The sequence below is a fragment of the Rhodococcus wratislaviensis genome, assembly GCF_900455735.1.
Classification (GTDB): Bacteria; Actinomycetota; Actinomycetes; order Mycobacteriales; family Mycobacteriaceae; genus Rhodococcus_F; species Rhodococcus_F wratislaviensis.
This window is the reverse complement of the sequence record NZ_UAUI01000014.1, coordinates 1-57,671: the sequence shown is the minus strand read 5'-3', so window position 1 is coordinate 57,671 and position 57,671 is coordinate 1. Positions and strand designations below refer to the sequence as shown.

Below are 57,671 nucleotides of genomic sequence, written 5' to 3'. Positions count from 1 at the left end.
CGCCATTGCGAGCCGCTTCCACAATGCCCTTGCCGAAGGCGCAGCAGACACCATCCTCGACCAGTTGCGCCCCGTCGTGGAGAAGGCAGCCGAGGGCATCGCACAGGCTAAGTCGGTCATCAACGGTGACGAGGACCCCACGACGTTCCTTGACCGCGCCGATGCGGAAACTCTCAAGGTGTGGCAGGGACTCCCCACGCACACCGGCAGGCTGGATCAGTGCGAACTGCTGGTCGCAGAGTTCACGCCGCAGGGCAAGTTCCCGCTCATCGAAAGTGCTGCCGGCGCAGGATTCATCAACACGTTCGGGTTGTTTTTCGTCCCCGTCGAGACCGGCAAACTCTACGAAGCATCCACGTTCCGGGTAGTTCACGGGCTTGGTCCGCGCGGTAGCCGTTGGTTCCGGGCAGGAGTGCCGATCACCCTGAACACGGTTGCTGAGGCACGTGAGCGCCTGCGTTCCTACCTCGAGCAGTCGTGGGATGCGGCCATCACACCGGGTCGTTCGGGACGGATGAGCGAGACTGAGGGGTTCGTCCCTGACGTGCACGTGAACCCGTACAAGGTCGCTGACGAGGGCTGACCACAGACCAACTGACCGGGCGTCAAGGTCGCCGGCACCGGACGGACCGGACGGAACCATGCACTGACCATGACCCACCTTTCCGGCGAGTCAGTAGCAGCGCCCCACGTGGGCGGGCATCACTTCCAAGCGAGGTGGTGCCCGCTCGACGGGTCAGAACGGATTCCACCAGTCAACGAACAGGTTCCACAGGGTGACGATGGGCCAGGTCACGTCTATCCAGTAGCCGAGGTCGGGCAGGTTCCCGATCATGTCGCCTCCTCAGAACTGATTCCACCAGTGGGCGAAGTTGACATACCAAACGCCCGGAGGCCAGATCGGGTCACCGAACACCGGTATGTCGAACACATAGCCGATCATCACTGTCTCCTGGTCCTCCCGACCTGTCAGAACTATCGCTGACGTTGTAACCCCCGTTACTCACAGAGGGCTGAATGCTGCCCCCAACCGAAGGGCAACCCGAATGGCATGGAAGAACGGCAACAGCAGAACGTCCACACCACAGTGGAGACGCCTGAAGAGACTCGTCATCGAACGCGACGGCAACGTATGCCAGCAATGCGGCGCAGACGGAACAGTTGTCGCACTCGAACTCGACCACATCATCAACGTGCGAGAAGGCGGGACCGACGACCCCAGCAACGCAGGACTCCTGTGCAAACCACACCACCAGGCCAAGACGCAAGCCGAAGCACTGCGCGGGGCACAACGCAAACGAGCACGGCTGAAGCTACCCACACCCAAGCACCCAGGACTGAATTGACTGCGGCACAACGCAACTGGGGGCCTTCAACGGATGGGTGGGGCATGGACCACGACCACCCGAGCACGGGACCACGACGACCATACCGCCTCAGACTGGCCGCATCGCATGTGGGGAACCCACGGGGTAGCGCGCTGGTCTATGAGTGCTCCTGCGAGGCAACAGAACGCGCAGCAGGGGTACCGGGGTGGGTGAATCCGAAACGGGGCAACTCAGCGCTCAACCGATTGGGTTGTCGTATCTGTGCAGGTCAGAGGCACCTAGTCGTAGCAAATCAACGTAAGGAATGAACACATGGGCAGACCGAGGAAATCGGAGGGCATGCGCGTCGTAGAGCAGCTGAACAAGCTCCTCGATGCGCCGGCCGAGTGGGATGAGCGGGAACAATTGGTGCTCGATTCGATCCGTAAAGCGGCTGATAGGGGTGCGTTACTGGCCGATTTGCTGGCCGTTGAGGCCGCGAAGGAACCCGTCAGCACCCGCAGAATTACCGAACTGGCCGCTGAGATCCGACAGTGTGAGGCGAACGTCCTACGTTGGTCGGCCACGTTGAACCCGGATGCGACGGAGCAGGAGCCGAAGAGCTTGCGACACCAGCAGGCGGCACAAGCCCGGTGGGGGAGGAACTGACATGGCACGGATGCCCAAAGGGACAACGTCGAACGGGTTGCGCGAGTACCTGCTGCGTGAGGCTGAAGAATTCCGCAACATCTATGGGTACATCGACCCGAAAGTGTTCGCCGAGCTGTCAGGACCAGTGCAGATGCTCGCCTCAGGTCAGCCAGTGCAGCTACGCCGGTACCAACTCCCGGACGATCATTACGCACGCAACGCGGGCCAACCCCACGACGTGCTGATACTCGACGCCGCCAACGTGCTGCACCTCGAGGGCTGATGCTGTCATGGCAGGGAACCCACGGGACAGCAGACGCTACCGCCACGCAGCCAAGCGACTACGGCGCGCTCACCAGGTGTGTTGGCTCTGCGGCGAACGCATAGACCTTGACCTCCCTTACACCGATAAAGGCGCTTGGACCGCGGATCACGTTGAGCCTCTGAACGCTGGCGGGGACGTGCACGGGGCAATCCGACCTGCACACCGGGGCTGTAACTCCTCACGAGGCGACGGCATACGCAACCGCAAGCGCAACCCCAAGCCACCCACCAGCAGGGACTGGTAACTGGCAACGCTGTGACCAGGCTCAAGTACGAATCACATGCTTTGGCCTGCACGTATGCGGGAGACGAGTGCTCATCGCTGAGGCGGGAAGCCCTCAGATGCCCTGTGACGCAACGGCCAAGCAGACACGCCAGGACTACGGAAGCAGTGGCGCAGCGCAGCTCTCAGAGGGTGGCTTTACGCCAGCAACCAGGGGGGCGGACCACCCATGACCCACTGACACACGCTCCGCACTGTGTCAGCTTCCCTCTCCACCAGGTGAAACGAATGGACCTATCCAGAAGGACGTGCCGATGACGAATTTTACTGCCCCAGAGGGGCTCTCGGAGGCCGGTAAGCGGCTGTGGAGTGCACTCTCAGACGAGTTCGAGTTGTCCCCGCACGAGTTGGAGTTGCTGCGTGAGGCTGCATCCACTGCTGACCAGATCGCGGCGTTGCAGGCGTTGGTTGAGTCGGATGGGTTGATGATGGCTTCTCCGCAGGGGCAGAAGGTGCACCCGGCTGCTGTGGAGGCCCGTCAGCAGAGGATTGTGCTTGCCCGGTTGTTGGCGGCTCTGCGTATCCCCGCTGAGGAGGATGACGAGCGCGGTTCGGTTCGTGGTGCTCCGCGTGGTGTGTATCGGGCGAAGTTGTGAAGCGCCGGCGGGTGCTGGGTGATCCGCCACCTGAGCGGTTGGTGGTGTTCGTCGAGGGGGACTGGTCTGGTGAGTGTCGTTCGGAGCGAATTTCGGAGTGGTGTACGGCCCGGAAGGTGTGGGCTGCGGCGAATACGTGGCCCGGCGGCTACGTCTCGATGTTGCAGGGGAACGTTCTAGTTCGACGCGGTATGTCGCTGCCGACTAAGGGCGATATGCGATGATTCGGCTTGTCGTGGCAATGGGTCCACGGTTCCTACGGGGGCGAATAAAGGGAGGGGCGTCACGTGAGTGGTGCGCGCTGCATCATGGCTTCCGGACGCTGGCGGGGAGGGGTTTCGCGATGATTCCTCCCCTCGACCCTGTGACTGGGCATCTTCCTCTTGGTCGGTACCGATGCACTCTCGCCGAGATTAGGGCAAGGTTCGTGGACGACGACCAGTTCGCGGGCTCGAAGACCAGAAGGACTCGATATGTCGGACTGGAGAAGTATCTTGAGGCTTGGAAGTTGGTTCAGGAGAAGGTTAGCGAACCTGACGTCCTAATGGGCTTATGGATCGGTGGCAGTTTCACCCCAAGTGTGATCGATCCTGACGATGTGGACGTATCGCCCCAGCTCAACGGGCCTAAGCTTGCGGACTTGAACGGGAAGCCGGGGGTGAAACCACTGAAGATGTTGTTCGGGCACCGTCCCGCCGTTGTGAAGGCGTATGGAGTCGAACCGTTCCCCTTCACGTGGTACCCAGTTGTGTCCCCGTTGGCGGGCGATTGCTCGATCCTTGAGGCAGACTATTACCAAACGCGCGGGTCGATGGATGACTTCTGGCAGCGAGTTCGCCCCGCTGGGCCGAAGCGGGCTCCTACCATGGATGATGTGCACGGCCGACGAGGGTATCTGGAGGTGATCCTGTGAGCCTGACCGACCGCTTTCCCGAGGCTGACGGATTCGTCCACCCGGATTGGCTAGATTCCGACGACACTGAGGACGACCTGCCTGGTGCGGCACGGAAGGCCACTTTGGAGGCCTTACGCAGAATCGACCCACTGACCGTATTTCCCCTGAGGCTCGATGTGCGGTTGTTCGGCGGGAGCGTCCAAGACGGCGCATTCGATTTCCGGGCCAGCCCAGTTTTGCAGCGCTTCGATCAGGAACTCCAATCAGCATTGCCTGAGGAACTTCAAGAAAGTGCAAGATTGCAATTTGTAGGGGTAGGTCACGGCAGCGTCGTAATTCACGCTCTTCCCCATTTCGCTAGTCAGGCATCCGAGGACGAACTCGACCTCGGAGCAATTTCACGGATCGAATCAGCTCTCGCTCAAATTCTTGACCTCCATGATTCAATCGAGAATCAAAGTCAGGATATTAAAGTCCCTGCCGATCGATGGGAAAATCTACGCAAACTCGTTAAGGCTTTGGATTCGGCTGACGTCAATCTTGAGGTTGATTACCTGAGCCCTAACGGGCCACGTCGAAAGTCGCAGATCAGTGACGTCGGTAGGGAGTTCGCGCGCAACCTCTTTGAGCGCCGTGACAAGACCTTCGTAGAGCCGATTAATGGCTCTGTATACGGCGCTGAACTCGACGGAAAAGTGACCATTCGGCAGAATAAGAAGTCAAAAGTGCTCGTCGAGGATGTGCCCGAGGATATCCTCTCAAGCGATGCATTCAGGTTGGGCCGATACGTACGGATGGAAGTGGAAACGACCATTAAGGCTGACGGCGTGGGCGGACAACCACTGGATCGACACATCTTCCTTCGGTTGATTAGCCACGATCAAAAGCTGTCAGATGAAAACTAACGAAGAGCGCAATTAGCCCGGTAGCCGGGGTGCTAATTAGTCGCAGCCCGGCATTTGATCTCTTCTTGCCCACTGTTCGCCTAGCTTGAATTTGTTTCCTGAACACGGCGGCACGTCGACCGTGCTACCGCACCTCCTGCAATGGTAGGTGCGATGGCCGCCTGTCTGCGCAGTTGCGCAGGCGCATGGGTTCCACCCATCCAACGAAGCATTGACGCGGGCCGAGTAGGTGGCCGTTCGGGCAGTGTTCAGGCGGGCATTCGGTGGAGTGCACGGTGTTGAATGTACGTCGGTTCGAAAGTTTGTTCGACACGGCTCGCTCGTCTGAGGTAGCGTCCGTTATGCGGGAATCGGGGTCGTCGGAGGGAAGCCGCCGGCCCCGATCCCTGCGTTCCCTGCGGTCGTGGAGCAGTTCGAGTGTCCACAACATGAAGTCCTTGCGCCGATCGTTGTCCATGCTGGATTCGACGCAACAGCATCGGTTTCGGTTCCATCGGCCTGTGCGATCAACTTCGGTCGGTGTGTCCGGCTATGCTCCCGCTACCAATAGGGAGCGGAGACGATGGCAGTAATCAACAACCCCCGCGATGCAGAGTTGTTCGCTGCCGACTTCATGCGAAGTTCTTTCGGCTTCTCTGATGCGCGAGCCGTATCGGGTGGGCCAGATGGAGGCGTGGACGTCCGGTCCAGGCACGCGTTGGCGCAAGTGAAATGTAAGTCGGCGCAGACGGGACGGCCTGATCTTCAGCGGCTCTATGGTGCTCGTGGAGCTGACATGTCGAAGCAACTCCTCTTCTTCAGCGCCTCTGGATACAGCAGGCACGCGATCGAGTACGCGAACGAGCACGGAATCTGTCTGTTCTCCTATGACCTTTTCGGGAACGTTGCTGCGGTGAATCCGTCAGCGCGGCGACTCGCGCCACGCACCTCCAGCGCGGGGTCTGGTTTCTGGGCTTCGTTGGCTGCCGAATGGCAGTTCGTGCTGCTAATGGGCCTGTTCGTATGGCTCGTGGTCGCCTGGATTGCTTCGGGGAGTCTGGCTTACGCCTTCGGCTATACCCTCTGTCCCGCTGTCGTCGTTGGGCTGATCATCTCCGGTTCGCAGAGTACAAAGTAGTAGCAAACGACTGGCTAAGAAGGACGATGCCCCCGGACCCTGGATGGGTTGCCGGGGGCATTTTTCGTCGTTCTGGGGATCACTCGAATGAGCGGAACCACTCCACCCAGTTGCCTCCGACCAGCTTGGAGACCTCGTAAACGTCATCGATGGTCAGCCCGTTGGGGTTCTCCGCCGACATGACCGGGGTCCGTAGCTGGTATGCGGAGAATCCGAGGTGTTCTGCAACCTGTCCGATGGTGTAGTCGGCACTGTGGATGGCGTCGTGCATTTTGGTGAGGAAGTCGTTGTGCTGGGCTGTGCTGATGAGGGTGGTCACGTCGGTTCTCGGTTTCTGTGTAGTGGGGCAAAGGATGACGCCCCGGTCGGTTTTCGGGATGGTTGAAGGTTTCGTTTCGTGGTAGGTGCGGTCCAGGGAATGAAGGGGACTAGAGGCCCTGGCTTGGTAGCCTCCCAAGCCCTGCCTCCCAAATTTCCGCTGACCGATAGCTACCCCACGACCTCTGGCCACTCGCGCCTGTGAGCGTGAGCGGCTGTTGGTTGATCCTCTGGCGGATGATCAGTCGGCTAGGGGACTCCCCGAACCTGGTTCCGGGGATTGTCAGCACTGGCAACAGGAGGCCGCTGGTTAGCGTCGGGCTGGCCCTGAGAACGACGTGCAGCGGTTTAGCTGACGTACAGGCCGAGACTCACGCAGACGCGAAGGATGCCGATGGTGGCGGCATAGAGGCCGATGAGGATGATGACGGCGAGGATGACCTCGAGCCTGTCGGTAGTTATGGGTAGTCTTGTCCTACGGTTCAAGGCGGGTCACTTCCGTCGGGTTCCGAGGCCCTAGTTGAGAGGTGCAACTCTCACTGGGGCCGATTTGCTGTGTCCGATAGCATCGATTAAAAGAAGCCCAGATGACACGCGGGGGATCTGCGAGAGAATCCCCTGGTCATACGCGATAAACCCCAGCTAGGAGACTTACGGCGTGGCCGAGTTCATTTACACGATGAAGAAGGTGCGCAAGGCGCACGGTGACAAGGTCATCCTCGATGACGTCACGATGAGCTTCTACCCCGGCGCCAAGATCGGTGTGGTCGGCCCGAACGGCGCGGGTAAGTCCAGCATCCTCAAGATCATGGCGGGGCTGGATCAGCCGGGCAACGGTGAAGCGTTCATCGCTCCCGGTGCCACCGTCGGGATCCTCATGCAGGAACCGCACTTGGACGAGACCAAGACCGTCCGCGAGAACGTCGAAGAGGGCATGGGTGAAACCATGGTCCAGCTCAAGCGGTACAACGAGATCGCCGAGCTGATGGCCACCGACTACTCCGACGAGCTGATGGAGGAGATGGGCGAGCTCCAGGAGAAGCTCGACCATGCCGACGCGTGGGAGATCGACTCCCAGCTCGAGCAGGCGATGGACGCTCTGCGCTGTCCGCCGCCGGAGGAGATGGTCACTCACCTCTCCGGTGGTGAGAAGCGCCGCGTGGCACTCTGCAAGCTCCTGCTCAGCAAGCCCGACCTGCTGCTGCTCGACGAGCCGACCAACCACCTCGACGCGGAGAGCGTCCTGTGGCTGGAGCAGCACCTGGCCGCCTACCCGGGCGCGATCCTGGCCGTCACCCACGACCGGTACTTCCTCGACCACGTCGCCCAGTGGATCTGTGAGGTCGACCGCGGCCGCCTGTACCCCTACGAAGGCAACTACTCCACCTACCTGGAGCAGAAGGCAGCCAGGCTCGAGGTCCAGGGCAAGAAGGACCAGAAGCTGCAGAAGCGCCTCAAGGAGGAGCTGGCCTGGGTCCGCTCGGGCGCGAAGGCCCGTCAGGCCAAGAACAAGGCCCGCCTCGACCGCTACGAGGAAATGGCCAACGAAGCCGAGAAGACCCGCAAGCTGGACTTCGACGAGATCCAGATCCCGGCACCGCCGCGCCTCGGCGACGTCGTGGTCGAGGTCTCGAGCCTCGACAAGGGCTTCGACGGACGGGTTCTGATCAAGGACCTGTCGTTCACCCTGCCCCGTAACGGCATCGTCGGTGTGATCGGACCCAACGGTGTCGGTAAGACGACGCTGTTCAAGACCATCGTCGGGCTGGAGGAGCCGGACGCCGGTGAGGTGAAGATCGGTCAGACCGTCAAGCTCAGCTACGTCGACCAGAACCGCACGGGCATCGACCCGGACAAGACGGTGTGGGAGGTCGTCTCCGACGGTCTCGATCACATCGTGGTCGGCCAGACGGAGATGCCGTCGCGCGCCTACATCAGCTCGTTCGGGTTCAAGGGCCACGATCAGCAGAAGCCGGCGGGAGTCCTCTCCGGTGGTGAGCGCAACCGCCTGAACCTCGCGATGACGCTCAAGCAGGGCGGAAACCTGATCCTGCTCGACGAACCGACCAACGACCTCGACGTCGAAACCCTCGGTTCGCTGGAGAACGCCCTCGAGCAGTTCCCCGGCTGCGCCGTCGTGATCTCCCACGACCGCTGGTTCCTCGACCGCACCTGCACGCACATCCTCGCGTGGGAGGGTGGCTTCGGCGACAACGAAGCCGCCTGGTACTGGTACGAGGGCAACTTCGAGGGCTACGAGGCCAACAAGGTCGAGCGGCTCGGACCGGACGCGGCACGGCCGCACCGGGTGACGCACCGCAAGCTCACAAGGGACTGACCTGGTGGGGTCGAAGGTCTTCACGTACGAGATCCAGGTCCGGTGGGGCGACTCCGACCGGCTGGGTCACGTCAACAACACCCGGTTCGTCGAGTACATGCAGGAAGCACGTGTGCATTTCCTGTCTTCGGAGCTGGAGTCGGTGGGAGCCCGGCCGGGGGCCATGGTGGTGCGCAAGATGGAGGTGGAATTCCTCCGTCCCGTCACCGATGCCTCCGGTCCGCTGACGATCGACGTGTCGGTGCTCCATGTCGGCAACTCGTCGTACACGATCCGGCACGTGGTCACGAACCGCGACGGGGTCCATTGCGCGACGGGTGACGCCCTGCTGGTCGCGTTCGACGTGAAGACCGAACGCTCGCGTCCGCTGTCCGAGGCGGAACGGGACGGGCTCGAGAGGTACCTCGCGCCGGTGACCACCGGCTGACTGATCCGGCACGCGGGGTGCCCGAAGTTCACCCTCTGTTCCCGTCGCCGCGGGCTAGTGTCGAGAGAGTTGCCCGCGGCGATCGGAACGAAGAGGAAGTGAGCCCCGATGACGGAATCGGCAGCACTGAAAGATGCGGAGTGGGCGCGGAATCTGCCCGAGGGTCTCCGGTCTCAGGTGCCGACTCTCGCAGCCGTGTATTTCCGTCACGTCGATCGCGGTGACAGCGAGAGCGCGGTCAACGGCGCCTCCGACGCCGTGCTCGGCGCGCATCTGACACTTGCCCTGCATCGTCCGCCGGAACGCGCGGTCACCCGGGTCTACCGCCCGGGCGACGGGCGCGAACTCGGTGCGGCACTGCAGATCGTGACGGACGACATGCCGCTGCTCGTCGAATCGATCACCGCGCTGCTGAACCGCCTCGGTATCGGGATCAGCGAATTCGTGCACCCCATCGTCTCGGTCCGGCGCGATCCGATCGGCGCACTGCGCGGAATCCTCATGGGAGACAAGGCCGAGGACGCCGACGCGGACGGCGTCCCCGAGTCGTGGATCCACGTCCAACTCGATCCGCGTGCCGACTCCGCGGTTCTCGACACACTCGAGAAGGAAGTCGGCACCGTCCTCGCCGACGTGCGCCAGGTAGTCCGGGACACCGACATCATGCGCAAGCTCGAGCGGTCGCTCGCCGACGAACTCGAGACGTCCACACCCTGTCCCGGTGTGTCGAAGGACGACCTGGAGGACTGCGCCGACCTGCTGCGGTGGATGTCGCAGGGCAATTACGCGGCGTTGGGGTACCGCCGCTTCGAACTGGGGGAGCCGGACGGTTCCGGAGCCCGGAGCCTCCAGGTGGTGCCGGGCAGCGGTCTCGGACTGCTGCGCTCCGACACGGTCACAGAAGGCCCGCTGAGCCTGCCGCCGGCCGCCGAGATCCCCGACCGCCCCCTGCTCGTGCTCACCCAGGGCTCGTTCCCCGCGACCGTGCACCGCTCGGTCTACCCGTTCTTCGTCGGCGTGAGCATCCTCGACGAGGCCGGCAACATCACCGGTGAGCACCGTTTCCTCGGCGTCTTCACCGTCACGGCGCTGCACGAGAACGTCCTCGACATTCCCGTCATCGCCCGCCGGGTGCGCAAGGTGATCGACCGGGCCGGATTCCAGTTGAACTCGTATTCGGGGCAGGCGATGCTGGAGGTCATCCAGTCGTTCCCGCGCACCGAACTGTTCTCGAGCGACGCGGACACCCTGTTCGACACGGTGACCGCCGTGCACAGCATCGGCCTCCGGCGTCAGGTGCGTCTGTTCGTGCGCGAGGATTTTCTCGGTCGATTCGTCTCCTGCCTGATCTACCTTCCCCGCGATCGGTACACCACCCGGGTCCGGCTCGCGATGCAGGACATCCTGCTGCGGGAATTCGGCGGCGGCACATTGGAATACACCGCGCGCGTCACGGAGTCCGACCTGGCGTTGCTGCACGTGACGATCCGCAAGAGCGCCGAACAGATGGGGTCGCGGCTCGACCTCTCGGACGCCGACCGGGAACGGGTCCAGGCCATGCTGGCCGACGCGAGCCGCAGCTGGGACGACCATCTCGGTGACCTTCTCCCGGTGACCACCGGTGTGGATCCCGTTCTGGCGCAGCGTTATGCCGCCGTCCTGCCCGAGGGGTACAAGGAGGATTTCGACGCCACACGCGCGTTGTCGGATCTCGCGAGGCTGGAAGCGCTCGAAGACGGTTCCATCGACCTGCTGCTGTACCGCGATCCCGGGGCCGAGGTCGGGCACTGGCGATTCACCCTGTACGTGGGCGGGGACGGCATCTCGCTGAGCCAGGTGCTTCCGGTCCTGCAGAGCCTGGGTGTGGAGGTGCTCGACGAACGGCCGTACCTGATTCCGCGGCCGGACGGGTTGACGTGCTGGATCTACGATTTCGGGCTGTCGGTTCCCGCGGAGCTGCTCCGCTCCTCGGTGGAGGACGACCTGGACGCCGAACTCGCCGCCGAGGAGGCATCCGTTGCCGCACCGAAGCTTCAGGAACGGTTCACCGATGCCTTCACCGCGGTGTGGTTCGGGCGGGCGGAGGCCGACCGGTTCAACGAGCTGATCCTGCGGGCGGGAGTGTCGTGGCGGCAGGCCGTGATTCTGCGAGGGTACGCAAAGTACCTGCGCCAGGCGGGGTTTCCCTACAGTCAGTTCCATATCGAGGGGGTGGCGCTGGCGAATCCGCGTTCCGCGTATACCCTCGTCGAGTTGTTCGAGGCGATGTTCGACCCGGAGACGCCCTCACCCGACCTGGTGGCCGAACTCGACACCCGCCTGAGGGAGTACATCGACGCCGTGGTCAGCCTCGACGCGGACCGCATCCTGCGCGGTCTGTTCGGGCTGATCAAGTCGACGCTGCGCACCAACTACTTCGTCGTCGGCGAGACCGGGGAGTCGCCTGCATACCTGTCGATCAAGCTCGATCCGACGTCGATCCAGGAACTTCCGAAGCCCCGCCCGAAGTACGAGATCTTCGTGTACTCACCGGACGTCGAGGGTGTGCACCTGCGGTTCGGGTCCGTCGCCCGCGGCGGGCTGCGCTGGTCGGACCGGCGTGAGGATTTCCGCACCGAGATCCTGGGGTTGGCGAAGGCGCAGGCCGTGAAGAACGCGGTGATCGTCCCGGTCGGCGCGAAGGGCGGCTTCGTCGTCAAGAATCCGCCGACGCCGTCGGGGGACGCGGCGGCCGACCGCGCGGCCGCTCTCGAGGCGGGCCAGGACTGCTACCGCACGTTCATCTGCGGGCTCCTGGACCTCACCGACAACGTCGATCAGGCGTCGGGGGAGATCGTTCCGCCGCCCCGGGTGGTGCGGCGCGACGGCGACGACCGGTATCTCGTCGTGGCCGCGGACAAGGGCACCGCGAAATTCTCCGACCTCGCCAATTCTGTTGCGGAGCAGTACAAATTCTGGCTCGGCGACGCGTTCGCGTCAGGTGGGTCGGCCGGGTACGACCACAAGGGGATGGGCATCACCGCGCGCGGTGCCTGGGAGAGCGTGAAACGGCACTTCCGGGAGATGGGCGTCGACACCCAGACCCAGGATTTCTCGGCGGTCGGTGTCGGTGACATGAGCGGCGACGTGTTCGGAAACGGCATGCTCCTGAGCCGGCACATCAGGCTGATGGCGGCGTTCGACCACCGGCACATCTTCCTCGACCCCGATCCCGACGCCGCCAGGTCCTTTGCGGAGCGGTCCCGGATGTTCGCGCTGCCCCGGTCGTCGTGGGCCGACTACGACACCAGCCTCATCAGCGAGGGCGGGGGAGTGTGGGACCGGACCCGCAAATCGGTTCCGATCAGTGCCGCCGCGCGCGCTGCGCTCGGACTCGACGACGCCGTCACCGAACTCTCCCCGCCGGAACTGGTCCGGGCAATCCTGCGTGCCCCGGTTGATCTGCTGTGGAACGGTGGCATCGGCACGTACGTGAAGGCGTCCACCGAGACCAACGCGCAGGTGGGCGACAAGAGCAACGACTCGGTGCGCGTCGACGGCAACGAGGTGCGGGCGAAGGTGGTGGGCGAGGGCGGCAACCTCGGGGTGACGGCGCTCGGCCGGATCGAGTACAGCCAGAACGGTGGCCGGATCAACACCGACGCGATCGACAACTCCGCGGGCGTCGACTGCTCCGATCACGAGGTCAACATCAAGATCCTGCTGGACTCGCTGGTGAGCAGCGGCGGGCTGCCGCGGGAGGAACGCAATCCTCTGCTGGCGTCGATGACCGACGAGGTGGCCCAGCTCGTACTCGCGAACAACATCGCGCAGAACGATCTCCTCGGTGTCTCCCGGACCAGCGCGGTTCCGATGCTGAGCGTGCATCGCCGCCAGATCGAGCACCTGGCGTCGCGTCGCGGACTCGACCGGAAGCTCGAGGCCCTGCCCACCGACGAGGAGATCGCCCGTCGCAGGCAGGCCGGTCAGGGTCTGACGTCTCCGGAGCTCGCGACCCTCACCGCGCATGTGAAACTCTCGCTCAAGGACGACCTCCTCGCGACGGACCTGCCCGACAGCGAGACGTTCGCGCCGCGGCTGCCGCGGTACTTCCCGACAGTGTTGCGCAAGCGGTTCCGCACCGCGATCAAGGCGCATCCTCTGCGCAGGCAGATCGTGGCGACGATGCTCGCGAACGAGACCATCGACAACGGCGGCATCACCTTTGCGTACAGATTGGCGGACGAGGCGGGTGCGAGCAGCACCGACGCCATCCGCGCCTACGCGGCGGTCACCGAGATCTTCGCCCTGCCCGACCTGTGGTCGAGGATCCGGTCGGCGAACATCGCGGCCGACATCGAGGACGACCTGATCCTCGAGTCCGGCCGGGTTCTCGACCGCGCGTCCCGCTGGTTCCTGACCAACCGGCCTCAGCCCCTCGCCGTGGGCGCCGAGATCGCCCGGTACTCGTCCGACTTCCGCGCACTCTCGCCGAGGGTGCCGCAGCTCGTGCGGGGACATCAGCTCGCCGACGTGGAGACGCGGGCGCGGCCGCTGGTCGTCCGCGGGGCGCCCGAGGACCTCGCGTTCGAGGTGTTCCGGCTTCTGGACAAGTTCTGTCTGCTCGACATCAGCGACATCGCGGACATCGCCGAACGCGACATCGACGAAGTCGCCGAGCTGTACTACGAACTCGACGCGCACCTCGGCATCGACTGGCTGCTGAGCGCCGTGTCCACCCTCGCGCGGGGCGACCGCTGGCATTCGCTGGCCCGCCTCGCGTTGCGTGACGACCTCTACAGTTCGCTGCGTCAGCTCACGATGGAAGTGCTCCTGGGTGGTGAACCTCACGAGACGCCGCAGGAGAAGATCGACGACTGGGAGTCGACGAACGCGTCCCGGCTGGCCAGGGCGAGGTCCGCTCTCACCGAAATTTTCGAGTCTGGGACCCTTGACCTCGCGACGCTCTCGGTGGCGGCGCGTCAGGTACGCAGCATGGTGCGAGGTATGGGCACCCGATCGGAGGTATGACGTTGAGCGAGGGCTTTCACGCGGAGGTCGAAGTTCGATGGTCGGACATGGACGTCTTCCAGCACATCAACCACGCACGGATGGTGACGTTGCTGGAGGAGGCGCGGATTCCCTGGCTGTTCGAGGACGATCGCCCCACTGTCACGTTGCGTGACGGCGCGGTCATCGCCGACCTCCATGTGCGCTACCGGGGGCAACTCCGGCACAGCGATTCACCGCTCGACGTCCTGATGTGGGTGGAGAAGGTTCGTGCGGTCGATTTCACGATCAACTACGAGGTTCGCCCGAAGGGCGTCGACGTCTCGGTCGCGCCGTCCATCATCGCCTCGACGCAGATCGCGGCGTTCGACATCGACACCCAGCGCCTGCGCAGAATCACCGACGTCGAGCGCGCGTACCTGGAGAGCTGGCAGCGTGTATGAGCGTGTCCTGTCGATCCCGGACGCCACGGAGCGCGGTGATCTCGCCACGTTCCTCACGCGGGTGGTCCGGTTGGACGAGTCGACGGTGGTCCGCCTCCGTCAACGCGGACCCGGCCGCCTGACGATCTGGGCGGCAACCGGTTTCGACGCGCTGGCGGTGCGCACGGTCGCGGGGACCATCACCCCGGACGACACGTCGGCCGCCGGCGACCAACTGCTCGCCGCGCTCGAAGCGACGACCGCAGCCGACATCGATCCGGGATTTTCGATGGATTCGGCGTGGCGGGGCGCTCTGCCTCCGACGGAGGGCTTCGTTCACGTCGACGACGTCCCGGCGCGTGTCCTGGTCGACCTCGCGCAGCGCGGTGCGGCCCTGGCGCAGGAGCACGGCAGCAGCCAGGGGCCGCCCGCATCGCTCCTCGACCAGGAAGTGCTGCAGGTGGAGGGCGCGGAGCAGGCGGTCGGCATCCCGATGCGGGTGGTGTTCGCCCTCACCGCGATGGGGTTCGTTCCGCACGCGGGCTCGGATCGGCTGACCGCCGACATCGACCTCGAGCGGATCGATGCTTCCGAGCTGGTCCGGGTGCGCGCCACCGCGTCGTGGCTGCGGGTGGACGCCCGGTTCGGGTCGATCTACCGGCACCGCGGGGGAGGGATTCCGTTGTCGGTGGCGCGGTAGCGCGCCGTCAGCCGGACCGCAGCGTGCTGGTTGCCAGAACGGCGAGCGACGCGACGACGGCCGCCATCCCCAGCCCCGCGACCAGGGTCAACTGCTCACCGAGCACCGCGGTCCCGAGCAGTGCCGCGACCACCGGTTCGGTGAGTGTGAGCGTCGCAACCGTTGCCGGTGGCAGCCGCCGCAGTCCGGCGGCGAATAGCAGATACGCCAGCACGGTCGGGACGATCGCCAGATACACCGCGGCCGCAGCGCCCGCCCCGGTATCGAGGCCGCCGGGCCAGGTCGCGACGAGCACGGGGATCAGGAACAGTCCACCGAGACCGAACATCTGTCCCATCGCCGCCTCGGGGCTCGCACCCGCCGCGAGCAGCGACGACCCGGCAACCGTGTAGGTGGCGTACCCGAAACCGGCGATCAGTGCAGGCAGTGCGCCCGCCAGGATCCCGGACGAGTCGGAGCCGCCGGTCGTGCCCGCCACGATCAACGCCATTCCGGCGACGGCGATGACGGTCGACACGGCCCACACCGGGCCGGGACGGTGCCGGTGCACCGCCCACTGCAGTGCGCCGGTGAATGCGGGGCCCGAACCCAGCGCGATCATGGTTCCTGCCGCCACCCCGGCGCTCTGCACACCGCTGAAGAATCCGAGTTGGTAGGCCGCGACCCCGATCCCGCCCCACACGGCGGGCACGTACCGGCGAATCCCGGCACCGCCACCGAAGCCGAGCCCGCCACGCAGCGCCGCGAACGCCGCGAGGAGCGCACCCGCGGCCACGACCCGGGCCGAGCCGACAGCCAGCGGGTCGAGGTCGTATCCGAGGGCGCGGGATGCAAGAGCCTGCGCGGTTCCCGTCGTAGCGAACAGGATCGATGCTGCGACGACCGCCGCGACTGCGGGAGTGCGGGTCAGATGAGCCACGCAGCCGCGTTCGGTGGGAGCTGCCCCTCGACGAGCGGCGCGCTGCTGAGCAGCACCTCACCGGGTGGCAGTGAGATCGGCGCGTCGGTGGCGTTGAGAGCGCAGATCAGCCCGCCGCGCCTGCGGAACGCGAAGCAGCCCGCGGGGCTTCCATACCAGTCGACTCCCGGACCGGAGAACTCCGGGCGGAACGAGCGCAGTTCGAGTGCGGCCCGGTACAGCGAGAGTGTCGACGTGACGTCCTCGAGTTGCGCCTCGACGGTGAGGTCCGCCCACGCGGGGGGCATCGGCAGCCAGGGCTCGCCGGTGCTGAACGCGAACGGTGGTTCGGTGCCCTCCCACGGCACGGGCACACGGCAGCCGTCGCGGCCGCGTTCGGTGTGACCGGACCGTTCCCACACCGGGTCCTGCAACACAGAATCGGGGAGCTCGACGTTGGGCAGGCCGAGTTCGGCGCCGTTGTACAGGAACGCCGCACCCGGCAGCGCCAATTCGACGAGGATCATGGCCCGGGCGCGAGCCGTGCCGATCTCGCCGCCGCCGTACCGGGTGACTTCCCGTTCGACGTCGTGGTTCGACAGGGTCCAGGTGGGTGTCCCGCCCACCTGGTCGACTGCGGTCAGGGAGTTCTCGATCGCCTCCCGCACCGTCTCCGCCGAGAACTCGGCCTCCGCCAGCCGGAAGTTGAACCCGAGGTGCAGTTCGTCGGGCCGGATGTACTCCCCGAAGCGTTCGTTGTCGCGAACCCAGATCTCCCCGACGGCCATCGTGCCCGGGTACTCGTCGAGGACCTTGCGGATGCCGCGGTGGATGTCGTGGACCGCGGGGTTGTCGAACCGCGGATCGTCGTCCGAGTTCTGCAGCAGTTCGTTGGCGGACCAGTCGTGGTCCGGCAGACCTTCCGGCTTCGCCATGCCGTGCGCGACATCGATGCGGAATCCGTCGACGCCGCGGTCCAGCCAGAACCGGAGCGTCTTCGTGAGATCCTCGACGACCTCCGGGTTGTCCCAGTTCAGGTCGGGCTGCTCCGTCGCGAAGATGTGCAGGTACCACTGGCCGGGCTTGCCGTCGGCCTCGGTGATCCGCGTCCACGCCGGACCACCGAAGATGCTCGGCCAGTTGTTGGGCGGCTCCGCGCCGTCCTCACCGCGACCGTCGCGGAAGATGTACCGGTTCCGTTCGGGACTGCCCGGCGGCGACGCCAAGGCTTCGCGGAACCATTCGTGCTCGACGCTGGTGTGATTGGGCACCAGGTCCATCGTCACCTTGATCTGGCGCGCGTGCGCGGCCTCGATCAGTGCGTCCATCGTCGCGAGGTCACCGAACAGTGGGTCGATGTCGCGGGGATCGGACACGTCGTAACCGTGATCGGCCATCGGGGAGCGCATGACCGGACTCAGCCAGAGGGCGTCGACACCGAGCAGTTCGAGGTATCCCAGCTTGTCCCGCACTCCGTGGAGGTCGCCGACACCGTCACCGTTCGCGTCGGCGAACGAGCGGGGATAGATCTGGTAGAAGACGGCGTCGGACCACCAGGGTGCCGGCTGTGTGTCGTCGGCGGACGTTTCGGCGGGAGTGCTCACAAACGCCCATCGTGCCAAACGATCGCCCGCACCACGACTCGACCGGCGTAATCGGGGCGGGGCGGTTTCAGAAGGCGGAGTTCACCATCGACGCCGCGGCCATGTCCATGTACTCGGAGAGGGCCTTGCGGTGGGCGTCGTCGAGGGTGCCGGTGTCGATCGACGCGATGGCCGTGTGCATGCACCGGAGCCAGGCGTCCCGCTCGATCGGGCCGATCTTGAACGGCTGGTGACGCATCCGCAGTCGTGGGTGGCCGCGCTCGTCCGAATAGGTGTGCGGTCCGCCCCAGTACTGCTCGAGGAACATCCGCATCCGGCGCTCGGCCGGGCCCAGGTCTTCCTCGGGGTAGAGGGGCCGCACGATGTCGTCCTTGGCGACTTCCTCGTAGAAGCGCGCGGTGAGTTTGCGGAACGTCTCCGCTCCGCCCACCGCCTCGTAGAAGGTCTGCTGCACGTCAGTCATGGCGCCTTCCATTGTGCACGTGCGGGCGCGAACGGTCTTCGTCACCGTCTGTTCACCGAATGTCCTGCATTTTTGTCGGAAATGGACGTGCACGAGCAGGCAATTCATGGTGCACTTGGTGGCAATCTCCCGGAGGTCGCATGAAGAATCGACACAGCGCCCGCGCGCACCGACAACTCGTGCCCACTGATGCCCGGAGTGCCGGGGTTTCAGGGGCGTTTGCTTTACAAGTGATCACCGAAGGCTCCGCGCACAGCGCAGAGCCTTCTTTCCCGGGCGAGAATGCGGTTCCGCTCTGGATCAAGCGCCGGGTGCTTCTCCTGAATGTCACCTACGAGCCGCTCACCGCCCTTCCTGCCCGCCGTGCCGTGGTGTTGATGACCTGCGGTAAGGCCGATACCGTCCACGAGGATCCCCAGGCCCCGGTCGTCCACTCCGAGCAGTGGTCCGTGCAGGTTCCGTCCGTGATCCGCCTCCGGAACTACGTCCGCGTGCCGTACCGCGCTCGTGTTCCGATGACCCGCGCGGCCCTCATGCACCGAGACCGGTTCCGGTGCGCCTACTGCGGCGCCAAGGCCGAGACCGTCGATCACGTGGTTCCCCGCAGTCGCGGCGGCGGGCATTCCTGGGAGAACTGCGTGGCCTGCTGCGCGCCCTGCAACCACCGCAAGGCAGACAAGTTGCTGAGCGAACTCGGCTGGACGCTCAGGGCCTCCCTGGTGCCTCCGTCGGGTCCGCACTGGCGACTGCTGGCTTCCACCAAGGACCTGCACCCGTCGTGGATGCCCTACCTCGGTGAAGGCGCCGCCTGAGCGTTCCGCGCGTCCCCTTCGCGAAGTTCGGCCCTGACGCTTCCCCTCGCACGGTTCTGGGCTACCGTTTGCGTTGTGAGCATTCTCGAGACAGTGCTGATATTCGTAGGAATTCCGGCGTTGATCACCGCCTTCTTCGCGGGGATGTCGTTCGTCGGCAAGAAGACGCCGGGCCCCGTGCCGCCCGCGTTCCACCTCGGTGAGGAATGGACGCACGCGCCGGTGCTGTGGAGCGCCGTCGACGAGGTGACCACGCACGGTCATCACGGCGGTCATCACGGCGCGCACGCCGGTTCGGCAGACCTGATTGGAGGCTCGGCAAGTGGCAAGTGGTGACCTGATTCCCGCGTCCGCGGTATCCGCGGACAATCTGCCTGTCGGCAGCGTCGTGACCTCCAGCGGTCGCATCTCGGGCGTGCACCGCGTCGGTGAGCCGTTCATCGACGACCTGCCGTTCACGACGGACGAACTCGTCCGCCTCGACGATGCCCTCACGGAAGGCACCCGCAAGACGAAGGTGCGCTTCAACGCGTACATCGGCGACCTCGGCGACGACACCGCGGCCGGCGCCGACGCGCTGTTCCCGACGACGCCCGAGGCGGAACGGTCCGTGCTCATCGCGGTCTCGCCCAACCAGCGGACGGTCGAGATCCGCAGCGGCCGGGCCGTGGCGAACCGAGTCACCGACCGGGTCGCCCAGCTCGGCGCCACCGCCGCGGTGTCGTCGTTCGGCGACGGAGACCTCATCGACGGTCTCGTGAGTGCCATCCGCGTGATGAGCGCGGCAATCGCCTCGCCGTAGAACCTCCACAGACGATCAGCGTACGCGCGGCCCGATCCGGCTCAGTCCTTGAACCGGATCGGGCCGTCGGTGTCTCACCGGGTGTCGACGACGCGGTCGGCGCTTTCGAGGGTCCGCCGGACGGCGTCGATGCCGAGTTCCATCATCTGCGCGGTCCGGCCCGCGAGAGTCGCGGGCAGGATGTCCGCGATCCAGACGAACACGGTCGCGCCGTTGCCGTCGTCGCTCACCTGGGCGGAGGCATGGTGATGCAGGTAGGGGCCGTCGACGATCGACCAGGCCAGGCGGCGCGCATCCTCGTCGCACGAGACGAGGCGCTCTCGGACGACGGAACCGTCGAAGAACGTGATGACCCGGTCACCCCGGTCGATCACCGAAGCGGTGACGAAACCTGCGGCGAGCCGCGTGTGCAGCGCACCCCAGTCGCGCAGAGCGTCCCACGCGGCAACGGGTGTGACATCGATGTGGGTGGACTCGTAGATGTATGCCATGACTGCAGCCTGCCGCGGGGAATGCCGTGAGGATTGAAGATTCTTGCAGGCCACCGCATGTGCGGGAAGGTGTCGGGCCCCGCGGGTAGCGTCCCGGTTGTGGCGGTGAGCGAGGTCGCACGTCTGCCGGGCGTGAACGTCTGGGCGGTGGACTGCTGCGCCGTGCACCCGGGCTGGTCGGGCGTGGAGGTGCGGGACGATCACCGGATCGTGCTCGTCCGCGGCGGCCGATTCCTGCGCCGGATCGGCAGACACGAGTCGATGGCCGACCCGACCGTCGCGTACGTCGGAACACCGGGCGAGGTGGAACAATTCGCGCACCCCGCCGGGGGCGACCGGTGCACGTCGATCAGTGTCCGGCCCGAGCTCTGGCGTGCGGTCGCCGGTGAGCGCTGGACGCTCGGCCGTTCGGACGTGTACGTCGATGCTCGCGTCGACCTTCTTCATCGACGCCTGCTCCGTGCCGGCCGGACCGGCGACGTCCACTTCGCCCTCGCCGAGCAGGTGGTCCGGCTCGTTGCGGTCGCCGCGCTCGCCGCATCGCGGGGACGGTCGTGTGCACACCGGCGCGGCGGCCTGCCGGACGACGCGGTGGCCGCCGCCGCCCGCGCGGCGGTCCTCGACGACGAGCCCGGTGCGGACGGACTGATACCGCTCGCCGAACGGTTCGGCGTATCACCGTTCGCGCTCAGTCGTGCGTTCAGTGCCGTCATGGGCGTCTCGCTCACCAGGTATCGCAACAGGGTTCGGGTCGGGCGGGCGCTCGAGCGGTTCGAGAACGGCGACCGGGACCTCGCCGGTCTCGCCGCCGACCTGGGATTCTCGGATCAGGCGCACATGACCAGGACCATTCGAGCCCACCTCGGCGAGACACCCACCGCACTGCGAACGCTGTTGTCGGTCTGACGACCCTCGACTTCTGTCGGTGGTCGATGCGAACATATGTTCGTGTCCGATTCGCCGCGCCCCCGCATCTCGAGTGGCGCCGAGGCGACCATCCTGCACGCCGACCTCGACGCGTTCTACGCCTCGGTGGAGCAGCGGGACGACCCCTCACTGCGAGGTCGTCCGGTGATCGTCGGCGGCGGCGTCGTGCTGGCAGCGAGCTACGAGGCGAAGGCCTACGGGGTGCGCACGGCCAGTAGCGGTGCGCAGGCGCTGCGCCTGTGCCCGCACGCCGTCGTGGTGCGCCCCCGAATGTCGGCGTATGCGGCCGCGAGCAAGGCGGTGTTCGAGGTCTTCGGCCGGACGACGCCGCTGGTCGAGGGACTGTCGATCGACGAGGCCTTCCTCGACGTCGCCGGTCTCCGCAAGATCGCGGGCGCGCCGGTCGACATCGCGGCGCGCCTGCGCTCCGACGTCCGCGAGCAGGTGGGGTTGCCGATCACGGTCGGCGTCGCGAGAACGAAGTTCCTCGCCAAGGTCGCCAGCGCGGTGGGCAAGCCCGACGGACTGTTGCACGTGCCGCCGGACCGCGAGATCGAGTTCCTCCATCCGCTGCCGGTCGAAAGGCTGTGGGGAGTCGGGGCGGTGACGTCGGGCAAGCTCCGTGACGCCGGAATCGCGACCGTCGGCCAGCTCGCCCACTATCCCGAAGAGCTGCTCGTGACCATCGTCGGACCCGCGGCGGGCCACCACCTCCACGCGCTCGCCTGGGCACGCGACCCGCGTCCCGTGCAAGTGGGGCGCAGGCGGAGATCCGTCGGCGCGCAGCACGCCCTGGGGCGCAGACCCACATCGAGGGAGGACGTGGACGCCGCCCTGGTGACGTTGGTCGACCGGGTGGCGGGCCGGCTGCGCCGCGGCAAGCGGGTGGGGCGCACGGTGGTGCTCCGGCTCCGGTTCGACGACTTCACCCGGGTCACGCGGTCACACACTCTCGCGCAGCCGTCGGCGCAGACGCAGACGATCCTGACCACGGCCCGCGGCCTGCTGAGCAACGCGATGCCGATGATCGAACGCAAGGGCATCACCCTGGTGGGAATCGCGGTGGCCAACCTCGAGGACGACTGCCCGCAACAGCTGGCGCTGCCGTTCGACCCGTACACGAGCAGCACTCTCGACAGCACGCTCGACAGCCTCCGTGACCGCTTCGGTTCCTCGGCGGTCACCCGCGCGGTGCTGCTGGGCCGGGATCAGGGTGTGACCGTGCCGATCCTGCCGGACTAGGCCGGCAGGATCGGCACCGATCAGCTCGCGTCGAACTTCCGGGCGGCCAGCGACCGGACGATCCCGGCGCGGCCCTCGACCACCAGGCGGCGCAGGGCCGGCGGGTGGTCGCCGGCCAGGAATGCGTCGGCTGCCGCCACGGATTCCTCGCTGATCGACCACGACGGGTACAGACCCACCACGACGGTCTGCGCGACCTCGCTCGAACGTCGCTCCCACACCGCGGGAATGTCCGCGAAGTAGCGGGCTACGTACGGTGCGAGGATGTCGGACTGGCCGTGACCGGCGAAGGCGCCGATGATGGAGCGGGCGGTGATGTTCGGCACGGAATCGTCGCCGACCACCCGGTTCCAGGCCTGTTCCTTCACCGCGGCCTGCGGGCGGACGGTGGCCGCGGCGGCGGCGTTGCGGGCACCTGCCGCGGTGGGGTCGCGTTCGGCTTCGGCGTCGATGAACGGCGTCTCGATGCCCTCGGCGTCGATCTCACCGGCCCCTGCGAGTGCGGTGACGAGACGCCAGCGCAGGTCCGTGTCGACGACGAGCCCCGGCAGCCCGACCGTCTCGGGTGCGGCGTCGAGCAGTTCCTGCAGCACCTCGGTGTGCCACGCCGACAGTTGCGCCCCCGCCAGCGCGTTGACGAACGCCAGCTGATGATCCGAACCCGGCTCGGCTTCCCGCGCCAGTTCGAGGAGCCGGTTCGCGAAGTCCGGCCAGCCGTGTTCCTTGGCCCACGCGGGTTCGGCGTAGCTGTGCAGCGCGGTCTGGGCCTGCATCAGCAGCCGCTGGACGACGCCGACCTCCGTTTCGGCGCCGACGCCGCGCTGCACGAGGGCGACGAAGTCCCGCGCCTTGAGTTCGGCCTGACGCGTCATCTCCCACGCCGCCGACCACACCAGGGTGCGGGGGAGCGGCTCGTCGATGTCGCCGATGCGGTCGATGGCGGTGGCGAGCGAATCGGGATCGAGTCGCAGCGAGCAGTACGTGAGGTCGTCGTCGTTGACGAGGATCAGCTGTCCGCGCTCGACGCCGACGAGTTCGGTGACGTCGGTGCGTTCGGTGGCGTCGAGGTCGAGTTCCACCCGCTTCGTGCGCACGAGTTTGCCGTCCCGGTCGTCGTACACGCCGACGGCGACGCGGTGTACCCGTCGCTCCCCGGCACCCGGCGCGGCGCCGGCCTGCAGCACGGCGAACCGGGTGAACTTGCCGTCCGCGTCGACGTCGAAGTCGGGGCGCAGGATGTTGAGCCCGGTGGTCTTGAGCCACTGGGCTCCCCAGTCGGACAGATCGCGGCCCGAGGACTTCTCGAGTGCGCCGAGGAGGTCGTCGAACGTGGCGTTGTCGAAGGCGTGGTCGCGGAAGTAGTCCCGCAGGCCGGACAGGAAGGGGTCGAGCCCGACGTACGCGACGAGCTGCTTGAGGACGGAGGCGCCCTTCGCGTACGTGATGCCGTCGAAGTTCACCTCGACCGCGGCGAGGTCCGGGATGTCGGCGGCGATGGGGTGGGTGGACGGCAGCTGATCCTGCCGGTACGCCCACGACTTCTCGACGTTGGCGAACGTGGTCCACGCGTTGGTGTATTCGGTGGCCTCGCTCTGGCAGAGCACGGAGGCGAACGTCGCGAAGGACTCGTTGAGCCACAGGTCGTCCCACCAGCGCATGGTGACGAGGTCGCCGAACCACATGTGCGCCATCTCGTGCAGCACGGTCTCCGCGCGCCGCTCGTACGACGCCCGCGTGACCTTGGACCGGAAGACGTAGTCCTCGAGGAACGTCACGGCGCCGGCGTTCTCCATTGCGCCCGCGTTGAATTCGGGGACGAACAGCTGGTCGTACTTCCCGAACGCGTAGGGGGTGCCGAAATTGCGGTGGTAGAACTCGAAGCCCTGCTTGGTTTCCGTGAACAGGCGCTCGGAGTCCATGTGCTTCCCGAGGGAGGCGCGGCAGTAGATCGCGAGCGGGATGTCGCCGTGCTCGTCGGAGTAGTTGTCGGTCCACTCCGCGTACGGGCCCGCGATGAGCGCGACGAGGTAGGTGCTCATCTTCGGTGTGGTGCGGAAGATGTGGCGGCCGGGTTCCGCCGCCACCGTCTCGACGGTCGCCGAGTTGGAGATCACCTTCCAGTCGGCGGGGGACGTGACGTGCACGTCGAACGTCGCCTTCAGATCGGGCTGATCGAAGCAGGCGAACATGCGCTTGGCGTCGGCGGTCTCGAACTGCGAGTACAGATACACCGCACCGTCGGTCGGGTCCACGAACCGGTGTAGCCCTTCACCGGTGTGCGAGTACGCGCAGTCGGCCTCGACCACCAGTTCGTTGCGGTCCGCGAGTTCGGTGAGTGTGATGCCGGTGGACTCGTCGTAATCCGACACGTCGACGGGGGAGCCGTTCAGCGTGGCCGAATGCACACGGGCCGCAACGATGTCGACGAACGTGGATGCGCCAGGGGTGGCCCCGAACGTGACGGTGGTGCGGGAGGAGAACGTCTCGACTCCGGGCTGACCTGTCCCGTCGGTGAGGTCGAGTTCGATCAGATAATTGTCGACGGTCAGCAGTCCGGCTCGTTCGGCTGCCTGTTCGCGGGTCAGGTTCGGTGGGGCCACAGAGGTCTCCTCGTGATCGGCGGCGGTGCTCGTACTCGATGCTGCCATCCCATCACGAGTGGGACCGGGGTGTTAACCGGACAGGTCGGTCAACGGCACCGCGGGGTCGGCCAGGCGGTCGGGATCGATCGGGGCGGACGAGGACACCAGTTGCTTGATCTGATCGGTGACATCCCAGATGTTGACGTTCATGCCCGCGAGGACGTGGTTGTCGGCGTCGAGCCAGAAGGCCACGAACTCGCGTGCGGCGAAATCGCCACGTACGACCACCCGGTCGTACGAATCGTGCGGGGCGTACCCCACGTACTCCATGCCCAGATCGAACTGGTCGGTGAAGAAGTAGGGCAGATTCCCGTATTCGGCCGCGTGTCCGAGCATGGTGGCGGCGGCCACGGCCGGCTGGTTGAGCGCGTTCGCCCAGTGCTCGACCCGGATTCGGGTGCCGAGTTGCGGATGCCACTGCGCCGCGATGTCGCCCACCGCGACGACGTCGGGGTCGCTGGTCTGCAACCCGGCGTCGACGAGGATCCCGCCGTCGACGTCGAGTCCGGCCCGTTCTGCGATCTCGATGTTGGGTGCCGCGCCGACGGCGACGAGGACGGCGTCGGCGGGCAGGACGGTGCCGTCGCCCAGCCGAACCCCGGTGGCCTTGCCGTCCTCGACGACGATCTCCTCGACCGTGGCGCCGAGATGCAGTTGTACGCCGTGCTCGCGGTGGAGTTCGGCGAAGACCGAGCCGATCTCGGGGCCGAGGGAGCCGAGGAGGGGAACTTCGGCGGCTTCCACCACCGTCACGTCGGCGCCCTTCTCCCGTGCGGAGGCTCCCACCTCGAGGCCGATCCAGCCGGCGCCGATCACCACGAGTCGTCGGCCACCGGCGACCGCGTCGATGAGCTTGTCCGATTCGTCGATGGTGCGGAGGTAGTGGACGCCCTCGGCGTCGGAACCGGAGATCGGTGGGCGGCGTGAGCGTGAACCGGTGGCGAGTGCGAGCTTGTCGTATCCCAGCGTGGACCCGTCCGGCAGCGTCACGGTGTGGGCGGTGAGATCGAGGGCGGTGGCGGTGGTGCCGAGTCGCAGGTCCACGTGATGGTCGCGGTACCAGTCACCGTGGTGGACGGTGAAGTCGCCGAGCGCCTTCTTCCCGGCGAAGTGTTCCTTCGACAGCGGAGGCCGCTCGTAGGGTAGATGTTCCTCTTCCGACAGCAGGACGATCGATCCGTCGAAATCCTTGTCACGCAATGCTTCTGCCGTCTTCGCTCCGGCGAGGCCGCCGCCGACGACGACGAACGTGCGAGTGGAGGACATGTGAGGATGCTCCCTTCCGGTCGACCACTTTCGACCCTACTGCCGCGAGCAGGGTCTCCGGGAAGGATTCCCGGCAGGGAGGTGTTGACTGGACGGGAATGTGTACATCACCGAGAAGGAGCAACACGTGAGTGCTGGGACGAACGCCGGGACCGCAAAGGACGTCGCTGATTTCTGGTTCGACCCGCTGTGCCCGTGGTGCTGGATCACCTCGCGATGGATCCTCGAGGCCGCGCAGGTGCGGGACCTGGATGCGAACTTCCACGTGATGAGCCTGGCCGTCCTCAACGAGGGCCGGGATCTGCCGGAGGAATACCGCGAGCTCATGACCAAGGCGTGGGGTCCGGTGCGGGTGCTGATCGCGGCCGCACAGAAGCACGGCGACGAGATCCTGCTGCCGCTGTACACCGCGATGGGGACGCTCATCCACAACGAGGGCAACAAGGACTTCGGCGACGTGATCGTCAAGTCGCTCGCCGAGGTCGGGCTGCCGGCCGAACTGGCCGAGGCCGCCGAATCGGAGGAGTACGACGCCGCACTGCGTGAGAGTCACGCCGCAGGCATGGACGCCGTGGGACCCGATGTCGGAACGCCGACCATCCACGTCAACGGTGTCGCCTTCTTCGGCCCGGTCCTGTCGCGCATCCCCCGCGGCGAGGACGCGGGCAAGGTGTGGGACGGTGCGGTCGCGCTGGCCGGCTACCCGCACTTCTTCGAGCTCAAGCGCACCCGGACCGAGGATCCTCAGTTCGACTGAGCCCGGTCCCGGGTGCGGTCACCGAGTGACGGGCCCGGCCGGGTCGGCCGCGTACTGCAGTTGCTGCGGGTCGCGGTAGATCTGGCCGGGTTTCACGAACAGGTGACCGTGCCGGGTCCTGTTCCGCAGGGCGGCGGCGCGCCAGGTGAGCACCGGATGTCCCGACAGCAGATTCACGAACCACGGGAAGAATCCGCGTTCGGTGGTGGCCCGGTCGGCGAGTTCGTCGAATCCGACGATGCTCACGAGATACTTGCCGGCACCGAGAACGCCCATCGCGCCGCGGGCGCCCTGCGGCCGGACGCAGTAGCCGTGGTTGTCTGCGGTGTATTCCATCGATCGGAACAGGGCCGATCCGACGACAGGAATGTAGTTGGCGGCGAACTGTCCCAGTTGCCGCCAGTAGGAGGCGTGACCGGCCGCGATGTGACCGACCTCGTGGCCGATGATGAAGGCGAGGGCGTCGGGCTCGCGGGCCTCGCCGCCGATCTCGAACAGATCGCTGTACACGACGACGAAGCGGCGGAAGCCGTGTCCGGACGCGAACGCGTTGATCCGGCCGTTCCCGAGCACGACGTAGGCGTCGGGCGGTTCGGTCATCCCGAACCGTGCGGCCGCTTCGGCCACCATCCGGTACCCGTCGGGGAACTGGGTGGGCGTCATCTTGATCCCGTTCACCTGCTGCGAGCCGTAGAGCTGGCCGCGGCCGACGGCGATGAGGATCGGCGCGACCAGCACGATGAGCACCCACGTGGACACCACGCCCAGGAAGAGCGCCGCGATCGCCGCCACGTAGGCGACGACGGTGAGAACGACGGCCACCACGAGCAGTGGGATCTCCCACGAGTGCCGGGCGGGCCTGTCGTTCGGCATGAGGCCCGGCACGGGGACCGGCGGATTCCATCCCGTCTCGCCGCCCCACCGGTGCTGCGCGGGGGCCGGCCGATGTCCCGGAAACGGCTGTCCCCAGTTCTGTCCGTTGTCGGGATACATGCTGATCACGATAAGCGTCCCGGGCCCCTGACACGATTCGCGAGGACGCCTGACAGAATCACCAGTCATGCGCGTATACCTGGGTGCCGACCATGCCGGATTCGAACGTAAGAACGAGATCATCGAACACCTGAAGGCCGCGGGCCACGAGACCGTCGACTGCGGCGCTCACGTCTACGACGCGCTCGACGACTACCCCGCCTTCTGCATCGAGACGGCCCGTCGCGTCGTCGCCGACGAGGGCAGCCTCGGCATCGTGCTGGGCGGCAGCGGCAACGGCGAGCAGATCGCCGCGAACAAGGTGAAGGGTGCGCGATGCGCCCTGGCGTGGAGCGTCGAGACCGCGCAGCTGGCCCGCCAGCACAACAACGCTCAGCTGATCGGCCTCGGCGGGCGCATGCACTCGCTCGAGGAGTCCCTCGCGATCGTGGACGCGTTCCTCGCCGCCGAGTGGTCGAACGAGGAGCGCCACCAGCGCCGCATCGACATCCTGTCCGAGTTCGAGAAGTCCGGCGTGGCCCCGGCCCTGCCCGAGGCCTGATCGTCCTTGCCCGAAGGTCACACTCTGCACCGGCTGGCCCGGCTACACCAACGCCGGTTCGCTGGTTCGCCGGTGCGGGTGCTGAGCCCGCAGGGCAGATTCGCCGAGGACGCGGCGCTCGTCGACGGCCGCGTTCTCGTCAAGTCCGAGGCCTGGGGCAAACACCTGTGGCATCACTACGAGTCCGGACTGGTCGTGCACGTCCACCTGGGGCTGTACGGAGCGTTCACGGAATCGGCCGTTCCCATGGAACCGCCGGTCGGGCAGGTCAGGATGCGGATGGTCGGCTCCGAATTCGGCACCGACCTCCGCGGTCCGACGGCTTGTGAGGTTCTCCATCCACCGCAGGTCGCCGCCATCGAGGCGCGGCTGGGTCCGGACCCGCTCCGCAAGGACGCCGACCCCGACAAGGCGTGGAAACGCATCTCGGCGTCCAAGACGCCGATCGGGGCGCTGCTGATGGATCAGGCCGTGATCGCCGGCATCGGCAACGTGTACCGGGCGGAGGTCCTGTTCCGGCACGCCATCAACCCCGACCGGCCGGGCCGTTCGCTGTCCCGTGACGAATGGGACTCGCTGTGGGCCGACCTCGTCGCCCTGATGAAGGTCGGGGTCCGCCGCGGCAAGATGCACGTCGTCCGTCCCGAGGACGATCACGGTGATCCGGCGTATGCGAAGGACCGCCCGCGGACGTACGTCTACCGGCGGGCGGGGTCACCGTGCCGGATCTGCGGCACCCCGGTGGCCCACTCGGTCATGAAGGGCCGCAACCTCTTCTGGTGCCCGAGCTGCCAGCCCTCCTGACGGCCGGCTAGAAGTCGAACCCGCCACCGAAGTCGAACCCGCCGCCGTCGCCGCCGCCACCGAAGTCGAATCCGCCGCCGTCGCCACCGGCGTCCCCGCCCATGTCCCCGCCCATGTCGCCGCCGCCGTCGCCGCCTGCGTCACCGCCGTCGCCACCGCCGTCCGCGCCCGCGTCACCGGTGTCCTGGGACGCGTCGCCCGCTCCGCTCTCGAAGCCCTGCGCGTCGTACCCCACTCCGGACATCCCGGAGAACATCGCCGAGAACAGGAACATCGAACCGAGGCCCCACGCGCCTGCCACGAGGGCGGGCTTCCACCACGGCTCCGAGTACCAGCCGGCGGGAACCGGGCGTCCCGCGACACGGCCGCCGGGGTAGTAGTTCGGTGTCTTCGACGACGGGTTCGGCGACGCCGCGACCTGCCGCCCCTCGAACTCGACCTCGCGGTCCTCGGTGACCGCTCCCGCGGACTTCTGGCCGTCGATCGACGGAATCTCCGGGCCGGGGTCCATGCCCATGGCCGTCCGGGCGGCGCGGATGTAGTAGAGGCCCTCCAGTGCCGTCTGCTTGGCGAGGCGTGCCTGGACGGGCGTCGTGGCCTGATCGATCTGGGAGCCGGCAGCGGTGTACCGCTCGGACGCGTCGGCGAGTGCCTGCTGCGAGGCGGTGTCGGATCCGGTGAGGCTGTACACCTGTCCGCCGAGCCGTTCGATGGCCTGTCGAGCGTCCGCCTTGGCGTCCTCGAGCTGGTTCGCGGTCTGCCCGGCGCGGTTGTTGCGGCTCCTCACCACCAGGAAGGCGACCGCCGCCACGATCACGAGAATGAGTAGCAGTTCCACGGTGGGCCTCCGGAGTTCTCGCGGACCGCCGGCTGCGGGGGCCCAGCATCCACGAGTAGGGGACAAATCGGACATCTCCCAGAGTACTGACCGAAATCGTGGTTACGCGCTCGGCGAACGGGGGAGTGGTCCGATGGAGCGCGAGTGGGGCCGCGTCCGTCATTCATGTGACGCATGTCATAGCGGAGGTGGTCTCCGTGGGCGCCCCCGGACACAAAAAAGGAGCGTTCCCTGGGGTGGGAACGCTCCTGTGTGGAGGGGATGACGGGAATCGAACCCGCGTAATCAGTTTGGAAGACTGAGGCTCTACCATTGAGCTACATCCCCGTGCATACGACAACCTGGGATCGCCATGCATGTCGTCTGCGATGAGTGACTGTACCCAACCTCGCTTTGGATTTCATAATCGGGGGGCCGTAGGATTCTTCCTCGGGTCCTCGCGAGGTTGGCGAGAGCCGACGTCGACCGGGGTGTAGCGCAGCTTGGTAGCGCATCCGCTTTGGGAGCGGAGGGTCGCAGGTTCAAATCCTGTCACCCCGACCAGAACCACAGGGCAGGCAACTGCCGCACAGAAAAAGCACGACCACACGAAGGAGCCAGTCCGTGAAGAGCACCGTCGAGCAGCTCAGCCCGACGCGAGTCCGTATCAACGTTGAGGTGCCCTTCGAGGAGCTCAAGCCTGATTTCGACAAGGCCTACAAGGCCCTCGCGCAACAGATCCGTCTCCCCGGCTTCCGTCCGGGCAAGGCACCGGCCAAGTTGCTCGAAGCCCGTGTCGGTCGTGGCGCAGTCCTGGAGCAGGTCGTCAACGACGCACTCCCGTCCCGCTACTCCGAGGCTGTCACCAGCGCCTCGGTGAAGGCGATCGGTCAGCCCGAGATCGAGATCACGAAGATCGAGGACGGCGAGCTCCTCGAGTTCACCGCCGAGGTCGACGTCCGCCCCGAGATCACGCTGCCCGACTACAGCGAACTGAGCGTCACCGTCGATCCGATCGAGATCACCGACGACGCCGTCGAGGAGCAGCTGCTGTCGCTGCGTCAGCGCTTCGGCACCCTCACCGGTGTCGAGCGTGCGGTCGAGGACGGAGACTTCATCTCCATCGACCTGTCGGCCACCGTCGACGGTGAGGCCGTTCCCGAGGCCACCGCGAGCGGTCTGTCGCACGAGGTCGGTTCGGGTCAGCTCATCGAGGGCCTCGACGAGGCCGTCGTCGGCGTCAAGGCCGGCGAGTCCAAGGAGTTCACCTCGACGCTCGTCGCCGGTGACCACGCGGGCAAGGAAGCCGTCGTCACCGTCACCGTCGGCACCGTCAAGGAGCGCGAGCTGCCTGCCGAGGACGACGAGTTCGCTCAGCTGGCAAGCGAGTTCGACACCCTCGACGAGCTGAAGGCCGACCTGCGTGAGCGCGTCGGACGCGTTCGCAAGGTCGAGCAGGCCGGTCAGATCCGCGACAAGGTCCTCGAGACCCTCCTCGAGACCGTCGAGGTCCCGCTGCCCGAGGCCGTCGTCAAGGCCGAGGTCGACGCTGCACTGCACGACGCCGTGCACGGTCTCGACCACGACGAGGAAGCGCTGAACAAGCTCCTCGAGGAGCAGGGCACCAGCCGCGAAGAGTTCGACAAGGACGCCAAGGAGAGCGCCGAGCGCTCGGTGAAGACGCAGCTGCTGCTGGACGCCATCGCCGACGCTTCCGACGTCACCGTCGGCCAGGACGAGCTCACCGAGCGCATCCTGTTCCAGGCGCAGCGCTACGGCATGGCGCCCGAGCAGTTCATCCAGCAGATCCAGCAGGCCGGTCAGCTCGGCGCCGTCTTCGCGGACGTGCGGCGCGGCAAGGCTCTCGCCGGTGTCGTCGAGCAGGCCACCGTCACCGACACCTCGGGTGCCGCTGTCGACACCGCCGAACTGTTCGGCAACGGTGAGGCCGAGACCGAGGAGGCTGCGTCCACGGACGAGGCTGCGTCGGATTCCGCCGAGGGCGAAGACCAGAAGTAATGCTGGTCGCGGGATGTTTTTCTCGCGTTCGGCTGTGAGTTGTTTTCCGCTTTGAGCGAAGTAGGGCGGCACCGGGACTCCGGTGCCGCCCTCCTTCGTTAGTGTCTGTGTCAGCAATCAACGATTTACGGAGAAGGCAGGTACCGTGACTTCCAATCACCTGGAGACTTTGCAGAGTCCCGCCATGACTTCAGCCACCGCTGGGTTGAACCTCAGCGACTCGGTGTACGAACGCCTGCTGCGCGAGCGCATCATCTTCCTCGGTACCCAGGTCGACGACGACATCGCGAACAAGCTGTGCGCTCAGATCCTGCTGCTGTCGGCAGAGGATCCCGGCCGGGACATCTCCCTCTACATCAACTCGCCCGGCGGCTCGGTCAGCGCCGGCATGGCAATCTTCGACACGATGCAGTTCGCCGAGTGCGACGTCGCGACGTTCGGAATGGGTCTGGCCGCATCGATGGGCCAGTTCCTGCTCTCCGCCGGGGCCAAGGGCAAGCGTTACGCGCTCCCGCACGCGCGGATCATGATGCACCAGCCGTCCGCCGGAATCGGTGGTACCGCCAGTGACATCGCGATCATGGCCGAGCAGTTCGCGCACACGAAGCGCGAAATGGCCGAGCTGATCGCCGAGCACACCGGTCAGACCGTCGAGCAGATCACCGCCGATTCGGATCGCGACCGCTGGTTCACCGCACAGCAGGCTCTCGAATACGGATTCGTCGACCACGTCGTCTCCCGCGCGGCGCAGGCGGGCGGGACCGGGCAGTAGCAGCCCGGCTTCCTCACTGACCGCTCCCACAAATCCCTTGGAGAACTGATGACCAACCTGTTCGATCCCCGCAGCCTGGGAGGCCAGGCGCCCGCAGGCCCCCAGTCGCGTTACATCCTGCCGTCGTTCATCGAGCACTCGAGCTACGGCGTGAAGGAGTCCAACCCGTACAACAAGCTGTTCGAGGAGCGCATCATCTTCCTCGGCGTGCAGGTGGACGACGCGTCGGCCAACGACGTGATGGCCCAGCTGCTCGTTCTCGAGTCGCTGGACCCCGATCGCGACATCACCATGTACATCAACTCGCCGGGTGGCTCGTTCACGTCGCTGATGGCGATCTACGACACCATGCAGTACGTGCGCGCCGACATCACGACGGTGTGCCTCGGCCAGGCGGCCTCGGCTGCGGCGGTGCTGCTGGCGGCCGGTAGCCCGGGCAAGCGTCTCGCCCTGCCGAACGCTCGTGTCCTCATCCACCAGCCCGCCACCGGCGGCATCCAGGGTCAGGTCTCCGACCTCGAGATCCAGGCCGCCGAGATCGAGCGGATGCGTCGCCTGATGGAGACCACCCTCGCGAAGCACACCGGCAAGGACGCCGACGTGATCCGCAAGGACACCGATCGCGACAAGATCCTCACGGCCGCCGAGGCCAAGGAATACGGAATCATCGACGACGTGCTCGAGTACCGCAAACTCAGCGCCCAGAAGTGATTTCCTGCCGCCCCGGCTCGGGCGACACGCCGTGACGGCGTGGTTGCCGCGAGCCGGGTGCGGGATCGGCAAGGCTGGCTTTCCCGGAAGATCGGTGCGCGAATCACCGACAACCAGTCGACCTCGCTCGCGATCTGCGGGTACGGTCACATAACGGGCTTTCGTTTTCGGTCGGTGCGCGCACGGCGTGGGATCGGTTCGATGGTTGCACGTAGACGAAGGAAGTAGGGACCTGACGAGATGGCACGCATCGGTGACGGCGGGGATCTGCTCAAGTGCTCTTTCTGCGGTAAGAGCCAGAAGCAGGTCAAGAAGCTCATTGCTGGGCCTGGGGTGTACATCTGCGACGAGTGCATCGACCTGTGCAACGAGATCATCGAAGAGGAGCTGGCCGAGTCCAGCGAGGTGAAGCTCGACGAGCTGCCGAAGCCGGCCGAGATCCGGGATTTCCTCGAGAACTACGTGATCGGCCAGGATGCCGCCAAGCGGACTCTCGCCGTTGCGGTCTACAACCACTACAAGCGCATCCAGGCCGGCGACAAGGGTCGTGACGCGCGCGGCGAGACGGTCGAGCTGGCGAAGTCGAACATTCTCATGCTCGGCCCCACGGGCTGCGGCAAGACGTATCTGGCTCAGACGCTGGCGAAGATGCTCAACGTTCCCTTCGCGATCGCCGATGCGACGGCGCTCACCGAAGCCGGCTACGTGGGTGAGGATGTCGAGAACATTCTCCTCAAACTGATCCAGGCCGCCGATTACGACGTCAAGCGCGCCGAGACCGGCATCATCTACATCGACGAGGTCGACAAGATCGCCCGCAAGAGCGAGAACCCGTCGATCACGCGGGACGTGTCCGGCGAGGGTGTGCAGCAGGCTTTGCTGAAGATCCTCGAGGGCACGCAGGCCAGCGTGCCGCCGCAGGGTGGTCGCAAGCACCCGCATCAGGAGTTCATCCAGATCGACACGACGAACGTCCTGTTCATCGTGGCAGGCGCATTCGCCGGCCTCGAGCGGATCGTGTCCGATCGCGTGGGCAAGCGCGGCATCGGTTTCGGTGCCGAGGTGCGGTCCAAGGCGGAGATCGACACGCAGGACCATTTCGCCGAGGTCATGCCGGAAGACCTGATCAAGTTCGGGCTCATCCCCGAGTTCATCGGCCGTCTTCCCGTCGTGGCGTCGGTGACGAACCTCGACAAGGAATCGCTCGTCCAGATCCTGTCCGAGCCGAAGAACGCACTGGTCAAGCAGTACAACCGGTTGTTCGACATGGACGGCGTGGAGTTGGAGTTCACCACGGACGCGCTCGAGGCCATCGCCGACCAGGCGATCCTCCGCGGTACCGGCGCTCGTGGACTGCGCGCCATCATGGAGGAAGTCCTCCTCCCGGTCATGTACGACATCCCGAGCCGTGACGATGTCGAGAAGGTCGTGGTCAGCGCCGAGACGGTCAACGACAACGTGCTTCCCACCATCGTTCCGCGCAAGCCGGAGCGGGGAGAACGCCGAGACAAGTCCGCCTAGGCGGGAGCGCGCTGTATCCTGGGTGCGAACTAACTCACTAGTTCGTACAAATGGAGGTAATGCGCGCGATGACCGCTCCCGGACCGATCTTTGTTCTCAACGGACCCAACCTGAACCTGCTGGGTCAACGGCAGCCCGAGGTGTACGGGCGGGAGACGCTCGACGACGTCGTGGAGTTGTGCCGCACGGCCGCCGCGAAGGCCGGACGTGAGATCGTCGCGCGGCAGTCCAATCACGAAGGCCATCTGATCGACTGGGTGCACGAGGCCCGGACCACGGCGTCGGGCGTCGTGATCAACCCCGGTGGTTTCACGCATACGTCGGTGGCGCTGCGCGACGCCCTGGTGACGCTCGAGGTGCCCCTCGTCGAGGTGCACATCAGCAACGTCCACGCCCGCGAGGAATTCCGGCACCACTCGTACGTGTCCGGAGTCGCGACCGGTGTGATCGCCGGACTCGGCATCCACGGCTATGCGCTGGCCGTCGACTTCATCTGCAACAAGGGCTGACGCCGTCATGGGACGACAGGTTCGTACGAGCGTTGCCACGGTGTCCCTGAGCGGATCGCTGGAGGAGAAGGTCACCGCGATCGCGGCAGCCGGGTTCGACGGGTTCGAGGTGTTCGAACCCGATTTCGTGAGCTCGCCGTGGTCGCCGCGTGAGCTGGCTTCCCGCGCAGCGGATCTCGGACTCACTCTCGATCTGTATCAGCCGTTCCGCGATCTGGATTCCGTGGACGACACGACGTTCGCGCGTAACCTGATCCGAGCCGAGCGCAAGTTCGACATCATGGAGCAGCTCGGCTGCGACACCCTGCTGGTGTGCTCCTCGCCGTTGCCCGAGGCGGTGCGGGACGACGCCCGCCTGACCGAGCAACTCCACACTCTCGCCGAGCGGGCGCACAGCCGGGGACTCCGCATCGCCTACGAGGCGCTGGCGTGGGGGACGCACGTCAACACGTACCGGCACGCGTGGAAGATCGTGCAGGACGCCGACCATCCTGCCCTCGGCACCTGCCTCGACAGCTTCCACATCCTCTCCCGCGGCGACGACCCGTCCGGCATCCGCGACATCCCGGGGGAGAAGATCTTCTTCCTCCAACTCGCCGACGCGCCCCGCATGTCGATGGACATCCTGCAGTGGAGCAGGCACCACCGGAACTTCCCGGGCCAGGGAAACTTCGATCTCGCGACGTTCGGCGCGCACGTCCAGGCGGCCGGATACACCGGACCGTGGTCGCTCGAGATCTTCAACGACACGTTCCGGCAGTCGTCCACGGGCCGCACGGCCGCCGACGCTCACCGCTCGCTGCTCTACCTCCAGGAGGAGGTCGCACGCGTGCAGGCCGAGCACGGCGAGGACACCGGACGCGGTCTGGCCCTGTTCGAGCCGCCGCCGCGCGCACCCCTCGAAGGAATCGTGTCGCTGAGGCTCGCGGCCGGTCCCGGCAAGGATTCCGACCTTCGACAGGCGCTGCAGCACATCGGATTCCGTCTGGTGGGCCGGCACCGCAGCCACGACCTCCAGTTGTGGCGGCACGGCCGGATGACCATCGTGGTCGACGCTACCGCGGGCACCGTGTGGACCGCTCCGGGTCTTCCGGCGCACCTGCCGGTGCTCACCCAGATCGGTATCCGGTCGAGCGATCCCGACGCCTGGGGTGAGCGGGCTGCGGCGCTCGAGGTCCCGGTGCACGAGGTCCTGTTGCCCGGTGTCGACACGGCCCCCGAATCGGATGTGGTGCGTCTGAAGATCACCGATGCGACGTCGCTGGATCTGCGCGGTCCGGGCAGTGCCGCGTCGTGGCAGTCGGCGTTCGATCTGTATCCGACGGAGTCGCGCTGGCAGGACGAGGTGCCCGTGTTCACCGGGGTCGATCACGTGGCGCTCGCCGTGCCGTCCGACAACTGGGACGGCATCATGCTGCTGCTCCGTTCGGTGTTCGCGATGGCGCCGCACGAGGGCCTCGACGTCACCGACGCGGTCGGAATGATGCGCAGTCAGGCGCTGACGATGGACCAGACGGGTGCCGACGGCATCGACCGTCCGTTGCGTATTTCCCTGAACATGGTTCCGGGTGCGGTGTCGGGCAACTCCCACATCGCCGCGGCCCGGCGCGGCGGCATCAGCCACGTCGCGTTCTCGTGCACGGACATTTTCACCGCCGCCGCGACCATGCAGTCCAATGGGTTCGAGCCCCTCGTGATCTCGCCGAACTATTACGACGACCTCGAGGCCCGCTTCGGGCTCTCCCGCGAACTCCTGGACCGGATGAGCGGGTCGGGCATCATGTACGACCGCGATGCCCGAGGCGAGTTCTTCCACCTGTTCACCCAGACGGTGGGCGCCGACCTCTTCTTCGAGGTGGTGCAACGCGTCGGCGGTTACGAGGGATACGGCGACGCGAACTCTGCGATGCGTCTGGCAGCCCAGTTGCGGGCAGCCGGCTGAAAGGTCACGGCGCCCGCGGTCACGACCCCGGGCGCCGTGACGTCGGCCACTTCTGGAGCGTGACCCCTGTCGTCGATGTGCGCTCATGGGGTGCATGTGACTGGAGAGGTCGAGAAATGTCGGAATTGCCGACAGTCTGACCCGGGTGTGTCAATGCGACTCGCCGGTTTGTTCCGGATGCGTACTAACCTGTGTCGAAACCGTGACCGTTTCGTTATCGATCACGAACTCGACAGAGGAATGTGGTTTTGGCTCTACACCCGAACACCGTCCCGCAAGCCCGGCGCGCCCGGCGCCTCCGTTCGACGAAGATCTCCCGCAGGCGGGTCGTCGCGACCTCGCTGGCGGCCGCTACTCTTCTCGCCTCCGGCGGCATCGCCTCCGCGGCCACCGGTGAGGTCGCGCAGGCGTCGACCGAGACGGGCGTGTCACTCTCGACGCCGCCCCAGTTCCTGCAGGTCACGCGCCCGGTACCCGTCGACTACACCGAGCAACTCCAGCGCGCCGCCGAGCGCGAGATTCAGCGGGTGGCGTTCGAGAAGGCCGAGGTCGAACGGCTGGCTCGCGAGACCGCCGAACAGGCTGCACGCAAGGCTGCGGCCGAGGAAGCGGCACGTCGACCCGCCGTCCTGGTCCCGGCCGACGGCACCTTCACCTCGGGCTTCGGTCCGCGTTGGGGCACCAACCACAACGGCATCGACATCGCCAACTCCATCGGCACCCCGATCAAGGCTGTCACCAACGGCACCGTGATCGAGACCGGTCCGGCCTCGGGATTCGGGCTGTGGGTCCGCATCCAGCAGGACGACGGCACCACCGGCGTGTACGGCCACATCGACACGTCACTGGTGTCGGTCGGGCAGCAGGTCCGGGCCGGCGACCAGATCGCCACCATGGGCAACCGGGGTCAGTCGACGGGACCGCACCTGCACTACGAGGTGTGGGCGGTCAACGGAACCAAGATGGATCCGGCGGGCTGGTTCCAATCGCGCGGAGTGCCCGTCCCCCAGGGGCAGGGCTAGGCGCATACCCCGGATTCCGTCGAGGATGTCGCCCTCCGCGATGTCGATCGCCGCACGGTCGGTGCCGAACTTCGCAGTGCGGCGCGGAACCCCATCTCCCGTTCCTCCTCGCCGCGGAAGACATTGCTGCTCACAGTGATCAGGACTGCGGACGGCATGTCGCCGGGCGGCCTCACGGACCTTCTAGCGGTGCTTCACGGCCGCCTCCTGAGGTGAAAATGATGGATATTTGCTGTTGTTTGCCGCTCACAACACAGCGAGACTATTTCCATGACCATCACGACTCCTCCGCCGACCGGCCGGCGTGAGTGGATCCGCGACTCCGACTGCGACCTCGACGCGTTTCGTGCCTCCGTGGACCGCTCGACGAACCTCGCCGACTACCCGTTCGCTCACTCGGTGGAACAGAACGTCCTGCTGTACCGCAGCGACACGCTGATTCCCCACCTCGACGACGCGCAGTCCCGCCGCGCCGTACAGACCGAACTCGGGCGCGCACTCACCGACGGTCCCGGAATCGTGGTGTTCCAGAACGCCTTCAGCGGTCTCGCGGTCCTGGATCGTGCCGCGGAACAGTTTGACGTCCTCATCGCGCAGCAGCACGCGGCGGGTGGTGTGGTGGGTGACCACTTCGGCAAGGCGGGCGCCAACGACCGCATCTGGAACGCCGCGCAGAAGCTGGCTCTCGGCGCCCCGGACGTGTTCGCCGAGTACTACGCCAACGACATCCTCGCGCTGATCTGCCAGAGTTGGCTTGGACCGCTGTATCAGGTGACGTCGCAGGTCAACGTGGTCAACCCCGGTGGTGCCGCGCAGGTGCCGCATCGGGATTACCACCTCGGCATCGTGCCCCGGCACGAGCTGACCGAGTATCCCGCGCACCTGCACCGGATGTCGGCCGCATTGACACTGCAGGGTGCGGTGGCGCACTGCGACATGCCCGTCGAGAGCGGACCCACCCTGTATCTGCCGTACTCGCAACTGTTCGAGGCGGGCTATTTGGCGTTCTCCCGGCCGGAGTTCGTCGAGTTCTTCCGCGACAGTCATGTTCAGCTGCCGCTGCGGAAGGGCGACGCGGTGTTCTTCAACCCGGCCCTCTACCACGGCGCGGGCCACAACCGTTCGGACGCGATCCGGCGGATGGCCAATCTGCTGCAGATCTCGTCGCCGTTCGGCCGGGCGATGGAGGTGCTGGACCGGGAGGCCATGGCGAACGCCGTGTATCCGGCCCTGCTGGCGCTGCAGAGTGCCGGGGCGAGCGAGCGCACCCTCCGCAATGCCGTCGTCGCGACGGCCGAGTGCTACCCGTTCCCGACCAACCTCGACCACGATCAGCCGGTGCACAGTCTCGCGCCGGCCACTCAGGTGGACACGGTGTGGGAAGCGTTGCGGGAGAACGCCGATCCGGCGGTACTCGCGGAACGTCTGTCCACGCAGACCACCCGGCGGCAGCCGTGAGCGGGATCGCCGAGGCGGCCACACTGCCACTACAACAGCACCGTGCGGTGCGATGGGATGAAACACGGCGATGACGATTCGACTTGCAGGCGCGCCCATTTCGTGGGGAGTGTGTGAGGTGGAGGGCTGGGGTCACCAACTCGCCCCCGACCGGGTGCTCACCGAGATGCGTGACGCCGGCCTCGCTGCCACCGAACTCGGTCCGGACGGATTCCTCCCCTCGGATCCGCTCGAGCTGACGGACACCCTCGCCCGGTACGACCTGACGGCGGTCGGGGGATTCGTCCCGGTGCTGCTCCACGATCCGGATCACGACGCGGTCGCTGCCATCGGCGGGGCGGTCGACTCACTCGTCGCGTCGGGGTCGGAGGTGATGGTCCTGGCGGCGGTGACGGGATCCGTCGGTTACGATTCGCGACCGGAACTGGACGACTCGGGATGGAAGACGTTGCTACGCAACCTCGACCGCCTGTCGTCGGCCGCTGCCGACCGAGGGATCCGGGCGGTGATCCATCCCCACGTGGGGACGATGATCGAGAACCGCGCCGAGGTGGACCGCATCCTGGACGGCTCGTCGATCCCGCTGTGCCTGGACACCGGACACCTGCTGATCGGCGGCACCGACCCCCTCGACCTCGTCACCACGGCACCCGAGCGGATCGCCCACGCGCACCTGAAGGACGTCGATGCGGCGCTCCTCGGGCGGGTCCGGGCGGGCGAACTCACCTACACCGAGGCCGTCGCACAGGGGATGTACACGCCACTGGGCACCGGAGACGTCGATATCGCCGGGGTGGTCGCGCGGCTGCAGAATCAGGGTTACGACGGCTGGTACGTCCTCGAACAGGACACCATTCTCGCGTTGGAACCGGAGGACGAAGGCCCCGTGCGCGACGTCGTCCGGAGCGTCGAATACCTGAGGAGCATCACGCAGTGAGTCCGTTGCCTCTGCGCTGAATCGGGTGCCGGCGGGATTCGGCTACGACCGGGCCGGACCGGTCGTCCCGCGCACCACCAGGTGGGGGTCGATCACGAAATCCTGCGGGTCGAGGTCTTCGTTCTCGAGGCGGTCGATGGCGAACCGCACGGCGTGCCGCGCCAGACCCTCCGTGTCCTGCCGCACGGTGGTGAGGTCGATCTGCGACAACTGGGCAAGGTGGCTGTCGTCGTACCCGACGATCGAGATGTCGCCGGGCACGTCGACGTGGGCGCGGGTGAACACGTCCATGAGACCGATGGCGCAGCGGTCGTTGCCGGCGAGCACGGCGGTCGGCAGGCGGTCCTCGGCCAGCAGAGTGTTCGCGGCGGCGACACCTGCCTCTTCGCTGTGCTGACCGGGAATGACGCGAATGTGGTCGGAGAGGTGGAGCTTGCGCATCGCCGCGAGGTACGCGCGACGCCGCTCGGGTGACCCCGGGTCCGCGCCGCCGTCGACGTGCACGATCTCACGATGTCCCAGTTCGACGAGGTGGTCGACGGACTGCCGGATGCCCTTGGCGTCCGCGGTCCGCACGGTGTCGACGGCGGTGTGGGGGAGTGCGCGGCCGACGACGGTGACGACGGCACGGTCCGCGAGCGTCCGCAGATAGTCGGCCTCGGACAGCGGACCGAGCAGGATCAGGCCTTCGCACCGGTGGCTGAGTAGCGCTTCGATCGCCTTGTGTTCGTCCCGGGTGGGTGCGCTCGCGGAGAGCAGGACCTCGTATCCGGCGGCCTCGGCCTCCGCGTAGATGGTTCCGATCAGGTCGGCCTGGAAGGTCTGGTGGACGTCGATGAGCACACCGAGGGTGCGACTGCGCCCACGGGCGAGCATGCGGGCGGCCCGGTCGAGCCGGTAGCCGAGGTCGTCCGCGGCCTGGAGGACGCGTTCCCGCGTCTCGTCGGAGGCGCCGGGTTTGTTGCTGAAGATCAGTGACACGAGGGTGCGCGACACCCCGGCCCGAGCCGCGACATCGGCCATCGTGGGGCGTCGGTGCAGGCCGGCGGGTAGCCGTTCCGCACCGTCGTGCGCGGTGGCTCGGTCGTCGAGCATCTCGATCTCCCTCGGTCGCGTCGTCAGGGACATTTTCACGCATCGCGTCATCTGCCCTTGACACCCTCTGTGATTCACATCATAGTAGGTAACTGAAGCGCGTTAGTGAAGCGCTTCAGTCCAGGAGAGAACGCCCCCGTCGGCTGCATCGAGCCGAGCGCACTCGGGCGATATCGACACACGTGAACCGATCTTCCGTGTCGCGATGCGTGAGCATTCCCCAGAAAGGCCAACACCTGATGTCGACAACCCACTCGGCTGCCAGTGCCCGCGGAAGCGGCGGCGCTGCGCGTAACGAGCGCAGTCACAAACGCTTCCTGACCAAGCTCACCGTCATCTCCACGCTCGGGGGCCTGCTGTTCGGCTACGACACCGGTGTGATCTCCGGTGCGCTGCTCTACATGAAAGACGAGCTGAACCTCAGCGCCGTCGGCGAAGCAACCGTCGTGAGCTCGCTGCTCTTCCCGGGTGCCGCCGTCGGCGCGCTACTCGGAGGCCGGTTGTCGGACGCTCTCGGCCGCAAACGCACGCTCCTCGTCTGTGCGGGTCTGTTTCTCGTCGGCGCCCTCGGGTGTGCGATGGCCCCCAACGTGGAGATCATGGTGCTGGCCAGGATCGTCCTCGGGCTCGGTGTGGGCGCCGCCGCCGTCACCTGCCCGCTCTACCTGGCCGAGATGGCGCCGGTCGAGCGCCGCGGTCGGATGGTCACCATCAACGAACTGATGATCGTCACCGGTCAGATGCTCGCCTTCTCGATCAACGCGCTACTCGATCACCTCATCGAGGATCCGACGGTGTGGCGGTACATGCTGGCCATCGCCTCGGTGCCCGCGGTACTCCTGCTGCTCGGCATGCTCGCGCTCCCGGATTCGCCGCGGTGGTACGCGTCGAAGGGCCGGCTCGCCGAAACCCGCAGCACGCTCGAATTGAGCCGCAGCGAGTCGGAGGCCGCAGTCGAGTACGCCAGCATCAGCGTCCACGCCGCACGCGACCGGAACTCGAAGGTCAGTGGCGCCGTCCACTATCTGCGCGACTATCCCTGGATGCGCCGGATCCTCTGGATCGGCTGCGGTCTGGCCATCGTCCAGCAGGCAACGGGTATCAACACGGTCAACTACTACGCCCCGACGATCCTGGAGCAGAGCGGGTTGGGTGTCAGTGCATCCCTGGTTGCCACCATCGCCGTCGGTGTCACGTCGGTGGTCATGACAATTGTCGGAATCATCCTGCTGGGCTTCGTGAATCGTCGCAAGATGCTGCTGACCGGATTCATCGGTGTGGCATCCTCGCAGGCCGCGCTGTCACTGGTATTCCTGCTGCCCTCGTCCACCGGCCGCAGCTACATCATCCTCGCCGCAATGATGGTGTTCGTCGCCTTCGTGCAGTGCTTCATCGGAACCTGCGTGTGGTTGCTGCTCTCGGAGATCTTCCCGATGGCCATCCGCGGGTTCGCCATGGGCATCGCGGTCTTCGTGCTCTGGACGACGAACGCCTTGATCTCGTTCGTCTTCCCGATCCTGAACTCCGTCCTCGGATCCACCGGAACCTTCGGCCTGTTCGTCCTCGTCAACCTCATGTCGGTGTACTTCGTCTACCGCTTCGTCCCGGAGACCAAGGGTCGCAGCCTCGAAGAGCTGGAGGACCGCCTCGGCGCAGGCAAGCCCGACGCGTCGGCTGCGGGAAGCACCGCTGCCGTCGCCACCCACTGATCGCTGGATCTCAGGCACCGGCGCCGCCGCCTTCGGGTGGTGGTGCCGGTGCGTGGTGGTGTGTGGCTGCCTGAACGAGGGTCAGAAAGGCAGGCGCTCCTCCAGTTCTGGGTTGCCCGGCCTACATGGCACATCCGGCCGCGGCGCCGAGTTCCGTCCTCGTCTCCCCTGCAGTTCGTTCAGATACACCTCGTCCTGCTGGTCGTGGGAGCGCTCGGTGAGCAGTCGGAGGGCACGGGAGCGCTGCACCCCTCGGATGTGGTTGTGGGCGAGTTCGATTGCCGCCCCTTCGGGTTCGGTTCGGATGATGTCGCCGCGCGGCGTGGTCCACTCGACGTTCCCTGCCCCGGTCTGGCGGACGGTCCAGGAGCCGTCGGTTTTCAGCCGGTGGTGACGTCGGCACAGGCACGCGAGATTCGACTCGACCGTGAGACCACCAGTCGCAGGGTCCTCGTGGTCGAACGGCGTCGTATGGTCGATGTCGCAGAGTCGTGCCGAGACCTGGCAGTTGGGGAAGCGGCAGTTGCCGTCGCGGGCCCTGATCCGGCGGCCGAGAGCCGTCCCTGGTGCGTAGGTGAGTTCGGGTCTGGTTGCTGTGTTCCGGATGTAGGTCACGGGTATGCCGTGAGTCTTCTGAACGGGACTGATCTCGAGGACGTGCCCACCTGCGTCGCCTTCGATGGCCAGTGTGTGGACGCGCTGGAAGACACCGTCGGCGGCCAATGTACGGGCGGAGTCCGCACAGATCGGCCCGTATCCCTCGAGGTGGGCGGGAAGGTCGTCGAGTCCGAGGAGAGTCGAGGCGTTGACGACGACCTGAATGAGAGGTGCCCGCCGTGTCCGCGCGGTGGCGACACGGGCCGGGCACTGTTCCCGACCGCAGTGGCACGTGAGGTGCCCGGTGCTATCGGCGAGGGCAGTGAGAGCGTCGGCTCGCCGCTGGGGGAGAGTACGCGGGTCGTCGGCACATACGTCGTGGATCGACATCTCCCGCAACCGCATCGCGAGGGTGTGGGCGTCGGCTGCGGGAAGGTGTCCGTCGAGGTAGGCCATACCGTTCTCCGCGGGGCGGATCCATACGTCGCGATCGGCGACCGCGAGTGTGGTGCGGTGGGCGATGCTGTCGGGGTCGTGACGGGCGATCAGCCGACGAGCGCGGGCTCGCAGTTTGGACGGTGGCAGGGAGCGACTGTCGAGGATCGCGGTTTCGAGTTGCTCCAACTTCGAGTCGCTGACGCCGGCGAGCATGGCGGCGATGACCCGCGCCTGATCCAGGTCAATCCGCCCGGCCGCGAATGCGACTCGGGTGCCGTGCAATCGGTGGCGCAGATCGAGTCCGAGGTCGATCCAGGCGGTCACCACCGGTTCGTTCATTCCCAGTGCGACCGAGACCTCCACCGCCGTATGGGCACCGGAGTGGGCCGGGTTGATGCCGCGGCGCTCGTCCTCGTCGCAGCAGAGGTCGTAGAACTCGGTCACCGCCACAACTTGGCGGTACTGAGCCTGCGCCAGCACCGATTTGCCGACGCGCAACGCCTCGATCGCCACTATCCCTGGCGGTGTCGCGTCGAGTGCGGCCGCGCTGGAACTGTTGTCCCCCATAGTCTTCAACCCCCCGGTATCGAACGTATCTTCGATCCTACCGGGGACCACCGACAAGTATCGGAGAATCTTGCGGACGGCTAGCGCGAAGGTGTGATGTGCGCGAGGTGGAGTAGCGGGAAGGGGCGGCCGTCTGCATCGGTATCGGATCGTCCGGTAATGACGAATCCGTGTGCCTCGTAGAATGCCAACGCTTGCCGGTTCCGCTCATTGACGTCCAGTAGCAGACCGGGAAACGGTTGATGGCATCGCGCAACAGCGCTGAACCTACACCGCGGCCTCGGTGCACGTCGTCGACGAACGGCACTTCCATCTTCCCGATTTCGAGTCCGGAGAATCCGGCGGCGAAGCCTTCCCGTACTGCCACTGTGAGATCGAGAGCAGGGAGATAGTCAACCACGATGCGCTGCTCGTAATATGTGACGTCCTCATCGGGGATGAAGTGGTGCGTCGCCTGGACCGCGCCTTTCCAGATGGCAGCGCGGACCGGTAACTCTTCCTCACCGAGGCACGCACGCAGTTCGATGCTTCCGATCGGTCGCGGCCGAATCCAAGACTGGCCGGTGAGTGCTCGACGAGTCCAGAGACTCGTCAACCACGCACGGGGAGCGGAGCTCCGTTCAGCAACGCGTCCCTGGCCATCGTCGCGGCTCCGATCCGCTGGGCCGATTCGCCGAGTTGGGTTTCGCGGATGCGGGCGAGGGGACGGTGTCCGGAACCGGTTGCGAGAGAGGCGTAGACGTCCCGCGCGTGATCGAGGAACAACGGGGCCGAGCCGCTGACACCACCGGAGACGACGACGAGATCGGGGTCGTAGACGTCACCGACCATGGCGAGTCCGACGCCGAGCCACCGCGCGAACTCGTCCATGGTGCGGACAGCGAGCGGGTCGCCGTCCCGCGCGGCGCTCGCGATACGGCGGCCGGTGAGCGATCCCGGGTCGCTCGCCACCTCGCGCGCGAGCACCGTAGAACTCGTCGGGTCGGCGGCGAGGAGTTCGATGGCCGTGTCGACGAGCGCGGTTCCGCTGCAATACCGTTCCCAGCACCCTCGCTTGCCGCAGGCGCACGGTCTGCCGCCCGGGACCACCTGGAGGTGGCCCAGTTCGGGAGCAACGCCGAAACTGCCGCGGTAGAGCGTGCCGTCGATGAGCAGCGCCGCACCGATGCCGGTGCCGATCGCGACCATCACGACATTGCGACCACCGGCGGCCGCACCGAACCGGTGCTCCGCCCACGCCGCCGCGTTCGCGTCGTGTTCGAGGACCACCGGCAGTCCGAGCCGGTCGCTCAGATCGTTCGCCACCGGCACGTTCTTCCACGGCAGGTGCGGGGCGAAACGCACCGTGGTGAGGTCGGAGGTGATGAATCCGGCCACGGCGAGACCGACGGCGGCGATCCGATGACGGGACGCGAGCTCGCGGACGGCACGGTCGAGCGCGTCCTCGAGGGCCTTCGCCGACTGCGGGGTGGGTGCCTGGACGGAGTCGAGAACCTCACCGGTTTCGTCGACGACGCAGGCCCGGATACTGGTACCACCGACGTCGATGCCGACGGTGAGAGCGGAAGCAGGCACGGAGGCGACGGTACTCACCGTGCGGAGGCCGTCGCCGCCTCGGGTACCGCCCGGGAATCCTCCCAGGCATCGAGCCGGTTGATGGCCGTCCTCGCGACCACCTGTTGCTCCGTGACCGCCAGGTGTCCGCGGGTTCTTCCGAGGAACGACCATGTCCAGGACATGGCGGTCGCGAGCCGGCTCTTGAATCCGACGATGTAGACCAGATGGATCAGGAGCCAGAGCAGCCAGGCGAGCAGCCCGGTCAGTTGGAGGCGACCGACCTTCGCGACCGCGTGGAAGCGGGAGATCATGGCCATGCTGCCCTTGTCCGTGTAGCGGAACGGGACGCGTTCGGGCTTGTCGCGACCCTTCCGGTGGGCCCGCACCTCCGCGGCGATCAGCTGCGCGGCGTAGCGGCCGCCCTGGATCGCGACCTGCGCGACACCGGGAAGTCCGTCGCGATTCATCATGTCCCCGACGACGAAGACGTTGCTGTGGCCGGGCAGTGTGAGGTCGGGTTCGACGAGGACACGGCCCGCGCGATCGGTGGCGGCGCCGGTCTGTTCGGCCAGTTGCCTGCCCAGCGGACTGGCAGCGACACCGGCAGACCAGATCTTGCAGGCGGCCTCGATCCGCCGCTCGATTCCGTCCTGGTCGCGGACGGTGAGTCCGTCGTCGTCGACGTCGGTCACCATCGCGCCGAGCTGGATCTCGACTCCGAGATTCTCCAGCGTGTCGGCGGCAGCTCGACGCAGTTTCTCGTCGAAAGGCGGGAGCACGGTGGGCGCCGCGTCGAGCAGGATGATCCGCGCGTCACGGGGATCGATGGTGCGGTAGGCGCCGGCGAGAGTGCGGTGCGCGAGCTGGGCGATCTCGCCTGCCATCTCGACACCGGTGGGCCCGGCGCCGACCACGACGAACGTCAGGAGTCGCGCCCGCTCGGCGGGATCGGTGCTCACCTCGGCGCTTTCGAAGGCGCCCAGGATGCGGCCGCGCAACTCGAGGGCGTCGTCGATCGTCTTCATTCCGGGTGCGTGCTCGGCGAAATGGTCGTTGCCGAAATAGGATTGGCGGGCGCCCGCCGAGACGACGAGGCTGTCGTACTCCGTGACCGTCGTGCGGCCGCGGTGGGTGGAGGTGACGGTCCGGTCGGCGACGTCGATCGTTTCGACTCCGCCGATCAGGACGGACGCGTTCTGCTGGTCTTCGAGGACGAGTCGCGTCGCGGGCGCGATCTCACCCTCGGACAGGATTCCCGTCGCCACCTGATACAGCAACGGCTGGAACAGGTGGTGTGTCGTGCGATCGATCAGAGTGACATCGACGTCCGTCCGTTTCAGGGCCTTGGTGGCGAAGAGGCCGCCGAATCCCGATCCGATGACCACGACCCGATGACGGCGGGCGAGAGAGGTGTCGCTCATGAAGTTCCTTTCGATCGAACGGACTCCGCGCCGGACCGCGGACGGTCCGGCGCGGAGAACCAGTAGCTATGCGTTCTGGGGGAATCCGAGGTTGAGGCCGCCGTGGCTGGGGTCGAGCCAGCGGGTGGTGACGACCTTGCCGCGGGTGAAGAAGTGCACGCCCTCGGTGCCGTGGGCGTGGCTGTCGCCGAACAGGGAGTTCTTCCAGCCCCCGAAGCTGTAGTAGGCCATGGGGACGGGGATGGGAACGTTGATGCCGACCATGCCGACCTCGACCTCGTTCTGGAACCGCCGGGCCGCGCCGCCGTCGTTGGTGAAGATGGCGGTGCCGTTCCCGAACTGGCTCGAGTTCACCAGTTCCAGGGCCTCGTCGTAGGACTCGACCCGGATCACGGACAGGACGGGGCCGAAGATTTCGTCGGTGTACACACTCATGTCGGTGGTGACGTGGTCGATCAGGGTCGGTCCGAGCCAGAACCCGTCCGCACCGCCATTCGCCTGCACGGTCCGCCCGTCGACGACGATGGTGGCGCCGTCCTGTTCGCCGGCGTCGATGTAGGAGGCAACCTTGTCGCGGTGCACCTTCGTCACCAACGGCCCCATGTCGGAGTCCTGGGTGCCGTCGCCGATCTTCAACGTGTCGGTGCGCTCTTTGATCTTGGCGACCAACTCGTCGGCGATGTCCCCGACCGCGACCAGCGCGGAGATGGCCATGCAGCGTTCCCCGGCGGACCCGAAGCCGGCGTTGACCATGGCGTCGGCGGCGAGGTCGAGGTCGGCGTCCGGCAGGACGATGGCGTGGTTCTTCGCCCCGCCGAGTGCCTGGACGCGTTTGCCGTGGGCGGTGCCGGTGGCGTACACGTACTGGGCGATGGGGGTGGAGCCGACGAAGCTGATGGCCTTGATCGCCGGGTTGGTGAGCAGTTCGTCGACGGCGGTCTTGTCGCCCTGCAGGACGTTGAACACCCCGGCGGGCAGTCCGGCCTCGGCCCAGAGTTCGGCCATCCAGATCGCGGCGGTCGGGTCCTTCTCCGACGGCTTCAACACCACGGTGTTGCCGGCGGCGATGGCGATGGGGAAGAACCACATCGGGACCATGGCGGGGAAGTTGAACGGGGAGATGATCCCGACCGGGCCGACGGGCTGGCGGATGGAGGAGACGTCGACGTTGGTGGAGGCATTTTCGGTCATGCCGCCCTTGAGCAGGTGGGGCATGCCGCAGGCGAATTCGACGACCTCCTGGCCGCGGGAGACCTCACCGAGTGCGTCGGAGACGACCTTGCCGTGCTCGGAGGTGATGATCTCCGCCAACTCGCCCTTGCGGGCGTTGAGCAGTTCCCGGAACTTGAACACGATGGAGGAACGCTTGGCGAGGGAGGTGTCGCGCCAGGCGGGGAACGCGGCCGCGGCGGCGTCGATCACGGCGCGGGCGTCCTCGACGCTGGCCAGGGCGACCTGACCGGTCACGGCACCGGTGGCCGGGTTGGTGACCGGGGCGGTGTTGCCGCTCGTACCGGCGAATCCCTTGCCGTCGGACCAGTGTGCGATCTCGCGAGTGATGTTGGTGCTCATGTGTTGTCCTTTCACCGCGTGCGCGCGATGTAATCCTTCATGGTCTTCAGTTGGTAGCGGGAGACGTCGTGAGCGTTCTCGTCTTCGGCGAAAACGCTGGACACCATCACCGTGTCGGGTTTGTCGTAGAAACCGAGTTCGCCGAGCCCGCCGAAGAACTCGTCCCAGTCGAGGTCGCCGTCACCGATCTTGAGGTGCTGGTGGACACGCACCGGGTTGCCGGGCGGGTTGGTGATGTACCGCAGTCCGTGCGAGCGGTGGTGATCCATCGTGTCCGCGACGTGGACGAGCCGCAGCATGTCGCCGGCGGCCCGCATGATCTCGAGCATGCCGGCGCCCATGTGATAGCTGTGGCACGCGACGTACACCAGTCCGAAGTTCTTCGAGTTGATGCCGCGGATCATCCGGATGGCGTCCAGACCGTTCTCCACGAAATCGTCGGGGTGCGGATCGATGCGAACGTCGATGCCTTCACGCTCGATGATGGGGACGAGTTCCTCCATCGACCGGTAGAAGGCGCGCTCCGATTCCTCGGCCTTCTCCGGGCGGCCGCTGAACTCGGTGTTCATCACGTTCACACCGAGGTCGACGGTGATCTGAATGGCGCGCTTCCAGTACCGCACCGCCGCCTCGCGGGCGTCCTCGTCCGGGCCGGACCACCGCAGAACCGGCAACACGGAGGCGATTCCGACGCCCGCGTCGCTGCAGGCCTTGCGGAACTGCCGGACCAGCTCGTCGTCGGCCTTCGGGTGGTTGAAGAACGGGATCATGTCGCGATGCGGGGTGAGCTGCAGGTGTTCGAAGCCGAGTTCCGCGACCACCGCCGGCAATTCCAGAAGCGAGTAGTCGTGGTGGAAGGGCGTGGGATCGAGTGCAATCTTCATCGTGTTCACGCTCCCGGAATGGAGGAACGGTCGACCATGTCGACGGCCACGCGCTCGCCGGTCTCGAGCGACTGCACGCCGGCGGCGCACACGGCAGCGGCTGCGTAGCCGTCCCACGCACCGGGCCCGTCGATGTAGGTGCCGGTCTCCGCGCCCGTGCGGGCGGCGTTCACCCAGCGCTGGATCTCGACGTCGTACGCCTGGCCGAAGCGCTCCTTGAACGAGGGGGTGATCTCCCCGCCCGACATACCTGCGCCCGAGCGGCCGTTGCCCGCGCCGGTGCCGAACTTTCGGACGAGCCCGACATCGAGACCGATGAACGCCGAACCCTTCTCGGCGACGATCTCGGTACGCACCTCGTACGCGACACCGGTGGTCACGAAGACCTCGACGTCCACGTGACGACCGGACTCGGTGGTGAAGAACGCGATCTGAGGATCCTGCAGACCCTCGGGCGCACCCGGATTCGCGGCGGGGCGGAGGATCTGCACGGACGTGATCTCCTCGTCGAACAGGAATCGGGTCACGTCCACCTCGTGGACCAGCGAGTCCTTGACGATCATCGAGCTGTCGAAGCTCGGGGGCACAGCGGGGTTCCGGTGCACGCAGTGGGCGAGGAGAACCTGCCCGAAAGTGCCGTCGTCGATGAGCGACTTCAGCTGCTCGTACTCGTGGTCGAACCGTCGCATGAAGCCGACCTGGATCAACTTCTTACCGAGCTCGGCTTCCCGCTTGACGATCTCGAGAGACGTGGCGACGTCGGTGGTCAGCGGCTTCTCACACATCACCGGCTTGCCGTGCTCGAGGCAGGCGAGAAGCTGCTTCTCGTGCGTCGGCCCGGGGGTGGCCAGGACGACGGCGTCGACGTCCGGATCGGCGATCGCGTCGAGCGGGTCGCCGATCACCCGGCATCCGGGGATCCCGGCCGCGATCTGCTCGGCCTTCTCGGTGAAATAGTCGTTGACGACGGCGACGGTCGCGCCCTTGATGCGCTCGGTGATGCGTGCGACGTGGTCGGCGCCCATCATTCCGACACCCAGGACGGCGATCCGCAGGTCGTTGCTTCCGGACATAGCTGACTAGCTCCTGACGTGGTCGGTTAGACGAACTTGACGGACGGGATCCCGCAGGACCCCAGGTACTTACGGGTGCGCTGGGCGATCGGCAGCGGAACGTCCACGGCGCAGGGGTAGAGATCCTGCTCGACGATCGCGAACACGTCGATGTCGAGCTTCTCGATCGCGGCGAGCAGGGGCGGCAGGTCGGGGATGCCGAGCGGCGGCTCGATCATCGCGCCGAGCTTGACGGCCTCGCCGAACGGCAGGTCCTCCGCCTCGACCTTGGCACGGACCTCGGGATCGACCTGCTTGAGGTGCAGGTAGCCGATCCGCTCGGGAGCACGCTCGATGATCGCGAGGTTGTCGCCGCCGCAGTAGCTGATGTGACCGGTGTCGAGGCACAGGTTCACGTACTCGCTGTCGGTGCCGTCGAGGAAGCGGTACACGTTCTCCTCGGTGTCGACGTGGCTGTCGGCGTGCGGGTGGTACTGCGCCTTCACGCCGTACTGCTCGAACATCTTCTTGCCCAGCTCGTTCATGCCGCCGGTCTTCTTCTTCCACTGCGCCGCAGTGAGAGTGCGGTCCTCGAGCACCTCACCGCTGCTCGGGTCACGCCACATTTCCGGGATGACGACCACGTGCTTGCCGCCGACGGCGGCGGTCAGCTTCGCGACGTCCTCGATCTGGGTCCACACGGCATCCCAGGAGTCGTCCTGGTGCAGGTGCTCGAACACGGTGCCTGCCGACAGTTTCAGATTGTGGGCCGCGAGTTCGTCACGGAGCTGCTGCGGATCGGTCGGCAGGTAGCCGTACGGCCCCAGCTCGATCCACTCGTAGCCGGACGCCGATACCTCGTCGAGGAACCGTCCGTACGGGGTCTGCTGCGGGTCTTCCGGGAACCAGACGCCCCAGGAGTCGGGGGCGGATCCGACGCGAATGACGCTCATCGGGAAATCCTTTCGAAAGTTCTACGGGGGAGAATTAGTTGCCGGACGGGCGCAGGAACGGGCGCTGGATCTTCTTCCACTGCGCGTACGTCTCGTAGGCGGTCCGGGTGGAGTCGAGGGTGCTGGTCTCGCTGACCGGGACGTCCCACCAGGATTCGCTGTCCGGCGCGGCGATCCGCGGGTCCGTCTCGACGTGGATGACGGTGGTGTTGTCGCCGGCCTTCGCCACCTTGACGGCGTCGGCGAACTCGGCGGCCGTGTTCGCGCGGATCACGTCGGCGCCGAGGCTCGCGGCGTTGGCCGCCAGGTCGACGGGCAGGATGTCGCCGTCGAGCCGGCCGGAGTCGCCCCGGTAGCGGTAGTCGGTGCCGAACCGCTGGGAGCCGAGCGACTCCGACAGCGACCCGATGGACGCGAAGCCGTGATTCTGCACGAGGACCACGATGACCTTGACGTTCTCCTGCACGGCCGTGACGAGTTCGGTGGCCATCATCAGGTACGAGCCGTCGCCGACCATGATGAACACGTCGCGGTCGGGGCAGGCCATCTTGGCGCCGATGCCGCCGGCGACCTCGTAGCCCATGCAGGAGAAACCGTATTCGACGTGGTAGCCCTTGGGGTCGCGGGTGCGCCACAGCTTGTGCAGATCACCGGGCATGGAGCCGGCGGCGCACACGACGACGTCGCGCGGATCCGACAGTGTGTTGGCGAGACCGATGACCTGGTTCTGGTTCAGGCCGAGCGAGTCGTCGTCGATCCTGTAGACCGAGTCGACCGTGGACTCCCAGTGTGCTGCGAGTTCGGCTGTGCGCGAGCGGTACTCGCCGGAAACCTGGTAGTCGCCCAGTGCCGCGGTGAGCGCCTCGAGTGCCTCGCGGGCGTCCGCGACGACACTGACGCCGCCCTGCTTCACCGAGTCGATCGACGCGACGTTGATGTTGACGAACCGCACGTCGGGGTTGTTGAACGCGGTGCGCGACGCGGTGGTGAAGTCGCTGTAGCGGGTGCCGATGCCGATGATCACGTCGGCCTCGGTGGCGAGTGCGTTGGCCGCGGTGGTCCCGGTCGAGCCGATCGCGCCGACCGACTGCGGGTGGTCGTAGGGCAGTGCGCCCTTGCCGGCCTGACTCTGGCCGACCGGAATCCCGGTCGCCTCGGCGAAGGAGGCCAGTGTGTCGGTGGCGCCCGAGTAGATCAGGCCACCACCGGCGACGATCAGCGGTTTCTTCGCCGACCGGATCACGTCCGCGGCCCGAGCGATCACCGACTTCTCGGGGAGCGGCCGGGCCACGTGCCACGTGCGCTCGGCGAACAGCGACTCCGGCCAGTCGAAGGCCTCCGCCTGCACGTCCTGCGGAATGGCGACGGTGGCCGCACCCGTCTCGACGGGGTCGGTCAGCACGCGCATCGCGCCGAGCAGCGCCGACGGCAACTGCTCCGGCCGCCACACGCGGTCGAAGTAGCGCGACAGCGGTTTGAATGCGTCGTTGACGGTGACGTCACCGCTGGACGGCAGTTCGAGTTCCTGCAGCACCGGTGCGCTCGCGCGGGTGGCGAACGTGTCGGCAGGCAGGAGCAGGACGGGCAGCCGGTTGATGGTGGCGAGGGCCGCGCCGGTCAGCATGTTGGTCGAGCCGGGGCCGACGCTGGCCGACACCGCCCACGTCTGCAGGCGGTCCTTCTGGCGGGCGTACGCGACCGCACTGTGCACCATCGCCTGCTCGTTACGGCCGAGGACGTACGGCAGTTCGGGTTCGGTGCCGGCGTCGACGGCGTCGATCTCGGCCTGCAGGAGTGCCTGACCGAGTCCGGCGACGTTGCCGTGACCGAAGATGCCGAAGCAGCCGGCGAAGAACTTGGTGCGTTCGCCGTCCCGCTCGACGTACTGGTTGGCGAGGAATCGGATGGTTGCCTGAGCCACCGTGAGGTGGACGGTGCCTTCGGCGTCGGGGTTCTTGCTCGCCGACATCGGCGCGGTGGACACCACGGTCATGCTCCTTCGGACGGTGCGTGGAGGGGGAGGCGGGGATCGACGGTCTGGTGGTCCCAGCTGCCGCGCAGCCAGGTGTGGGCCGGGTCGTCGCAGATGTTCCAGACGCGGTCGTCGCCGGGCCCGGCCATGACGTTCAGGTAGTACATGTGATGTCCGGGGGCCGCGATCGACGGTCCGTGGTAGCCGTGCGGAACGAGGACCACGTCGCCGGAGCGCACTTCCTCGAGCACCTCGATGGGCCGCTCGGGAGTGCCGTACACGCGATGGTAGCCGAATCCGGTTCCGCCGAAATCCACTGCGGTGGCATTGGCTTCGGCGATCTCGAAGTAGTAGATCTCCTCGAGCTGCGACTCGACGTCGCTGTTCTCGTCGTGCTTGTGGCTCGGGTACGACGACCAGTTGCCGCCGGGAGTGACGACCTCGCACGCGATGATCGAATCGGCCTCGAAGCGGTCGGCGGTGCCGAAGTTGTGCACCTGGCGGCTGCAGTTGCCCGCGCCGCGCAGTTCGACGGAGATGTCCGCAGCCGGGACGTACCGGAACGGGAACTTCTGCCGGGCGCGGGCGCCGCACAGGGCGAATCGCCCACCGGCCGCGCTCGCCACCGTGTACGCCGAATCCCGGCCCACGTAGGCGAAGTCGCTCGGTCCGTCGAATACGGATCGCCGTCCGGTGAGCGCGAACTCGGTGCCCTCGCTCGACACCGCCGCGGACCCGGCAAGTGGCACGACGATGATCTCGTCGTCACCGGACGCGAGTTCGGCCGACCCGCCGGGGGTCAGGGTGAGCACCCGAAGACTCGATTCGGTCCAGCCCGCCGATTCGGGGGTGACCTCGAGGTCGAACGGTCCGGTGGCCGCGGAACCGACCGGCACGTAGTACTTGCTGTTCATCGTGGGCCTCTCCGGCGTGCGTCAGTGAACGAGGGATACGGCGGTGTCGACCGCGGCGGCGACGTCCTCGTCCCGCGGGTACAGCAGGGTGCGTCCGACGATCAGGCCGCGGACCGACGGCAGCGCGAGGGCCTTGGCCCAGCTCGCGAACGTCTCCTCGGGGGCCGTCTGCGGGTCTCCACCGAGCAGCAGCGTCGGAAGCGTCGTCGCGTCCATGACGCGTTCCATCTCGTCGACCACCGGAAGCTTCATCCAGGTGTAGGCGGACGTGGAACCCAGGCCCTGGCTGATGTGGATCGACTTGATCACGGCGTCGGCGCTGAGATCGTTCTTGACCTTGCCGTCGACCCGCCGCGACAGGAACGGTTCCACCATGGCCATCAGTCCGGCCTCGGCCAGCGCATCGACCGCCTGGGCGCACGCGGTGAGGGTGGAGAGCGTGCCGGGATCGTCGAGATCGATGCGGCACAGCATCTTTCCGCCGTTCATGCCGGCCTTCGCGGTGCCGGCCGCGGTGTAGCCGGTCATCCGGTCGTCGAGTTCGAAACTGGCGCCGGCCAGGCCGCCGCGGTTCATCGACGAGATGACCACCTTGTCGTCGAGCGCACCGAGCAGCACCAGATCGTCGAGGATGTCGGCGGTGGCGAGCACACCGTCCACACCCGGGTTGCGCAGGGCGGTGCGGAGGCGGTCGAGGAGGTCGGTGCGACTGTTCATCGCGGTCGGTCGGTCGCCGACCGAGAGTGCGCCGCGGGCGGGGTGGTCGGCGGCGACGATCATGAGCCGGCCGTTACCACGCACGGTGGGCCGGGCGATCCGGGTCGCCCAGGCGCGGTCGATGGCGGCCGGGTCGTTCGCGCGGACCTCGGTGACGTCGGCGTAGGACGAGCAGACTGCGCGGTGAGCGAGAGTTTCAGACATTGACAGCCTCCGAAGCGGTGGAATCGGCGAGCTCACGGACCTCGTCGGCCGTCGGCATCGCGGTGGAGCATTCGAGCCGGGAGGCGACGATCGCCCCCGCGGCGTTGGCGTAGCGCAGGATCTTCTCGAGCGGCCACCCGGCGAGCAGGCCGTGGCACAGCGTCCCGCCGAAGCTGTCGCCGGCACCGAGCCCGTTGACGACGTCGACCTCGTTGGGCGGCACCGTGATGGACTGGGTGCGGGTCTTGCCGAGCACGCCCTTGGGACCCTGCTTGACGATCGCGAGTTCGACGCCGAGGTCGAGCAGGGCGTCCGCGGCCTTGTGCGCGTTGGTCTCGCCGACCGCGATCTCGCACTCCTCCCGGTTGCCGACCGCGACGGTGACGTGCTGCAGAGCGCGCTGCACCTGAGCGGTGGCCTCGGCAGGAGAGGACCAGAACATCGGGCGGTAGTCGAGGTCGAGGACGGTGTGGGTGCGGCGTCCGCGGGCCTCCCAGGCCGCGAAATGCGCGCTGCGGCTCGGCTCTTCGGACAGCCCGGTGACCGTCGACCAGTAGAGCTTCGCGTCGCGGACGGCGTCGAGATCGAGGTCCGCGGGCTTCACCTGCAGATCCGGGGCGACGGGCTTGCGGTAGAAGTACAGCGGAAAGTCGTCCGGCGGGAAGATCTCACAGAATGTGACGGGAGTCGGGTGCTCGGTGTCGATGCCGACGTAGCGGTTGTCGACGCCGAGATCGGTGAGTGCGGTGCGGACGAAGCGCCCGAACGGATCGTTGCCGACACCCGAGATGAGGGCG

The 57,671-nt window shown here is 66.6% G+C and carries 54 protein-coding genes and 2 tRNA genes (1 of these 56 running past the window's edge); 33 read left to right on the top strand and 23 right to left on the bottom strand.

What is annotated here, in order from left to right; all coding sequences use genetic code 11:
• The 8 genes from DTA22_RS19410 to DTA22_RS19370 form a co-directional block, all read left to right on the top strand.
• Positions 1–583: the 3' portion of a hypothetical protein gene (locus tag DTA22_RS19410; RefSeq protein WP_112300618.1), read on the top strand. It extends 290 nt beyond the left edge of the window; the window shows 583 of its 873 coding nt (coding positions 291–873); its start codon lies beyond the left edge, outside the window; the stop codon is at positions 581–583.
• A 463-nt stretch (positions 584–1,046) separates the two neighbouring features.
• Complete coding sequence (locus DTA22_RS19405; protein ID WP_112300617.1) at positions 1,047–1,346, top strand: HNH endonuclease; 300 nt, start codon at positions 1,047–1,049, stop codon at positions 1,344–1,346.
• Between the two features lie 321 nt (positions 1,347–1,667).
• Positions 1,668–1,976 carry a hypothetical protein gene (locus tag DTA22_RS19400; RefSeq protein ID WP_146777776.1) on the top strand — a complete coding sequence of 103 codons (309 nt, stop codon included), beginning with the start codon at positions 1,668–1,670 and terminating at the stop codon, positions 1,974–1,976.
• Positions 1,977–1,986: 10 nt separating this feature from the next.
• Positions 1,987–2,241 (top strand): hypothetical protein, encoded by a 255-nt coding sequence (locus tag DTA22_RS19395; RefSeq protein WP_146777775.1) that lies wholly within the window; start codon positions 1,987–1,989, stop codon positions 2,239–2,241.
• Between the two features lie 578 nt (positions 2,242–2,819).
• A complete protein-coding gene (locus DTA22_RS19385; RefSeq protein WP_112300613.1) occupies positions 2,820–3,161 on the top strand; it encodes a hypothetical protein in 342 nt (113 codons plus the stop codon).
• 343 nt (positions 3,162–3,504) lie between these two features.
• The gene (locus tag DTA22_RS19380) at positions 3,505–4,074 is read left to right on the top strand and encodes a DUF6932 family protein (protein ID WP_112300612.1); all 570 of its coding nucleotides are present in this window, start codon (positions 3,505–3,507) and stop codon (positions 4,072–4,074) included.
• A complete protein-coding gene (locus DTA22_RS19375; RefSeq protein WP_112300611.1) occupies positions 4,071–4,961 on the top strand; it encodes a hypothetical protein in 891 nt (296 codons plus the stop codon). Before DTA22_RS19380 ends, DTA22_RS19375 begins: the two co-directional genes overlap by 4 nt.
• Before the next feature lie 562 nt (positions 4,962–5,523).
• Positions 5,524–6,078: a restriction endonuclease gene (locus DTA22_RS19370; RefSeq protein WP_112300610.1), complete on the top strand. Its 555-nt coding sequence runs from the start codon at positions 5,524–5,526 to the stop codon at positions 6,076–6,078.
• Positions 6,079–6,157: 79 nt separating this feature from the next.
• Here the strand turns inward: DTA22_RS19370 and DTA22_RS19365 are convergent, their stop codons facing one another.
• Together DTA22_RS19365 and DTA22_RS36085 are read right to left on the bottom strand one after the other, a co-directional pair.
• Positions 6,158–6,397, bottom strand: coding sequence for a hypothetical protein (locus DTA22_RS19365; protein ID WP_112300609.1), 240 nt, complete (start codon positions 6,395–6,397; stop codon positions 6,158–6,160).
• Positions 6,398–6,744: 347 nt separating this feature from the next.
• Positions 6,745–6,882 carry a hypothetical protein gene (locus tag DTA22_RS36085; protein WP_160118526.1) on the bottom strand — a complete coding sequence of 46 codons (138 nt, stop codon included), beginning with the start codon at positions 6,880–6,882 and terminating at the stop codon, positions 6,745–6,747.
• 172 nt (positions 6,883–7,054) lie between these two features.
• Here DTA22_RS36085 and ettA point away from each other — a divergent pair, with 172 nt between their 5' ends.
• The 5 genes from ettA to DTA22_RS19340 all read left to right on the top strand — a co-directional run bounded on the left by ettA (position 7,055) and on the right by DTA22_RS19340 (position 15,272).
• Positions 7,055–8,734, top strand: coding sequence for an energy-dependent translational throttle protein EttA (gene ettA, locus DTA22_RS19360; protein WP_005264313.1), 1,680 nt, complete (start codon positions 7,055–7,057; stop codon positions 8,732–8,734).
• A gap of 1 nt (position 8,735) precedes the next feature.
• On the top strand, positions 8,736–9,161 hold the full coding sequence (locus DTA22_RS19355; RefSeq protein WP_112300608.1) for an acyl-CoA thioesterase: 426 nt from the start codon (positions 8,736–8,738) through the stop codon (positions 9,159–9,161).
• 108 nt (positions 9,162–9,269) lie between these two features.
• Entirely contained in the window at positions 9,270–14,171 is a 4,902-nt protein-coding gene (locus tag DTA22_RS19350) for an NAD-glutamate dehydrogenase (protein ID WP_112300607.1), read from the top strand.
• Complete coding sequence (locus DTA22_RS19345; protein WP_009474093.1) at positions 14,168–14,593, top strand: acyl-CoA thioesterase; 426 nt, start codon at positions 14,168–14,170, stop codon at positions 14,591–14,593. Before DTA22_RS19350 ends, DTA22_RS19345 begins: the two co-directional genes overlap by 4 nt.
• Positions 14,586–15,272, top strand: a complete 687-nt coding sequence (locus DTA22_RS19340) for a hypothetical protein (RefSeq protein WP_037236332.1) — start codon at positions 14,586–14,588, stop codon at positions 15,270–15,272. The genes DTA22_RS19345 and DTA22_RS19340 overlap by 8 nt, the downstream gene beginning before the upstream one ends.
• 7 nt (positions 15,273–15,279) lie before the next feature.
• On the opposite strand, the gene DTA22_RS19335 is transcribed toward DTA22_RS19340, so the two are convergent.
• The 3 genes from DTA22_RS19335 to DTA22_RS19325 form a co-directional block, all read right to left on the bottom strand.
• A complete protein-coding gene (locus DTA22_RS19335; protein WP_112300606.1) occupies positions 15,280–16,191 on the bottom strand; it encodes a DMT family transporter in 912 nt (303 codons plus the stop codon).
• Positions 16,179–17,774, bottom strand: a complete 1,596-nt coding sequence (locus tag DTA22_RS19330) for a glycoside hydrolase family 13 protein (protein WP_112300605.1) — start codon at positions 17,772–17,774, stop codon at positions 16,179–16,181. Before DTA22_RS19330 ends, DTA22_RS19335 begins: the two co-directional genes overlap by 13 nt.
• Before the next feature lie 67 nt (positions 17,775–17,841).
• A complete protein-coding gene (locus tag DTA22_RS19325) occupies positions 17,842–18,237 on the bottom strand; it encodes a globin (RefSeq protein ID WP_005264320.1) in 396 nt (131 codons plus the stop codon).
• Between the two features lie 140 nt (positions 18,238–18,377).
• On the opposite strand from DTA22_RS19325, the gene DTA22_RS19320 reads away from it, so the two are divergent.
• The 3 genes from DTA22_RS19320 (at position 18,378) to DTA22_RS19310 (ending at position 19,851) form a co-directional block, all read left to right on the top strand.
• The gene (locus DTA22_RS19320) at positions 18,378–19,049 is read left to right on the top strand and encodes an HNH endonuclease (RefSeq protein ID WP_167344048.1); all 672 of its coding nucleotides are present in this window, start codon (positions 18,378–18,380) and stop codon (positions 19,047–19,049) included.
• A 75-nt stretch (positions 19,050–19,124) separates the two neighbouring features.
• Complete coding sequence (gene ctaJ, locus DTA22_RS19315) at positions 19,125–19,385, top strand: aa3-type cytochrome oxidase subunit CtaJ (protein ID WP_005248217.1); 261 nt, start codon at positions 19,125–19,127, stop codon at positions 19,383–19,385.
• On the top strand, positions 19,372–19,851 hold the full coding sequence (locus DTA22_RS19310; RefSeq protein ID WP_112300604.1) for a DUF5130 domain-containing protein: 480 nt from the start codon (positions 19,372–19,374) through the stop codon (positions 19,849–19,851). Before ctaJ ends, DTA22_RS19310 begins: the two co-directional genes overlap by 14 nt.
• A gap of 74 nt (positions 19,852–19,925) precedes the next feature.
• On the opposite strand, the gene DTA22_RS19305 is transcribed toward DTA22_RS19310, so the two are convergent.
• Positions 19,926–20,342, bottom strand: a complete 417-nt coding sequence (locus DTA22_RS19305; protein ID WP_112300603.1) for an SRPBCC family protein — start codon at positions 20,340–20,342, stop codon at positions 19,926–19,928.
• A gap of 105 nt (positions 20,343–20,447) precedes the next feature.
• On the opposite strand from DTA22_RS19305, the gene DTA22_RS36810 reads away from it, so the two are divergent.
• On the top strand, positions 20,448–21,248 hold the full coding sequence (locus tag DTA22_RS36810) for a helix-turn-helix domain-containing protein (RefSeq protein WP_245973463.1): 801 nt from the start codon (positions 20,448–20,450) through the stop codon (positions 21,246–21,248).
• Positions 21,249–21,284: 36 nt separating this feature from the next.
• Positions 21,285–22,511, top strand: a complete 1,227-nt coding sequence (gene dinB, locus DTA22_RS19295) for a DNA polymerase IV (RefSeq protein WP_112300602.1) — start codon at positions 21,285–21,287, stop codon at positions 22,509–22,511.
• 20 nt (positions 22,512–22,531) lie between these two features.
• Here the strand turns inward: dinB and pepN are convergent, their stop codons facing one another.
• Positions 22,532–25,111 (bottom strand): aminopeptidase N, encoded by a 2,580-nt coding sequence (gene pepN / locus DTA22_RS19290; RefSeq protein WP_112300648.1) that lies wholly within the window; start codon positions 25,109–25,111, stop codon positions 22,532–22,534.
• A gap of 72 nt (positions 25,112–25,183) precedes the next feature.
• Complete coding sequence (locus DTA22_RS19285; RefSeq protein ID WP_037236316.1) at positions 25,184–26,419, bottom strand: NAD(P)/FAD-dependent oxidoreductase; 1,236 nt, start codon at positions 26,417–26,419, stop codon at positions 25,184–25,186.
• A gap of 127 nt (positions 26,420–26,546) precedes the next feature.
• Between DTA22_RS19285 and DTA22_RS19280 the strand changes: the two genes are divergently transcribed.
• A complete protein-coding gene (locus DTA22_RS19280; RefSeq protein WP_037236505.1) occupies positions 26,547–27,176 on the top strand; it encodes a mycothiol-dependent nitroreductase Rv2466c family protein in 630 nt (209 codons plus the stop codon).
• A gap of 18 nt (positions 27,177–27,194) precedes the next feature.
• Here DTA22_RS19280 and DTA22_RS19275 read toward each other — a convergent pair whose 3' ends face one another.
• The gene (locus DTA22_RS19275; protein ID WP_174233828.1) at positions 27,195–28,178 is read right to left on the bottom strand and encodes a M48 family metallopeptidase; all 984 of its coding nucleotides are present in this window, start codon (positions 28,176–28,178) and stop codon (positions 27,195–27,197) included.
• A 58-nt stretch (positions 28,179–28,236) separates the two neighbouring features.
• On the opposite strand from DTA22_RS19275, the gene DTA22_RS19270 reads away from it, so the two are divergent.
• Both DTA22_RS19270 and DTA22_RS19265 read left to right on the top strand, forming a co-directional pair.
• Positions 28,237–28,710, top strand: coding sequence for a ribose-5-phosphate isomerase (locus DTA22_RS19270; protein ID WP_012688320.1), 474 nt, complete (start codon positions 28,237–28,239; stop codon positions 28,708–28,710).
• Between the two features lie 6 nt (positions 28,711–28,716).
• The gene (locus DTA22_RS19265) at positions 28,717–29,514 is read left to right on the top strand and encodes an Fpg/Nei family DNA glycosylase (protein ID WP_037236309.1); all 798 of its coding nucleotides are present in this window, start codon (positions 28,717–28,719) and stop codon (positions 29,512–29,514) included.
• A 7-nt stretch (positions 29,515–29,521) separates the two neighbouring features.
• Here the strand turns inward: DTA22_RS19265 and DTA22_RS19260 are convergent, their stop codons facing one another.
• On the bottom strand, positions 29,522–30,352 hold the full coding sequence (locus DTA22_RS19260) for a hypothetical protein (RefSeq protein ID WP_037236306.1): 831 nt from the start codon (positions 30,350–30,352) through the stop codon (positions 29,522–29,524).
• Positions 30,353–30,605: 253 nt separating this feature from the next.
• A tRNA-Gly gene (locus DTA22_RS19255) sits at positions 30,606–30,679 on the bottom strand.
• A 139-nt stretch (positions 30,680–30,818) separates the two neighbouring features.
• Between DTA22_RS19255 and DTA22_RS19250 the strand changes: the two genes are divergently transcribed.
• The 10 genes from DTA22_RS19250 to DTA22_RS19195 all read left to right on the top strand — a co-directional run bounded on the left by DTA22_RS19250 (position 30,819) and on the right by DTA22_RS19195 (position 41,222).
• Positions 30,819–30,895, top strand: a tRNA-Pro gene (locus DTA22_RS19250).
• Positions 30,896–30,955: 60 nt separating this feature from the next.
• A complete protein-coding gene (tig, locus tag DTA22_RS19245; RefSeq protein WP_037236304.1) occupies positions 30,956–32,350 on the top strand; it encodes a trigger factor in 1,395 nt (464 codons plus the stop codon).
• A 184-nt stretch (positions 32,351–32,534) separates the two neighbouring features.
• Entirely contained in the window at positions 32,535–33,122 is a 588-nt protein-coding gene (locus tag DTA22_RS19240) for an ATP-dependent Clp protease proteolytic subunit (protein ID WP_037236301.1), read from the top strand.
• A 48-nt stretch (positions 33,123–33,170) separates the two neighbouring features.
• Positions 33,171–33,833 carry an ATP-dependent Clp protease proteolytic subunit gene (locus tag DTA22_RS19235; RefSeq protein WP_037236299.1) on the top strand — a complete coding sequence of 221 codons (663 nt, stop codon included), beginning with the start codon at positions 33,171–33,173 and terminating at the stop codon, positions 33,831–33,833.
• 240 nt (positions 33,834–34,073) lie between these two features.
• The gene (gene clpX, locus DTA22_RS19225) at positions 34,074–35,354 is read left to right on the top strand and encodes an ATP-dependent Clp protease ATP-binding subunit ClpX (protein ID WP_005248181.1); all 1,281 of its coding nucleotides are present in this window, start codon (positions 34,074–34,076) and stop codon (positions 35,352–35,354) included.
• A gap of 68 nt (positions 35,355–35,422) precedes the next feature.
• Complete coding sequence (gene aroQ / locus DTA22_RS19220; RefSeq protein ID WP_037236502.1) at positions 35,423–35,863, top strand: type II 3-dehydroquinate dehydratase; 441 nt, start codon at positions 35,423–35,425, stop codon at positions 35,861–35,863.
• Between the two features lie 7 nt (positions 35,864–35,870).
• Positions 35,871–37,805 (top strand): bifunctional sugar phosphate isomerase/epimerase/4-hydroxyphenylpyruvate dioxygenase family protein, encoded by a 1,935-nt coding sequence (locus DTA22_RS19215; protein ID WP_037236297.1) that lies wholly within the window; start codon positions 35,871–35,873, stop codon positions 37,803–37,805.
• A gap of 248 nt (positions 37,806–38,053) precedes the next feature.
• Positions 38,054–38,827, top strand: a complete 774-nt coding sequence (locus DTA22_RS19210) for a M23 family metallopeptidase (RefSeq protein ID WP_112300647.1) — start codon at positions 38,054–38,056, stop codon at positions 38,825–38,827.
• 270 nt (positions 38,828–39,097) lie between these two features.
• Positions 39,098–40,285, top strand: a complete 1,188-nt coding sequence (locus DTA22_RS19200) for a phytanoyl-CoA dioxygenase family protein (RefSeq protein ID WP_037240819.1) — start codon at positions 39,098–39,100, stop codon at positions 40,283–40,285.
• A gap of 70 nt (positions 40,286–40,355) precedes the next feature.
• Entirely contained in the window at positions 40,356–41,222 is an 867-nt protein-coding gene (locus DTA22_RS19195; RefSeq protein WP_037240816.1) for a sugar phosphate isomerase/epimerase family protein, read from the top strand.
• A 42-nt stretch (positions 41,223–41,264) separates the two neighbouring features.
• Here DTA22_RS19195 and DTA22_RS19190 read toward each other — a convergent pair whose 3' ends face one another.
• Positions 41,265–42,317 (bottom strand): LacI family DNA-binding transcriptional regulator, encoded by a 1,053-nt coding sequence (locus tag DTA22_RS19190; RefSeq protein ID WP_112300601.1) that lies wholly within the window; start codon positions 42,315–42,317, stop codon positions 41,265–41,267.
• A gap of 239 nt (positions 42,318–42,556) precedes the next feature.
• Here DTA22_RS19190 and DTA22_RS19185 point away from each other — a divergent pair, with 239 nt between their 5' ends.
• The gene (locus DTA22_RS19185; RefSeq protein WP_112300646.1) at positions 42,557–44,026 is read left to right on the top strand and encodes a sugar porter family MFS transporter; all 1,470 of its coding nucleotides are present in this window, start codon (positions 42,557–42,559) and stop codon (positions 44,024–44,026) included.
• Between the two features lie 81 nt (positions 44,027–44,107).
• Here the strand turns inward: DTA22_RS19185 and DTA22_RS19180 are convergent, their stop codons facing one another.
• On the bottom strand, positions 44,108–45,628 hold the full coding sequence (locus DTA22_RS19180; protein WP_112300600.1) for an HNH endonuclease signature motif containing protein: 1,521 nt from the start codon (positions 45,626–45,628) through the stop codon (positions 44,108–44,110).
• 283 nt (positions 45,629–45,911) lie between these two features.
• Here DTA22_RS19180 and DTA22_RS36480 point away from each other — a divergent pair, with 283 nt between their 5' ends.
• Complete coding sequence (locus DTA22_RS36480; protein WP_181910954.1) at positions 45,912–46,121, top strand: hypothetical protein; 210 nt, start codon at positions 45,912–45,914, stop codon at positions 46,119–46,121.
• A 98-nt stretch (positions 46,122–46,219) separates the two neighbouring features.
• On the opposite strand, the gene DTA22_RS19170 is transcribed toward DTA22_RS36480, so the two are convergent.
• From DTA22_RS19170 to iolC, 10 genes are all read right to left on the bottom strand, one after another.
• A complete protein-coding gene (locus DTA22_RS19170) occupies positions 46,220–47,221 on the bottom strand; it encodes an ROK family protein (protein WP_037240810.1) in 1,002 nt (333 codons plus the stop codon).
• Complete coding sequence (locus tag DTA22_RS19165) at positions 47,218–48,606, bottom strand: NAD(P)/FAD-dependent oxidoreductase (protein ID WP_037240807.1); 1,389 nt, start codon at positions 48,604–48,606, stop codon at positions 47,218–47,220. Before DTA22_RS19165 ends, DTA22_RS19170 begins: the two co-directional genes overlap by 4 nt.
• Before the next feature lie 66 nt (positions 48,607–48,672).
• Positions 48,673–50,178, bottom strand: coding sequence for a CoA-acylating methylmalonate-semialdehyde dehydrogenase (locus DTA22_RS19160; protein ID WP_112300599.1), 1,506 nt, complete (start codon positions 50,176–50,178; stop codon positions 48,673–48,675).
• 11 nt (positions 50,179–50,189) lie between these two features.
• Positions 50,190–51,062, bottom strand: coding sequence for a sugar phosphate isomerase/epimerase family protein (locus DTA22_RS19155; RefSeq protein ID WP_037240825.1), 873 nt, complete (start codon positions 51,060–51,062; stop codon positions 50,190–50,192).
• 5 nt (positions 51,063–51,067) lie between these two features.
• Positions 51,068–52,135 (bottom strand): Gfo/Idh/MocA family protein, encoded by a 1,068-nt coding sequence (locus tag DTA22_RS19150; protein ID WP_112300598.1) that lies wholly within the window; start codon positions 52,133–52,135, stop codon positions 51,068–51,070.
• Between the two features lie 26 nt (positions 52,136–52,161).
• Complete coding sequence (locus tag DTA22_RS19145) at positions 52,162–53,067, bottom strand: sugar phosphate isomerase/epimerase family protein (RefSeq protein WP_112300597.1); 906 nt, start codon at positions 53,065–53,067, stop codon at positions 52,162–52,164.
• Between the two features lie 34 nt (positions 53,068–53,101).
• On the bottom strand, positions 53,102–55,054 hold the full coding sequence (gene iolD, locus DTA22_RS19140) for a 3D-(3,5/4)-trihydroxycyclohexane-1,2-dione acylhydrolase (decyclizing) (RefSeq protein WP_112300645.1): 1,953 nt from the start codon (positions 55,052–55,054) through the stop codon (positions 53,102–53,104).
• Positions 55,055–55,056: 2 nt separating this feature from the next.
• Entirely contained in the window at positions 55,057–55,953 is an 897-nt protein-coding gene (gene iolB / locus DTA22_RS19135; RefSeq protein WP_112300596.1) for a 5-deoxy-glucuronate isomerase, read from the bottom strand.
• Positions 55,954–55,974: 21 nt separating this feature from the next.
• Complete coding sequence (locus DTA22_RS19130; protein WP_112300595.1) at positions 55,975–56,874, bottom strand: Cgl0159 family (beta/alpha)8-fold protein; 900 nt, start codon at positions 56,872–56,874, stop codon at positions 55,975–55,977.
• Positions 56,867–57,671, bottom strand: an 805-nt coding sequence (gene iolC / locus DTA22_RS19125) for a 5-dehydro-2-deoxygluconokinase (protein WP_112300594.1), incomplete at its 5' end; no start/stop codon positions are given. The genes iolC and DTA22_RS19130, both read right to left, overlap by 8 nt.

What these genes read in the sequence shown, in the direction of transcription:
- DTA22_RS19405 (WP_112300617.1), top strand. Translation starts at nt 1,047, where the DNA reads ATGGCATGGAAGAACGGCAACAGCAGAACGTCCACACCACAGTGGAGA.
- DTA22_RS19400 (WP_146777776.1), top strand. Translation starts at nt 1,668, where the DNA reads ATGCGCGTCGTAGAGCAGCTGAACAAGCTCCTCGATGCGCCGGCCGAG.
- DTA22_RS19395 (WP_146777775.1), top strand. Translation starts at nt 1,987, where the DNA reads ATGCCCAAAGGGACAACGTCGAACGGGTTGCGCGAGTACCTGCTGCGT.
- DTA22_RS19385 (WP_112300613.1), top strand. Translation starts at nt 2,820, where the DNA reads ATGACGAATTTTACTGCCCCAGAGGGGCTCTCGGAGGCCGGTAAGCGG.
- DTA22_RS19380 (WP_112300612.1), top strand. Translation starts at nt 3,505, where the DNA reads ATGATTCCTCCCCTCGACCCTGTGACTGGGCATCTTCCTCTTGGTCGG.
- DTA22_RS19370 (WP_112300610.1), top strand. Translation starts at nt 5,524, where the DNA reads ATGGCAGTAATCAACAACCCCCGCGATGCAGAGTTGTTCGCTGCCGAC.
- DTA22_RS19350 (WP_112300607.1), top strand. Translation starts at nt 9,270, where the DNA reads ATGACGGAATCGGCAGCACTGAAAGATGCGGAGTGGGCGCGGAATCTG.
- DTA22_RS19345 (WP_009474093.1), top strand. Translation starts at nt 14,168, where the DNA reads ATGACGTTGAGCGAGGGCTTTCACGCGGAGGTCGAAGTTCGATGGTCG.
- DTA22_RS19325 (WP_005264320.1), bottom strand. Translation starts at nt 18,237, where the DNA reads ATGACTGACGTGCAGCAGACCTTCTACGAGGCGGTGGGCGGAGCGGAG.
- DTA22_RS19320 (WP_167344048.1), top strand. Translation starts at nt 18,378, where the DNA reads ATGAAGAATCGACACAGCGCCCGCGCGCACCGACAACTCGTGCCCACT.
- DTA22_RS19305 (WP_112300603.1), bottom strand. Translation starts at nt 20,342, where the DNA reads ATGGCATACATCTACGAGTCCACCCACATCGATGTCACACCCGTTGCC.
- dinB (WP_112300602.1), top strand. Translation starts at nt 21,285, where the DNA reads ATGTTCGTGTCCGATTCGCCGCGCCCCCGCATCTCGAGTGGCGCCGAG.
- DTA22_RS19285 (WP_037236316.1), bottom strand. Translation starts at nt 26,419, where the DNA reads ATGTCCTCCACTCGCACGTTCGTCGTCGTCGGCGGCGGCCTCGCCGGA.
- DTA22_RS19270 (WP_012688320.1), top strand. Translation starts at nt 28,237, where the DNA reads ATGCGCGTATACCTGGGTGCCGACCATGCCGGATTCGAACGTAAGAAC.
- DTA22_RS19240 (WP_037236301.1), top strand. Translation starts at nt 32,535, where the DNA reads ATGACTTCAGCCACCGCTGGGTTGAACCTCAGCGACTCGGTGTACGAA.
- DTA22_RS19235 (WP_037236299.1), top strand. Translation starts at nt 33,171, where the DNA reads ATGACCAACCTGTTCGATCCCCGCAGCCTGGGAGGCCAGGCGCCCGCA.
- clpX (WP_005248181.1), top strand. Translation starts at nt 34,074, where the DNA reads ATGGCACGCATCGGTGACGGCGGGGATCTGCTCAAGTGCTCTTTCTGC.
- aroQ (WP_037236502.1), top strand. Translation starts at nt 35,423, where the DNA reads ATGACCGCTCCCGGACCGATCTTTGTTCTCAACGGACCCAACCTGAAC.
- DTA22_RS19215 (WP_037236297.1), top strand. Translation starts at nt 35,871, where the DNA reads ATGGGACGACAGGTTCGTACGAGCGTTGCCACGGTGTCCCTGAGCGGA.
- DTA22_RS19200 (WP_037240819.1), top strand. Translation starts at nt 39,098, where the DNA reads ATGACCATCACGACTCCTCCGCCGACCGGCCGGCGTGAGTGGATCCGC.
- DTA22_RS19195 (WP_037240816.1), top strand. Translation starts at nt 40,356, where the DNA reads ATGACGATTCGACTTGCAGGCGCGCCCATTTCGTGGGGAGTGTGTGAG.
- DTA22_RS19190 (WP_112300601.1), bottom strand. Translation starts at nt 42,317, where the DNA reads ATGCTCGACGACCGAGCCACCGCGCACGACGGTGCGGAACGGCTACCC.
- DTA22_RS19185 (WP_112300646.1), top strand. Translation starts at nt 42,557, where the DNA reads ATGTCGACAACCCACTCGGCTGCCAGTGCCCGCGGAAGCGGCGGCGCT.
- DTA22_RS19180 (WP_112300600.1), bottom strand. Translation starts at nt 45,628, where the DNA reads ATGGGGGACAACAGTTCCAGCGCGGCCGCACTCGACGCGACACCGCCA.
- DTA22_RS19165 (WP_037240807.1), bottom strand. Translation starts at nt 48,606, where the DNA reads ATGAGCGACACCTCTCTCGCCCGCCGTCATCGGGTCGTGGTCATCGGA.
- DTA22_RS19160 (WP_112300599.1), bottom strand. Translation starts at nt 50,178, where the DNA reads ATGAGCACCAACATCACTCGCGAGATCGCACACTGGTCCGACGGCAAG.
- DTA22_RS19155 (WP_037240825.1), bottom strand. Translation starts at nt 51,062, where the DNA reads ATGAAGATTGCACTCGATCCCACGCCCTTCCACCACGACTACTCGCTT.
- DTA22_RS19150 (WP_112300598.1), bottom strand. Translation starts at nt 52,135, where the DNA reads ATGTCCGGAAGCAACGACCTGCGGATCGCCGTCCTGGGTGTCGGAATG.
- DTA22_RS19145 (WP_112300597.1), bottom strand. Translation starts at nt 53,067, where the DNA reads ATGAGCGTCATTCGCGTCGGATCCGCCCCCGACTCCTGGGGCGTCTGG.
- iolB (WP_112300596.1), bottom strand. Translation starts at nt 55,953, where the DNA reads ATGAACAGCAAGTACTACGTGCCGGTCGGTTCCGCGGCCACCGGACCG.
- DTA22_RS19130 (WP_112300595.1), bottom strand. Translation starts at nt 56,874, where the DNA reads ATGTCTGAAACTCTCGCTCACCGCGCAGTCTGCTCGTCCTACGCCGAC.